This is a genomic window from Pontibacter flavimaris (assembly GCF_001907195.1).
GTDB lineage: Bacteria > Bacteroidota > Bacteroidia > Cytophagales > Hymenobacteraceae > Pontibacter > Pontibacter flavimaris.
In genome coordinates this window covers 230,520-286,030 of record NZ_LVWA01000002.1, presented here as the reverse complement: position 1 = coordinate 286,030, position 55,511 = coordinate 230,520, and the positions used below count along the sequence as shown (strand labels likewise).

The following is a 55,511-nucleotide window of genomic DNA, read 5'->3' as shown; positions in this document are numbered from 1 at the left end:
TGGCGCTGGCCCTGCTTCTGCTGCCGCTTCTGCTGGTGCTGGTGGTAAGTTCCAGGCTGGCGCTTCCGCAGGCGCTGCTGTCATCGATTTACCTGGTCTATGGCATCTCGGTCTTCCTGGGGTTCATCTCGGCGCTTATACTGGGGCAAACTTTCAAGACACTGCCTTTCATTGTGTGGATGCACGCGTACGAGGATTACGTGGGGCGCTTTAAAACGCCGCTCCCCAAAGATATTTACAGCCATGCCCTGCTGCGCTGGCAAAACATCAGCTACCTGCTCGGGTTTATACTTTTAGTGGTGGGGGTGCTGCTCCGCAGCGAGCAGGTTATACTTGCCGGGGCCATTGGCTTCACGCTTACCTCCCTGCTGTACACGGCCAACGTGTTCCACATGCTGCTGCATAAAGTTCAAGAATTAAAACCCTTTACCTATGGAAACACAAAACATGCCTGAGGATTTCGGCCTGGAAGTGTACGAAGCCTTAAAGTATATCATCGACCCGGAAGTGGGTATCAACATAGTGGACCTGGGGCTGGTGTATGAGGTTAGCCTGACGGAGGAGGGGGTGCTGGCCGTGGACCTGACGCTGACGACGCCCGGCTGCCCCATGAGCGGCACCATCGTAACGGCTACGGAGCAGATCCTGATAAAGCGTTTTCCGAGCCTCGACGTAAAAGTAACCCTGGTGTGGTCGCCGCCGTGGAGTACCGAGATGATCACCGAGGAAGGCATGCGGCAGCTGGAGGGGAAATCGTAACTTGCGGCCGCGTCAATGTCAGATGAACATAGACTTTACCAATGCTACTATCTAAAACAACCGAATATGCCCTGCGCGCCATTGTGTACATCGCCCTGAATGATGCACAGGGGCTTAAAGTGGGGATAAAAGAAATTGCCAAGGAGCTGGAGCTGCCGGCGCACTTCATGGGCAAGATCCTGCAGGACCTGGTCCGGAAAGGCGTGATCGCCTCGGTGAAAGGCCCTGGGGGCGGGTTTTTTCTGCACCGGCCGGCCAGCGAGATCAGCATACTGGAAGTGGTGCAGATCATCGACGGCCTGGAGGCTTTCAGGAAGTGCGGCATGGGCATGAAGGAATGCTCCGACACGCATCCCTGCCCGCTGCATGACGACATAAAGGCCTACCGCGGGCAGCTGCTGGCAGTATTCCGCTCCAAAACCATCCAGACGCTGGTAGATGGCATCAACTCCGGCGAGTACTTTATCACGAATGTACAGGAGGTGGAAAACACGCCGAGAATCCGTAGTATGGAATAGACGGCTGTGCTGCTAACCCTGCCACACCATTCCAGCTAGTAACCCCACATCTTATCTTCTAACATAGAACAACACACCGGTTCAGGAGGGGCTTATACTTCCTGAGCCTCAGCAACCCTTATCATGCTAACTACCCAAACCCGAGGCGCATTCCTGGAGAAACTCAGCGCCATGAACCCTGGTGCCTTCTTTGAACGTCAGGAGGCCGAACTGCTGGCTGCCGTGGAGGAGATCCGCGAGCTGAAACGCCAGAAAAACGCCGTGATACTTTCGCATTTCTACATGCCCGCCGAACTGCAGGTGGAGCACAAGGACGGGGGTATCGCCGATTTCGTGGGCGACTCGCTGGGCCTGAGCGTGGCCGCCAAGAGCGTGGAGGCGGATAACATCATCTTCTGCGGCGTGAAGTTCATGGCTGAGACCGCCAAGGTGCTCAATCCCGTGAAGCAGGTGCTGCTGCCCAGCTTCGATGCCGGCTGCTCGCTGGCCGAAAGTATAACCGGTGCCGATGTGCGCAAGCTGAAAGAACAGTACCCGGGCGTGCCGGTGGTGGCCTACATCAATACCTACGCCGAGACCAAGGCCGAGGCCGACATCTGCTGCACCTCCCGCAACGCCCTGGACATTGCCCGCTCGCTGGGCGGCGATAAGCTCATCTTTTTGCCCGACCTGTTCATGGGCCGCAACCTGCAAACCAAGATTAAAGCCGAGACAGGCAAGGAGCTTATACTTTGGGAGGGCAAGTGCGAGGTGCACGAGCAGTTCACGCCGCAGCGCATCAACGGCCTGAAACTGATGTACCCCGAGGCCCAGGTGCTGGTGCACTGGGAGGTGCCCGACAATACCGTGGCCGATGCGCTGACCGGTGCCGGGGGCGTGGTGGGCAGCACCTCCGACATCATCCGGTTTGTAGGCGAGAGCAAAACCCGCCAGTTTATACTTGGCTCGGAGTGCGACCTGGGCGCTACGCTGCGCGGCATGTATCCTGAGAAGGAGTTTATTGTTCCGTGCATCAAGTGTCCGCACATGAAGCAGATAACCATACAGCGCACGCTGGAGGCTCTGCGCGCCATCGGCACGGAAAAAGAGGCACTGTTTGAGGTAACGCTGGATGCGGAGATCAGCCGCCGCGCCCTGGCCCCGATTGAGCGCATGCTGGCCTTTGCATAACAATGCTTCGGGTTGATTATGTAGTGCTTGGCAGCGGCATAGCGGGCTTAACCTTTGCCCTGCAGGCGGCCGCGCACGGTAGGGTGGCCGTGGTCTGTAAAGCGTCTCTTTCCGAGACGAACACCATGTTCGCGCAGGGCGGCATTGCCGCGGTGCTGAGCGAAATGGATTCGTTTGAGCAGCACGTGCAGGATACCCTGGTTGCCGGGGCAGGCCTGTGCGACGAGGCGGCGGTGCGTTTCATGGTGGAGCGGGCGCCCGAAAGTATAGACTGGCTGCAGCAGCAGGGAGTCTGCTTTGATGGGGATGAAGACAAACGTATAGCCTTGGGGCTGGAAGGCGGCCACCGCCAGCACCGCATCGTGCATGTGAAAGACCACACCGGCCTGAGCGTGCAGCAGGTGCTGGGCAAGGTAGCCCGGCAGCATGCAAATATCTCTATACTGGAGCACCACATGGCCCTGGAGCTACGCACGCAGCTTAGTGCCTGCCAGGGCGTGCAGCTACTGAACCTGAAGACCGGCGAACCCAAAGCCATACTTGCCAGGGCGGTGGTGCTGGCCACCGGCGGTTCGGGACAAGTATACCAGCACACTACCAACCCCAGCATCGCCACCGGCGACGGGCTGGCCATGGCTTATAGGGCAGGAGCAGCGGTCAGCCATATGGAGTTCATCCAGTTTCACCCAACGGCACTCTACAACCCTGCCTCCAGAGATACTTTCCTGATAAGCGAGGCGCTGCGGGGTGCAGGCGCGGAACTGGTGCTGCCGGACGGCACGCCGTTTATGCACCGCTACCACGCGCAGGGCTCGCTTGCCCCACGCGATGTGGTGGCCCGGGCCGTGTACCACGAGATGCAGCAGCACAGCTCGCCCTGCCTCTACCTGGATGCGCGGCAGTTGCCGGAAGAACATGTGCAGCGGCATTTCCCGCTTATCTACAACACCTGCAAACGTATAGGCATACTGGCTGAACGAGACCTGATACCGGTGGTGCCGGCGGCACATTACCAATGCGGGGGCGTGGTTGCGGATGTGCATGGGCAAACCACTGTGCCTGGTCTGTACGCTGTGGGGGAGGCGGCCTGCACCGGGGTGCATGGGGCCAACCGCCTGGCCAGCAACTCGCTGCTGGAGGGGGTGGTGTTTGGCAAAGCGGCGGCGGCACACGCTGTAGCACAAAAGTATGAGCACACAGAAAGTATAACAGTTCCAGAGTTTAACGGCCAGGCTGCTGTTGCTGTGTCTCCTGCCTTGGCAAGTATAAAAGAGGAGCTGCGGCACCTGATGTGGGAGAAAGCAGGCATAGCGCGCACCCAGGAAAACCTGCTGGAGGCAAAAGAGCGGGTGGAACAGCTGAGGCGGCAATTGCAGGAAAGTGGGGCGGCAGGTGCAGCACCTGCGGTGTGGGAGCTGCAGAACATGCTCACAGTGGCTGCCCTTACCATAAATGCCTGCCTGGGCAGAAAGCAGAGCGTAGGGGGCCATTACCTTGTGCAGGAGCCGGAGCTGGCTTAGGGCTGGTGCAGATCCATTTAAAAATATAGTTAAAATAATCATACTTGTTGATTGTGCTGTTTTTCTGCCCCGTTACCGGATAGAAGGGTGTCTGGCATCTCAGATTAGGAATTGATTTAAACATTGCAGTATATTAGCAGCGGCTACACTTCCTGTAGTCTCAGATAATTCCTAAAACCGAGTTCGATGAAGTATACTTTTGTAAAAGTACTGTTGGTGCTGCTGGCAGTGGTTTCCATGTCTTCGTGCCACATATCCCGCAAGAAGACGGATAAGAACGGCAAGGTGGTGGTCATCAGCAAGAGTAAGAGCGTCACCCGCAAGGACAACGGGCTGCACAAGGGCTGGTACAAGAACCCGAACAACCCGCACCACCCACGCACCACCAATCCCGGACACACCAAGAACAGGGGCACTGGCAAAGGCAACACCACGGTGGTGGTCGTGAAAGGCCACAACGCCACAGCAACCAAAGCCAAGCCCCAAGCCAAAGGGAACCAGGGTGGCAAAGGTAACCAGGGAAGCAAGGGCAAGGGAGGCGCCGCCCAACACGCGAAAGGCAAGAAAGGCAAAAGCTAAACAGAGTTCCGCTCTTACCAAAAGGAGCTGCAGCAACGGTGAAGGTCGCTGCTGCAGCTCCTTTTTTTATGCCCCTGGCATACTCCTTCGGCGGGATGCTGCGTTTAAGGAATAGATCTATACTTGTATACCTAATCCTGCTACGATGGTCAGAGTATTTGCAATGGTGCTGCTGCTGTTGGCGGGCGGCGCATTCTACGGTGCCTCGGCAGAGGCTGCTACGGCAGAGTGGCCAAAGCTAAGGGGGCTTTTCCAGAAGAAGGCCAAGGGCGTAAAGGCCTTTAAAAAGCATAAGAAGAACACCAGCTATTACCATGCCGCGGCCAAAAAGCACCGCAGGGCGCAATGGCAGCAGCAGCGCCATCCCATGGTGCCATAGCCGCGTACCTTTCCTGCCTTGCACCGTATAAGCGCGTATGGCAACAGAAAACACGCACTACACCCGCACCCCGCGCTCCGAAAAGCTGAAGTGGGTAGACCACATTGCTTACCTGATGGACAACCAGTTCCGGTTTCCAGGCACTAATTTCCGTTTTGGCTTAGATCCTATCCTGGGCCTGTTGCCCTTCGCCGGCGACATCGCCTCTTTTGGCGTATCGGCGGTGCTCATACTTACCATGGCACGCCACGGGGCCAGCGGCAAGCTGGTGGCCCTGATGATGCTGAACATCGGGCTGGATGTTATCTTCGGCAGCATTCCCATACTGGGCAACATCTTCGACTTTGCCTTTAAAGCCAATGAGCGCAACGTGCGCCTGCTGCGCCGCCACTACGAGGAAGGCAAGTACCAGGGCAGCGGTAAAGGCATCATGGCGGGCGTGCTGATAGGATTGGTGGTGTTGCTGGTGTTCCTGGTATGGTTGCTGTGGCAACTAGCCGAGTGGATGTGGCACCTGGTGGCCTCATACTTCTAAACGACCCAGGCTTCGGGCCATATCGCGGGCTTTGAGCGCGCTTGCCTGCTTGTCCTTTATCTCCAGCATAATGTCCATGTCCAGCCCCTCGGTTTCAGCCAGGAAATCGTGGAAAAGCTGCTCCTCTATACTTTGCACGTGCTTGCCGCGCCGCTCGTTGGGCGCCTGCGAGCTGTAGTCCATCATCAGGATACCGTCTTTTTCGGATTGCCAGGTAGCGGCGGCCATTTCCACGGCCTCGCGCATGGGCTCGCCGTTGTTCACGCACTCGTGGTGCAGGTTATCAAAGATCACAGGCATACCGGTAAGCTCGTGCAGCTGCAGGCAGTCCTGCAGGGTATACGTGCGGTCGTCGTTCTCCACGCAGAGGCGGGCTTTTACGGCGGCGGGCAGGTGGTTGTGGTATACTTCGGCAAAGCGCTGCATGGCTGATGGCTTGTCGCCGTAGGCTCCTCCGCCGTGTATCTGCAGCTTGGCCGTGGTGTCCAGCTCCATCAGATCCAGTATACTTCCCTGATAGACTAATTCGGCGATGCTGTTGCGCACTGTTTTCTCATTGGGCGAGTTGAGCACCACAAACTGATCGGGGTGCATGGAGATGCGCATATTATTGTTTTTGATGTAGCTGCCCAGCCGCCGGAACGTCATCTTGAAATGCTCCTGCCAGTTGTATTGGTTGATCTCATGCGAGGCGAAGGGCACTAGGTCGGAGGTGAGGCGGAAGAAGAGCAGCCCGTGCTGCACGTTGTACTCCAGGATGCGGCGCAGGCAGCTCAGGTTCTGCTCCACGGTCTCGATCAGGCGCTCTTCGGAGTAGGAGGCCAAGCGGAAGGTGCGGGAGGAGCGGCAGTCGAGCGCCTCGTTGATGCAGGGGTATCCGATTTTCATAGTTCCAGGGAAAAGTATACTCTGAACCTACGGAGCGACGGATTGTTTGGCTGCTTTACCGGTAGCCGGTGTTGTCCTTGAAGAAGCGGTTGTAGTTCTGTCTCTGCTGCTCCTGTTCCAGCCTGAGCCGCTCTGCCTCCTGCTGCTGGCGCCTTTCCTCTTCCCTGGTTAAATATTTCCGGAGCTTTCTTCGCTGCCTGCCTTCCTTGGAGAAGTAGGAGACCGGATTAAAAAGCAAGGTCGGGGGGCGGGGTGGAACCGGGGGCGGCGGAGTGATGGTGGGCTTTAGCTGCTCTGTCGGGCGCTTTACCAGAAGCGGAGCACTCCTGACCTCCACCTCCCTGATCTGCTGCACCTCCTCCTGCAACACAAAGAGCAGCTGTTGCGCTGTGCCCTGCTCCGGCTTTACCTGGTACAGCACAGGCCGGAAACCAACGGCCCGGACAAGTATGGAATCGTGGGGTTGAACCAGCAGGCTGAAGCGGCCGGCCTCGTCGGTTATGGTGCCTGTCCCGGAGCTAAGCCTGACTATACCTGCCCCCGCTACCGGTGTCTTCTTATCGGGGTGCAGCACAGTACCGCTAACTTTTAGCTGCTGTGCGTGCGCCGGTAAAGTATAAATAGCAAAGAGAAGGAGCCATAAAACACATACACGTTGGGGCTGGGGCATGGTGGCTTGTTTTCATAGGTACATTTATACTTACGAGTATATACCAATAATATTATATTGATGAGTGTAAATACTTTACGGAAGTTTTATACTTCAGGCGCTGGGCTTACGTAGGCCGCGGCTTACGGCCTCCCTCAGTATCTCTGGCATGAGATGAAAGTATAAACTCAGCCGCAGGCTATTCTGTAGACTGCGTCCGAGGCAATTTTTACCGGTAGCCGGTGTTGTCTTTAAAGAAGCGGTTGTAGTCCTCGCGCTCCTTCTGCTTTTGCTCCGCCGCCTGCTTGTCGAGGTACTCCTGCAGCGCGCGCTTCTGCTTACCTTCGCTGGAGAACAGGTCGTACATCAGGGTCATAGGGCTGAGGATGGTGGGCGCCGGGGCCGGGGCAGGTGGCGGCGGCTCCAGGCCGGGTATGAAGTTAGGATTCTTGGTCTGGCTGGTCTGCTCGCGTTTCATGTTGCGCAGGGCGCGGTCTATCATCTCCTTCGAGGGGCGGCTGGTTACCTCCACCTCGCCCAGCATCACGCTATCCTCCTGCAGCACAATGTTCACACGCAACTCCGACACAGGCAGGGCCTTAGGCAAGTATAAAAGCGGCTTAAAGCCCAGCGCCCGGATCATCAGCGTATCCGTTTGCGCCACATCGATCAGGAACTTGCCCTCCTCATCCGATACCACGCCCATGTTGGTGTTCACCTTCACGATGGTGGCGCCGGGTATCGGCGTGGAGCGGTCGGGCTGCAGCACGGTACCACTTATCCGGATGCTCTTCTGGGCCATGGAGGGCAGGCTGCAGAGCAGGAGCATCAGCGTGAGGATATATAGAAGTGGGTGTCTGTGCATGGGGTTCTCGTTGTGCCGCGGGCGTTTATACTTCGCCATGATCAGCCAAAACAGAGCCGGCCTCCGGTATAACGGAAGGGACTATGTAAAATTACAGAATAAATCGGAGAAGGTCCAAAAAAGCGGAAGCCTGCTGCGATAGGGGCGGCAGGCTTCCGTAAAGTATGGATCACCAACAGGTTTAGTTCTGGTTGTTGCCACTGGCAGTGCCCGAGGTGTCGCTTGGGTTGTCATTGCCGGTGCCATCGCCGGGAGCCGTGTTACCGCCTTCTGTGCCGTCGTCGCCACTTCCCCCTCCCGTGTCAGAGGGGCTGTTGGAGGTGTTGCCCACTTCCCCGGATGGGTTATACTCCTCTGCCAGGTCCCGCAGGCTGCGGCTCGCAGAGTAGTAGACCGTAACCATCTGCACTGCAATGTTACCTCCTTCCAGGGTCTGGCGAGTCTCAGTGGGCAGCGTTTTGGTACTGAACGGATAGTACTGGGTCAGATTCTTCGGGGCGCCAAGCATGTCTGGTTCCTCCATATGGTAGCCGCGTATGTGCGCCGGGTTCACCGACTCATCGTGGTTGGCGTCTGTCACCTCAAAAGAGGTGCCTTTGGTGTCTTCTCCGCAGGAGGTGGTTAACAGCAGAATGGCTGCAGCGGCTACCGGGAATAATATCTTGTTCATGGTTTGCTGATGTTTTTTGGTTGTACGCGACCCTATCCGGCTAGGCTCAGCAGGTGCAAATGGGCTCAGCACATAGTACGCTGCCATTGTCTGTAATGTTCAGCAGGCCACCGGGCACAAAAAAAGCGCTGCCGTTGCGGTGCGCTTCCTTGTCAGGTATGATGTATACTTTCTATCAGGCTTTCCTCAGCTCAAACACGGTGATCTCCGGCAAGAAGCCCACACGGCCGGGGTAACCGATAAAGCCGAGGCCGGTGTTCACGTACAGGTGCTGGCGCCCTTTCTTGTAAAGGCCCGCCCACTGCTCGTACACATACTGCACCGGGCTCCACTTCAGGCCGGGCACGTTTACACCGAACTGCATGCCGTGGGTATGGCCCGAGAGCGTCAGGTCGATGTCGTTATACTTCTGGTTGACCTCACCGTCCCAGTGCGAGGGGTCGTGGGAGAGCAGCACCTTGAACGGCACCTCCTCGGTACCCTGGTAGGCCTCCTGCAGGCGACCATACTTCGGGAAGCCGGCCCGGTTGCCCCAGTTCTCCACCCCCAGCACGGCTATGCGCTCGCCGTCCTTCTCAATGATGCGGTTCTCGTTCATCAGCAGCTGCCAGCCCATCTGGCCATGGGTATCGATCATCTTGCGCAGGTTCTCCGCCTTGGCGTTTTCGTGGGGCCACTCGCGCACATAATCGGCGTAATCGTGGTTGCCCAGCACCGAGAACACACCGCCTTTGGCACGTATCTCCTTCAGGGTGGGGATATGGGCCTCTACCTCCGAGGCCAGATTATTCACCAGGTCGCCGGTGAAAAACACAAGGTCAGCCTCCTGCTTGTTGATAAGGCGCACCGCCTCCTTCAGCGGTCCGGTGGAGGTGAAGCTGCCCGTGTGCAGGTCCGATATCTGGAGCATCTTATAGCCTTCGAAAGCAGCCGGCAGATTCGGGAAACGCAGCGTCACGCGCTTTACGCGGTAATCGTAGGCGCCCTTCACCATCCCGTAGATAAAGGCTGAGAAAGGTATAGCGGCCACCAGCAGGCCCATCTGGTTGAGGAACTTGAGGCGCGAAGGGTCAAAGTTCTCCTCTCCGCTGGCCGTGTTGATAACGATTTTCCCCAGGCGCAGCGTATCGTCCAGCATCAGGAAAAGCACCACCACCAGCTTGGAGGCGAAGATAATGAAGAGTGTGCTGGCCAGGTAAGTCTTAAAAGTGTCGGGAGGCGTGCCGCGTGTGGCGGAGGCAAGTATAAACGTACCGGCCGTGACGGCAAAAATTGCCCAATGTATGAAATAGATGGTTTTTTGCGCCGTACCACTCAGGTTGTCGCTAACTGTTTTGATCGCCTGGAATACATAAAGGTCCACCAGGAAAAGGAGCAGGATAATAAGGGCAAATGTCAGCATACGTTGCATATCGTAGTAAAACCGCCAGGGGCCGGCATTGTTTGGCTGTGGCGGGCAATCTTCAAAAGTATAAAAAAGATAGCTGCAGGTTGAACTATTTCAGGATGAAAGCAATTCCTCTTGCATCTCCATAAACATCAAAATCTATACCGTAAGTGAAAGCAAACGAACTACCTGCCACACTGCCATACCTGCAGCCGCTCAACATCAAGACTTGGGCCGAGGAGGACCGCCCGCGCGAGAAACTGCTGCTAAAGGGAAAGGCCGCCCTGAGCGATGCCGAGCTCATCGCCATCCTGATCGGCTCCGGCACCACCAAACTCACGGCCGTGGATGTGGGCAAGATCATACTTTCGGCGGTGGGCAACGACCTCAACGAACTGGCGCGGCTATCGGTGAAGGACCTGACCAAGCACCCGGGCATCGGGGAGGCCAAGGCCATCTCTATTGTGAGCGCCCTGGAACTGGGGCGGCGCCGCAAAGAGGCCACCGTGGCCGCCAAAACCCGCATCACCTGCTCCACCGACATCTACAACTACATCAAGCCGCAGCTGCTCGACCTGCCGCACGAGGAGTTCTGGGTAATCCTGCTCAACCGCGCCAATGTGGTGATGAAGAAGGAAAGTATAAGTATGGGCGGCGTTGCCGGCACTGTGGCCGACCCCAAGATCATCTTTAAGAAGGCACTGGAGCAGTTGGCCAGCTCCATCATTCTGGTGCACAACCACCCCAGCGGCAACACCAAGCCCAGCGCCGCCGACATTTCCCTGACCAAGAAAATGAAGGAAGCCGGCACTTTCCTCGACCTGCCCATTCTCGACCACATCATCTTCACCGACAACGACTACTACAGCTTTGCTGATGAAGGAATTCTTTAGAGTTAGAAAGTTAGAAGGTTAAAAAGTTAGAAAGTTGAGCTATGCTTGAAGAGAGGAAGAGCAATTATGCCTTTGCGGAGGAGTTTAAGAGACGGACGAAAAGCTTCGCTTTACGTGTGATAAAGTTGTTTCGTGCGCTGCCAAACAGGCCGGATGCTCAGATTTTAGGGAAGCAATTGGTCAGGTCAGCTACTTCTGTTGCAGCCAATTACAGAGCAGCCTGCCGCGCAAGATCTGGTGCGGAGTTTGCAGCTAAAATAGGGGTTGTATTGGAAGAGGCAGATGAAGCACAGTTTTGGCTGGAAATGCTGGAGGAGTCTGATATTGTGAAGGCAGAGCTTCTGGAAAACCTCAAAGATGAGGCTGCTACGCTTACAGCCATACTTACCAGCATCAGAAAGTCAGCGTCAGGCAAGAAATGACTTTCTAACTTTTTAACCTTCTAACTTTCTAACTCCACCTCAGTCCTCAGGAAGAATTTCCTGCACCCGTCCCACTTCCCCTGTCTCGAGCCGTACTTTTATGCCGTGCGGGTGGGTGGGGGAGTTGGTGAGGATGTCCTGCACGTAGCCTTCGGTAAGTTCGCCGGTGCGCTGGTCCTGCTTCTGCACAATGTTTACGTGGGTGCCGGGTTTGATATTGGCGCGCTTTCTGCCGTCCATGGTTTAAGTATAAAGTATAGTTCTGGCTGCAAGGTACGCAGAAAACCCGGAGGTGTCAGGGCTGCGGCCTGGTGATGATGTTCAGGTACTGCTCGTCGAAGCTCCAGCGCGAGGAGGTTGTCACGCTGAATTCAGCCACCTCTATTTTGTCAATCTGGCGCAGGTCGGCCAGTAGCAGGGCAGGGTCCTTTACGTGGTTGCCGTTAATGGCCAGCGTCAGCTTCTGCTGCTTTTTCGGCACCTTAAACGCTTGGTATACTTCCTTCAGGCGCACCAGCGGGAGTTCCTGCTTCAGGTCTATGATCACGGCACCGTCTGTTGCTTTCTCTCCGAAACGGTTTAGCGCGTTCCCGCCCTTTACCACCTCCACATGCTCAATGTCGTTTGGGTTCAGGATGAGTGCATTGGTGGCTGTCTCCTGCTCGTTCACCAGCACCAGCGGCTGGGGCACAGGGTCCTGCAGCTGCACAGAGGCCAGCTTTTTCACCTCAAACTGCTGCGCCTGCACGTTAAAGCCAAGCCCTAGCACGAACAAGGCGAAAAAGAAGTATGATTTCATGGGAACAGGGTTACTTTTTCTGCAGCTGTTGAACGGGTTCCCGGGTGGTTTGCCGTTCCTGCTCTATCTCGTTGGCATACTTCATGTACATCAGGATGCCCGCCACACCCAATATGTGCCCGGCAAGTATGAGGTACAGCCCCAGGTAGTTTTCAGCGGGTTGCAGCAGGCGCAGCACAATTCCAACAACCGCCAGCAGCGCGGCGGCCTTATAAAGCATTTTCTCGATGGTCCTGTTTTTCATCTTGTTAAGGATTAAGTAAAACAAGCACACGGTACCTTCTGCCTGGCGCAGGAAGTATGGTGTACTACAGGCACTCTGCCGCCACGGATACTGCAGGCGACCTACCAAGACTTATTTCTGCGTAAAGTGCTAGCACTCATCAGCAGGCAGAATCGCTACCCCATAAACATGGCTCCGGAAGCGACTAGGAGGGAAATGAGCCCCCTGCCTGCCTATGTATTTTCAGATATTTAGCACTTTAACAGGATAAAGGTATAAAAAATAATATTATAAGGGCAAATTTATTTTCCCCTTTGTTTAAATTTATGTATTGCAAGGTGCTGATGCTTATATATTTACTCTTGCACCAGGTTGCCCATGTCTGATATGTGCAGCATCCGCAGCATGGAAGTCTTTTTGTGCTGGTGCTCCTGCATGCGCACCAGGATGTCGTGAAGGAGTTCGATAGCCAGGATGATGTGCGGCCCCTTGTTCAGCATCACGCAGTCGGCGCGCTGCGACATGGCGGCATCCGTAATCTCCGCCCGCGACGGGCGCCCCTTCTTGGCCAGCGTCTCGAGCACCTGCGTGGCCCACACCACCGGCATGTGCGCCGCCTCACAGAGCCACAGGATCTCCTCCTGCGCCTCGGCCAGCCGCTGCCAGCCACACTCCACGGCCAGGTCGCCGCGCGCGATCATGATGCTGGTGGGGTGCGTCTTCATGGCTGTTAGCAGCAGGTGCGGCAGGTTCCGGAAGCCCTCCTTGGTCTCTATTTTAAGCATCACGCCCAGGTCTGTGGCGTTAAGCCTGCGGAGCTCCTCATGCAGCGCCTCCACGGTGTCGGCGTGGTTCACGAATGAAAGGTTCACGATATCGGCGTGCCGGGCCACAAATTTCAGGTCGTGGCAGTCTTTCTCTGTCAGCCCTTTCATGTGGATCTGGCTATCAGGCAGGTTGATACCCTGGTCGGAGCGCAGCCTGCTGCCTTTGTCGCTGGCATAGGTGATTTTTACCAGCAGCCGGTCGGGGCTTACCTCTTCCAGCACGCCTTCGATCTTTCCATCGTTAAAAAGTATAGGCTGGCCAGGTTTTGTTTGCGTAAAGGCCTCCGGCAGGGTGCAGGAGATATGCGCTGGTTGCACCACGTGCCCGTCCGCATCAAAGGTGGCGGGTTCTCCCGGTATCGGCTCCCGGTCAAGCACCAGGAAACTGCCCTTCTTCAGCACAATGGGCACCTCCAGGGCTTTCAGGTCTCCGATGGTAGTGGAGCGCTTTGTTATGTTTTTGCCCTTCAGGACCAGCTCGGTGCCCGTGTTGATATAGGAGGTTTTGAGCAGGTGTGCCAGCACCCCCTCTTTCTCTTTCCGCATTACGGTCATACCCCGTCTTCGGCCCCGGGTGTCCTTAAAGGATAGCTTGTCGCCCTCTTGCAGTTGCGCCAGCCAATTGGAGTCCACCGGCAACCAGGTATCAGCATCTTTAGGAAGCGGAACATCCTGTTGTGGGGCCAGCCATACTTTGGCAGCCTCTATCAGCTGGCCCAGGCTGTCCTGCACCGGGCGCACCACCAGCAGCCTTGGCCCTTCCTTCAGTGGGCCGGTGCGTAGCTTGGGCCCCATCAGGTCCATGAGAATCTTGCAGGGAATACCGGTTTCCTTTTCGGCCTTTCGGACGTTTCCCACCATCTGCAGCCACTCCTTCTCCGAATCGTGGGCGCAGTTGATGCGGGCACAGTTCATGCCGGCCTTCAGCAGGCGTGGCAGCAGTTCATACTGCTCGGCCGCCTCAGGGGGCAGCGTCACCATAATGCGGGTGGAGCGCTTGTCGGGCTTTGGCCCCAACAGGGCCTCGGTGTGCAGGTCGAGCAGCTCCTTGTTCTCAAAAAACGTTACCGCCAGCTCCCTTTGGGTATCCTGGCACTCCCCGATGCGGCACAGGTGCTGGCGTACCGCCTGCAGGCTAGCCAGCACATGGCCCTCGGCCCGCCCCAACGACGACAGGCCCAGCTGCGCCAGTTGCTCCTGCAGGTCCCGGATGTCGTGCTGGCGCAGGGCCAGGTAGTGCAGCAGGTTCCTGGCGCTCTTCTTAAACTTCGGGTGGACAGCCTTCACGGTAGTGGCAAACTTCTCCTCCAGCGTAACGGCATCCTGGTGCAGCTGGTCCAGCTGGTGTATAAGGTTCTGGTAGTGTTCTTTCGTTTTTTGCATGGCTTTGTTCATGTATAAGGGCATACGGCCGGGCATGGAGGGGAGGTTAGGTTGGGAAGGGCTATTTGCCGGGCGAAAAGTATAAATCCATCTGCTCCATCCACTGAGGGGCGGCCCAGGTAATGAACAGGAAGGCTTGGATAAGGTTTTTGTTTCAGCGCAAGGCCTGTAAACCGCTGCTATGAAAGGCAATGAAAGCGTGTACGTCAGCTGGTCCAACCACCCCTGGCCCCTCCCCGAAACAAGTTCGGGATCCGAGACTTGTCTAAGGCGGGGAATCTGTAGTTGCTTCTGCTGAAGTATAAGTTTCATAGGCGCTGTCCTCGCGCGGACAGGTCGCGACCTGTCCCTACAAGTATAAACCTGCTCCTACTGAGAGGGAAATTCACCCCACCCCAACCCTCCCCTAAAAACAGGGGAGGGAGTTTGGTTCCTATTGTATAGCAGTAGCTATCGAACTGATTCCAGCCTTTGGGTTGAGCGCCTTGTGAGATCCGGTGCCCTGAAAGGGCAGCCGTAGCGCAGCGGAGGCAGGAGGGAACACAGCGCGATGCCCAAAGGCGAGCCCTCTCGGGCTTGAGAGCACCAAAGTATGAAAAGGAACTGTAGCTTATGTAAGGCTGGAGGATGAACGAAAGCTATAAAGTATAGCTTGTGTCAAGTTGAAGGAAGCAAAGGCTCATGGAAGTATGAATCAGCAAGTATAGATGTATGGCTCTGCGAGCCAGTCGGGTTACAAACCCAACATCATAGTAGGACACGAGTTGCAAACTCGCGCCAGCAGAAGGATGTCCTGAACAGCAAGTATAAAGAGGCACAAGCGGACGCTTGCGCCAGCGCAAGTATAAAAGGCTCAAGTACCCGAATGGCTTTTCAAGCCAGTCGGGTTGCAAAACCGACGCCATGGTAGGATACAAGTCTGAAGACTTACACCATGGAAAAAGGCAGCGGCTAGGAAGGTATACCTGAAGTATAACTCGAAGGAAAAAGTATAAATCGAGTATAAAATTCAGCTCATCCGGTCATCCCGTAAATCCCGATTCCGACAAGTATAAAAGAATAGCCAAAGTATAAAGTATGGCTGAAGCTGGTTCTCCATCAGAAAGGAGAAAGTATAAAACGGCCGCAGCTAAAGCATACTTCAACTGCGGCCGCCGTTACCTTACTTCTTGCCAAGCGGGGCGCCCACGGGTATGCCGCAGTCATGGCCGGGCTCGCCGTGCGGCGGGTTCATGCCGGGAGCCACCGTGGCTTTGGTCGGGATTGGCGACAGGTTCGGCTTCACCAGGTTTGGCTGCGGCGAACCATCCAAAGGAGCGCCAACCGGGAGGGCGCAGTTATGGCCCGGCTCGCCGTGCGGCGGGTTCAGCGCCACGGCCTGGGCTGGTGCCTGGGCAGGCTGCGCCTGGTTCACGCCGGTTGCCGGAGTAGAGGCGGTGGTGGTGTTCTCGCTGCCGCTGTCGGAGCAGCCTGCAAATAAAAGCGCCGAAACTATCAGAAAAGTATAAGGTGCGTTCTTCATGGTGGATGATTTGTTGAGGTATAGTGGTCTGAACATGGACTTATCCCATATAAGTTTCCACGGCGGGCGGAAACTCCTAAAGGCTGTACTATTTATACATTCCGGCGCTAAAGTGCAACTATATCCCGCGCTTCTGCCCAAGTACTTAAGCGTTGCCTCTACTTTCCTCCCCAAAAATTTCCGATCTTTGCACAAACTATAGCCACGGAGTTTTATGCAGAGACCGCTGAGACTTGTTGTAATGGCCGGCCTGGCGCTGGTAATCTTTTACTTTCTCCAGGATGCCCTTTTTAACGACGACAACTACATTAAGCCGCTGCTGAAGGAGCGGGAGGAGAAAGACCTCTCGTTCAGGAGCCGCACCAACAGCCCTTTTGACGCCGCCGGGCGCCGGGCCTTTACGAACCTGGTATACTACGAGCTGAACCTGGACTACCGGGTGAACGCGAAGGTGGAGGAACTGGCCAGACAGGACACCCTGCTCATGCCCCTGACCAACGGCAGCTACGAGCCCTACCTGCGCTACGGAACGGCCACCTTCGAGCTGGAGGGGGGCGAGCACAAGCTGATGCTCTACCGAAAGCTCAGCGGCGAGAACGAGGAGCTTTTTGTGCCCTTCACCGACAAGACCAACGGCTTTGAGACCTATGGCGGCGGCCGCTTTATGGATGTGCCTTTCGAGGAGGGGGACAAGAGCGTGGTGCTGGACTTTAACCGCGCCTACAGCCCCTTCTGCGCCTTTAACCCCGATTACGTGTGCCCGCTCCCTCCCAAGGAAAACCGCCTGGCCATCTCTGTTCCGGCAGGCGAGAAAACCTACGAGGCACCGGAGTAAGGCTTGCAGGACCAAGGACTATTTGACAAAAGACAAAAGAAGGACAGGCAAGTATACTTTCACGGCACACGCTACTAAGCTTACTGTAGACCTAGGGTCGCTGGAGAAAGGATCATAAAAACTTTAGGCGATTCCTGGCAAGCGGTGCTACATGTATGACGATCGCCAGTGCGAATCACAGGAATTCGTGATTCGTAATACTTGCTACGTAATACGAAAAGAAATTATCCTTAATTTTGGAAAAGATTGGTTTCCGCTTTGGAGGCTGAGACAAAACAACGACAGAACAACATGCTGATTTCATTCGACTGGCTGAAACAACTCATACATACCGACAAGACTGCTGAAGAGATAGGAGTGCTGCTGACCAATGCCGGGCTGGAGGTAGAGGGGATCCATACCTTTGATCTGGTGCAGGGAGGTCTGGAAGGCATTGTGATCGGGGAGGTGCTGACCTGCGAACGCCACCCGGACGCCGACAAGCTGAGCCTGACCACCGTGGATATTGGCGCGGGCGAGCCGAGCCAGATCGTGTGCGGCGCGCCAAACGTGGCAGCCGGCCAGAAAGTGGTGGTAGCCACCGTGAACAGTACGCTTTATCCAACCGGTGGCGAGCCTTTCAAGATCAAGAAATCCAAGATCCGGGGCGCTGTGTCGGAGGGGATGATTTGTGCCGAGGATGAGATCGGTATTGGCACGTCGCATGCCGGCATCATGGTGCTGGACACAGATTTGCCGAACGGTACGCCTGCCGCCGGGTTCTTCGGCCTGGGCTCCGACAGGGTTTTCGAGATCGGCCTGACGCCCAACCGCGCCGACGCCGCCTCGCACTACGGCGTGACCCGCGACCTGCAGGCCCTGCTGGATGCAAAAGCGCAGCTGCCAAACACGGAGGCTTTCAGAGTTTCCAATACATCCCGCCCGGTTGCGGTGGAGGTGGAGAACACTGAGGCTTGCCCACGCTATGCGGGGATAACAGTCTCAGGTATAAAAGTCGGCCCATCGCCGGAGTGGCTGCAGAAGCGCCTGCGCGCCATCGGCCTCTCGCCGATCAACAACGTGGTGGACGTAACCAATTACGTGCTGCACGAGCTGGGCCAGCCGCTGCACGCCTTCGATGCCGATAAGATCGCCGGAAACAAGATTGTGGTGAAGAACGCCGAAGCGGGCACTACCTTTAAAACGCTGGATGGCGTGGAGCGCAAGCTGAACCCAACCGACCTGATGATCTGCAACGCGGAAGAGCCGATGGCCCTTGGCGGCGTGTTCGGAGGGCAGGAATCCGGTGTGACGGAGGAAACCACGAGCATCTTCATCGAGAGCGCCTACTTCTCTCCGGTTTCTGTCCGCCGCACGGGTATGGCGCATGGCCTTAAAACCGACGCCTCTTTCCGTTTTGAGCGTGGCACCGACCCGAACATGGTGATCACGGCCCTGAAGCGCGCGGCCCTGCTGGTGCAGGAGGTGGCCGGTGGCCAGGTAAGCTCCGAGATCGTGGACGCGTACCCGCAGCCCATCCAGAACCACGAGGTGAAGCTGAACATAGCGCGTGCCCATACGTTGATCGGCCAGCACATCGGCGCCGAGCGCATCAAAACCATACTTACAGACTTAGAAATTGAGATCACGAATGAGACGGAAACGGACCTGACGCTGTCGGTGCCGCCGTTTAAGGTAGACGTGACCCGCGAGGCCGACGTGGTGGAGGAAATCCTGCGCATCTACGGCTTCAACAACATCGAAATGAGCGAGAATCTGGCTACCTCATACTTGGCCAAGTTCCCGAACCCCTACGCCGAGGACGTGACGGAGACGATCATGGGTTACATCGCGGCCAACGGCTTCCACGAGATCATCACCAACTCCATCACCAACTCCAACTACTACAAACCAGCCGGCGAGGCAGAGACGGCTACGCTGGTAAATGTGGTGAACTATAACTCCGAGGACCTGGACGTACTACGCAAAAGTATGGTCTTCTCGGGCCTGGAGGTGCTGCGCCGCAACATCAACCGCCGCCAGCGCGACCTGAAGCTGTTTGAGCTGGGCAAAGTATACGAACTGCAGGAGGGCAGCTATAACGAGAGTCGTAGGTTGTCCTTGTACATGACGGGCAGCGTGACGGCCGAAAGCTGGAAGCAGCCAAGTATAAAAACCGCCTTCCACGACCTGGCGGGCGTGGTGCAGAACGTGCTACGCAAACTGAACGCCGGTGATTTTGAGGTGCAGCAGCTGCAGGAGCACAAGTACATGCGCCAGGGCATCGCCTATGTGAAGAACGGGACGGTGGTAGCCGAACTGGGTGTGCTGGATGCCGGCGTAACGCGCTTTATGGAGGTGAAGGAGCAGGTATGGTATGCCGAGCTGAACTGGGATTACCTCCTGAAGAAGTATAAAGACAAACTGGTGGCCGGCGAGTTGCCCAAGTTCCCGGAAGTGCGCCGCGACCTGTCGCTGGTGCTGGACAAGCATGTGACCTTCGACGAGGTGAAGAAGGTAGCCTTTAAAGTGGAGCGCAAGCTGCTGCAGGACGTGAACGTGTTTGACGTGTACGAGGGCGATAAGATCGAGGCGGGCAAAAAGGCCTACGCCCTGAGCTTTACCCTGCAGGACAGGCAGCAGACACTGACGGATAAGGTGATCGACAGCACCATGAGCCGCCTGATGCAGCAATTTGAGAAACAACTGGGAGCTTTTATCCGCAAATAACGTTATGCCCAAAGAGAAGCAAGTACAACAACTCCGGCATATTGAAGATAAGCTGCGAAAACTAATCCAGCGCCACACCGAGGTGCAGCAACGGCTCCTGCGCGCGCAGGAGCAGGTAAAGCAGCTCGAGGGCCTGCTGGATGAAAAAGACCAGCAGATAAAAAATTTTCAAAATCAGGAGAATATTGTTAAAATTGTAGACGCGATAGCAGGAAACGCTGCAAATTCGACAGAGTTGAAGCTCAGGCTAAACGAATATATCAGGGAAATTGATAAGTGCATCGCTTACCTACAAGACTAAGTATGAGCGCCTCAGGGCCTCAGAACAGCCGGTAAGCTAACCATAAACCAGGCAACGGATGAGTGAATTATCGATCAAGATTCGCATCGCAGAACGCGAGTATCCGATGCGGGTGAAGGAAGAGGAAGAAGAAAGAATCAGAGCAGTCGGAAAGATCCTGAACGAGCGCCTGCGCTTTTACAAGGATCAGTTTGGCATACAGGACAAGCAGGATCTGCTGGCCATGGTGGCGTTTGAGACCATGGCTGAGAAGGTGAAGCTGGAGGACGAGCACTCCTCGCATGTATCCCAGGTAGACCAGCAGCTCAACCTTCTGGACGATCTCTTATCAGCAGTGAATAAATAGACGGGAGGCCCTTGTAAGCCTCCGTTTATACTTCGTTTGGGCCTGAAAGCCACACCCAGTCCCCCTTTGCAGGTGCTTGCTATGCGTGATAATCAACCATAAACGCTATAGTTATGCCCGACATTCTTTATATTTTAGTAACTGCCCTGGTGGCGCTCGTTGTGGGCGTGCTGATAGGGCGCATGCTGCTGCAGAAAGTATTTAAGCAGCAGGAAGAGGAGGCTCGCCAGAGCGCCAAGAACATCATCCGCGAGGCAGAGATCAATGCAGAGGCCCTGAAGAAGGACCGCATCCTGGAGGCTAAGGAGAAATACCTGAAGATAAAGGCCGAGTTCGAGGATGAGATGACCAAGAAGAAGAACATCGTCATTCAGAACGAGAACAAGGTAAAGCAGCGCGAGCAGCAGGTGCAGAAGCAAATGGAGCAGGCCAAGCGCCTTGAGTCTGACCTGCAGAAGGAAAAAGAGACACTGCACGCCGAGCTGGAGAAGGAGCGGAACCACCTGCATGTGCAGCAGGAGCAGCTGAAGAAGCGCAGGGAAGAGGTGGAGCAGCAGCACGGGGAGGTTGTCGGTCAGCTGGAGAAGATAGCCGGCCTGACAGCCGCCGAGGCGCGCGAGCAACTGGTGGAAGCCCTGAAGAGCGAGGCGCAGTCCCACGCTTCGTCGCACATCAAAGACATTGTGGCACAGGCCAAGCTTACCGCTACCAAGGAAGCCAAGAAGATCGTTATCGAAACCATCCAGCGTACCGCCGCGGAGCATGCCATTGAAAACTGCGTATCGGTGTTCAACATCGAGAGCGACGACATCAAAGGCAAGATCATCGGCCGTGAGGGACGTAACATCCGTGCCCTGGAAGCTGCCACTGGCGTGGAGATCATTGTGGACGATACGCCTGAGGCGATCATTATCTCTGGTTTCGACCCGGTTCGCCGCGAGATCGCGCGCCTGTCGCTGCACCGCCTGGTGGCCGACGGCCGTATCCACCCTGCCCGTATTGAGGAGGTGGTAACCAAAACCCGCAAGAACATTGAGGAGGAGATCGTGGAGATCGGGGAGCGTACCGCTATTGACCTGGGCATCCACGGTTTGCACCCGGAACTGATCAAGATGGTGGGCCGCATGCGTTTCCGTTCGTCTTACGGACAGAACCTGCTGCAGCACTCCCGCGAAGTAGCCAACCTGTGCGCCACCATGGCCGCCGAGCTGGGCCTGAACGTGAAGCACGCTAAGCGCGCCGGTCTGTTGCACGACATTGGCAAGGTAACGCCGGACGAGCCGGAACTGCCGCACGCCATTATTGGTATGGAACTGGCCAAGAAGTATAAAGAGCATCCGGACGTGTGTAACGCCATCGGCGCGCACCACGACGAAGTGGAAATGACTGCGATGGTTTCTCCGCTGGTGCAGGCCTGCGATGCTATCTCCGGTTCCAGACCAGGTGCCCGCCGCGAGATCATGGAGTCATACATCAAGCGTCTGAAGGAACTGGAAGAAGCGGCCGTATCATTCGACGGAGTGAACCAGTGCTACGCCATACAGGCCGGCCGTGAGCTGCGCGTTATGGTGGACGCTGATAACGTAACCGACGAGAAAGCGCAGCAGCTGTCGTTCGACATCTCGCAGAAGATCGAGAAAGAGATGCAGTACCCTGGCCAGATCAAGATCACGGTGATCCGGGAGATGCGCGCCATCAGCTACGCCAAGTAAGCATTACATTTGATATTAAATAAGGTTAAACCGCCTGTCGCATCTGTGGCAGGCGGTTTTGTTTTGGCTATACTTGAAAGGATGTAGAGGTCAGCTTGATGGGCTTGACTGTAAGGTGTAAAGCCTTTATATTAATCGTTATATATAGTATATTCGATAGTTTGATTCCGTATACCGTCGGATTTGGGTGTATAAACGGAATAGAGTTCTGTTTATACTATAGTTGTGCGGCATTTCAAATAAAGATAAACTCTTGATAAAACGATTGACTTTCATACTTAGCTTGCTTGTAAGCTCCCAAACTACTTGGAGCCAAGTGATTATAACAGGGAAAGTCATTTCAAAAATTGATGAAACACCTATACCTCTTGTAAGAATTGTTGAGAAGGGCACAAGTAACGGAACTACAGCCGACATTGACGGCACTTTTTCGATTAAAGTAGCAGACCCTAATTCTACTCTTGTTTTTTCCTTCATTGGTATGATAACAAAAGAGTACCAATTGAAGGGTCAAAGGCATATAATTGTTGAAGCCAAGTGGGATTGCCACAAAGACTTTTTTGACTCGAATGAGATAAAGGCGTATGCCAATAGCGGGTTAATCAATACCCCATTAGGCGGACAGATTGAAGTAGCTACCCCTTATTTATTTTTTGGTGGTGTAGTCAAAGGTTCTTATAGTTACCAGACCAACTTAGACCAAACAGAACTTCAGAACGGGCAGATAGAGTTTAGTCATTTCATTTCTACCTGTGACTTTGATATGGATTTTAAATGGAATTATCGTCAGGTTAACTTTAACAACGACTTCAACTCCAAAGCTTACTCTTTTGAAGCAGACTATAACCTTAGAAACGTCAAGTTGATTGCAGGTTATACCCACTTGAGTTTTGATAACCTTGAAGCCGTTGGCACAAAAACTTCATCAGGGGTTTTAATCGGTTTTGGGACCACTTTAGGCCAGCCTCTTCACCCTACAGTCATTGGAAAGGTGTCGTTTTATATGGACAATATTGAATACCAGGCTTCTGTTCAAGGGGGTTATAAAGGGATTCTTTTTTTTACGAAGTTCTACAAGCTTAATTCGTTTAATGAGTTGAGCTTAGGTATAGGTACAGCGATAGGTTATCGAATAAAAAGGCGGGAAAAATAAACGATGCACAACAAACCCTATAAGGTAGCTGCGCCACCTCATAGCCAAACACCGTTGCAGGTAATCCCTAACTAAATGAAAAAGCTCTACATTATCTTTTCTCTCCTTACCGGGTTCTGCATCGCTATCTCCTACAAAATAAAAGACGACTACTTTTATCTACCCTATCCTAATGCCATCGAGTACATCTTGGTGGTGCTTGTCCTGCTGCTTACCGCTATACTTTTAATCCGGCGCAAGCATCGCCAACACAAAGCAGCACTTGGGCTTGCATCGGCAGCTACTATTTTGCTGGTGGTGAACGCTATGAACTACTTCTTTGAATGGCATCCACTCAACCTATCGCTGCCCTTTACTGCGTCACAGTCTTTTGAAGTCATCCATGAGCCTTACAAATGGCAAACCGCCACGCCCGGAAGTGCAGGATATGATCAGGAAGAGATAAAGCAATATCTTAAGGAAATTGAAGGCTGGGAAAGGTTAAGGGGGTTGATAGTGGTCAAAGATGGCAAGTTAGTGATAGAGAAGTATCAGAAAGGAGCTACCAGGTTTAGCGCATTTAATGTCCACTCGGTTACCAAAAGCATCACTTCTGCGCTCACCGGCTTATCGATTCAGGAGGGCTACTTCAAATCAGAAGACGACTTGGTGATACCCTTCTTTTCAGAGCACCAGGGAATGATCCCTGGAAATTCAAAGTATAAATTAACCATAGCCCATTTGCTGTCCATGCGGGGTGGGTTTACCGGTTGGGACGGGCCACAAAATGTTGAGCAGGCGCTTGTAAACGAAGGGGTGTCTGAAGGTAAGATAGGGCAGGAGTTCAAGTATTACACAGGCTCACAGATGCTCCTTTCCGCCATGATTACAAAGGCTTCTAACACCACCACAAAGGAGTTTGCCCGGGAAAAGCTGTTCAAACCACTTGGTATCCAGTGTGGCTTCTGGCGAAAGGTGGATGGCTACTACGCTGGCGGAGATGAGTCTTATTTCACGGCAAGAGACCTTGCCCGGTTCGGGGAATTATACCTTAACAAAGGAAGAGTCAACGGGGTGCAAATTCTGGATGCTGCGTGGGTGGAGAAGAGTTTCACTAACTATACATCTGAAAGTAAAGCATTCCGGACCTTAGGCTGCTACCAGGAAACCGGGTATGGCTACTCCTGGTGGTTGTTAAACTACAATGGAAAACCTGTATACACAGCGAGAGGAAAAGGGGGCCAACACATCCTGATCCTGCCCGAAGAGAAAGTTGTAGCCGTTATTTTGCAGGAATGGAACCTACAGAAAGACTTTGAAACGGAAAATGCATATTTATGCAGGTTGCTCGCTATTTTAACCAGGGAAGTATAAGGACGGTAACAGGCTCCGAACTCCAGAGTAAAATAAGGGGCAGGAAGCATGCTTGTACCAATCTAATTTCCCCCCTTTCCTTATTGCCTACCTTTGTGTCAGTTTCATTTATAAACACCTACTATGAAAAAGCGAGTTAACATTAGCCAGGCAGAGCCGCAGGCGTACAAAGCCCTGTATGCGTTAGAGAATTACCTGCAGTCGACGGATATAACGTCTACGCACAGAAACCTGATCAAGATCCGCGCTTCGCAGCTGAACGGCTGTGCCTTTTGTATTGACATGCACACCAAGGAAGCTCTTAAGAAAGGGGAGACAAACCAGCGCATCTTCCTGCTGAATGCCTGGCGGGAGGCGCCGTTGTATTCGGAAGAGGAGAAAGTTGTCCTGGCCATCACAGAAGAAGTGACCCTGATCCACCAGCAGGGGCTGTCTGAAGAGACGTACCAGAGAGCAGCCGCGCTGTTTGACGAAACCTACATTGCCCGGCTCATCATGCTGGTCGTGACGATCAACGCCTGGAACCGGGTTGCCATCAGTTCCAAAACGTCTTTCTCCTAAAATCACGGGTATTACTACCGTATACTTACTAGCGGGGAGACCGTGTCAATCGATGGGCTAAACCAGTGCTGCGCCAATCAGGTTGGTTGTGTGTTGCGCACCATCAAAGTATAAGTTTGATATTAAATAAGGTTGAACCGCCTGCCGCATCTGTGGCAGGCAGTTTTGTTTTGGCTATACTTGAAGGGACACAACGCAGCAAGTATAAATCAAATATTAGGAGGACCTTTTAAATTTATATAAATTTCTGTATATAGTATATTCAATAGTACGATTCCATTTATACCACCACCGGTAGCCAGCTAACAGGAATTGGTTCCGTTTATAAATTAATTGTTATAAGGTATTCCTGCTGATTAGTATATAGCAATTATAAAATTTACCGACAGAACACTGAATTTTAGCAAAACTTGGAGAAAGGGCTGCTTAATTTAAATTAAAAGCTATGACTAAAATGATGAAATTATACCTCTTTGGCATATTCAGCCTTTTGTTCTTGTTAGCCTGTAACCAGTCTGTTAGTACGGTAACAGATACAACTGCTACGGAAGCAGATACAACAACTATAGAAGCAGGTACAGCTACAATAACAGGCAGCGTAACAAGTCCGAACAATAAAAGCATGGACAGCATTTATGTAACTATCACTGTTCCACGTCCAATTTCAGGAGAGTATAGTCAATATAAAGCACTCGTTGATGAGTCAGGGAAGTTTTCTGTTGATGTTGATGTTGAAACAGCTGTTGCTTTGGTTGGCTTAAGAACAAGCTTAAATCCTTACAAGTCACTTTATGCTAAATTGACAAGTGGTGGTGTTACCAACCTCGACATTGCTTATAATTCGGATTTTGATATCGAGCATGTTAGCGTTACGCCTGCTACTATGACTGAAAATGATATGATCCAGGGCCCAGAGGTTATGCGTAAAATGTTTTCGCATAGGCCAAGTAGGGAACCAAAACCTATGTATGACAAAAGCACAGACTATTTTCTGAATCACGTTAAGACTGCTGTATCAGAAAAATTAGAGATTTTAAATAAGGATACATTACTGTCGAATGAATTAAAAGAAGTTCTGTCTAAGGATTTCCGTTTATTTATGCATGTAGGGCATGTCTTCGATTATGAAGATCAGATGAATCTTAATTATAGAAGCATAACTGGCGATAGGAGCACTAAACCTGAGCTGCAAAAGATTGACAGATCCTATTATCGTTTCCTGAAGGATTTTAAGCTCAATGATCCCCAATATCTGCAAGGCTTTACATTTTCGGAATTTCAAAAAGAGATTCTCCAAAATGAAATATTGGGTCTTCCTGAGATAGGAGAAAGCGACATTCCCTCTTGGCTGGCAAGTGTGAAGGTTATCTTATCGGATCTGGTCGGATTTGACAGTGGCCCCTACTACGATGTTTTAGCAGCCAATGCTTATGCCAGACAGCTAAATGAAGAAGTAAGGCCGCTATCCGAAAAGCAGAAAGAGCATATAGCAGCGTATTGGAAAAACGGGGAAATAGCCAAGATACTGTTTCGGAAAAACCAGCAGGTTGTTGCATTAGACAAATTCATATCCCCTGCTGTTGTCATTGACATCTCATCCGTTCCGGCCGATAAAGTTATGGAAACAATTGTCGCTAAACATCAAAACAAGGTTGTATTTATTGACTTTTGGGCAACATGGTGTGCTCCCTGCCTGGAAGCAATGAATGAATTCAAAAGTACAAAGGGCGAATTTCACGGTAAGGAGGTTGCCTTTGTGTACCTGACAAACGGTTCTTCTCCCCGAAAGCGGTGGGAAGAGAAAATCAAGGGAATTGGCAGTGAACATTATTACCTGACAGGCGCTCAGTGGGAACACGTCATGGACCAGTTTGAATTCGAGGCTGTTCCGTCCTATCTGCTATACAACAAAGAGGGTGTGCTCATCAATAAATTTACGTCCTTTCCTGGAAAAGACGAAGTGAAAGGGATGATTAACGGCCTGTTGTAAAAAGAGCAATTCTTTCTGGAATTGCAGCTGTCCAGAATTCGGTAAAGGACGAAAGTCATTAAAAACTCACCGAATCAAATTCATAAATTGCTGACCAAAAGGATATAGGGACCTACTTGTCCCAAGGATAGTAACCGTAACACCTTAAACAGCAGGTTTAAAAAATTGCGAGTGAAGTGCTTGTCCTTTCTTCATCATCTTTTACTAATTTAATGCGGACTGACAGAGTTTCTAAAAGTAATTTCACAAATTCTTAAACCTGCAAGACCGTTTACTAATAAAAAAAGCCCCCACAGAAACTGCAGGGGCTTTATACTTAACTTAGCTTTAGGGATACTATTTGATAATCTTGCTCAGGCCGACTACCACGGCGGCCACGCGGATCGCATCAAAAATGCGCGGCTCCTTGGTGCCCAGCTGCATCACAGAGGCCTCGTGGGAAGTAACGCAGCGCTCGCAGCCGTTGATAGCCGAGATGGCCAGGCTCATCAGCTCGAAGAACTCTTTGCCCAGCACCGGCTTCATCATAATGTTCATTTTGATGCGGGCAGGCTGCTGCTCGTACTCCTCCTTGCCAGCGAAGTGACGGAAGCGGTAGAGGATGTTGTTGGTGGCCAGCAGAGAGGCACAGGCGATGGCTTCGGCTACTTCACCCAGCTCAGCGCCATTTTCCAGCGCCTTCGCTTCAAAAGCTTTTACCAGTGCTTCGTTCTCCTCATTGGCCGCCGCCGACAAGGCTAGCAGGTACGCCTCTTTTATACTTAAGGCTTCGCCGCCTAGGGCGCTTTTCAGGTTCACGCGCAGGTCGCGGAGGTAGCGCGATTCGGTTTCAGTCAGTTTCTCCAGGGCCGGGTAGGTGCTTTCCTCCGGCAGGCCCAGGTCTTTCAATAAATCTATCTTGGTTTCTTGTGTTGCAGTAAGCATGATTAGCGTGGTTTCAGTTTGGTTGGATTCAAAACTAAAGTATAAGTATGGCAGCGGGCAGCCGGGCAACAGGAGATGACTCCGGCTGCCGCGCCATACTTGTGTCTAAATAAACTATATGTAAAATGCGCCGTGCGCGCGAAGATTAGGCTTCGATGGTTTCCTCGCCTTTCTGCCAGTTGCAAGGGCAAAGTTCATCGGTTTGCAGCGCGTCGAGTACGCGCAGCACCTCGGCCACGTTGCGGCCCACGTTCAGGTCGTTCAGGCTCACCCAGCGGATGATGCCCTGCGGGTCCACGATGTAGGTGGCGCGGTAGGCCACTTTTTCCTCGGCCTGCAGAATGCCCAGCTCCTCCGCCAGCGACTTAGACGTGTCGGCCAGCATCGGGAAACGCAACTCGCGCAGGTCTTCGTGGTCACGGCGCCAGGCGGCGTGCACAAACTCCGAGTCAGTAGAGGCGCCGATCAGCACAGCGTCGCGGTCGCGGAACTCATCGTAGTTCTTGTTGAATTCGGCAATCTCGGTAGGGCACACGAACGTGAAATCCTTCGGCCACCAGAACATCACCATCCACTGGTCGTTGTGACGGTGCGTGTCGCTGGAGATTTCGTAAAATTCCTTGCCTTTTTCTATCGATACAACAGCTTGCTTCTTAAATTCCGGGAAAACCGAACCAACGGATAAAATTCTATTTTCAGTCATTTCTTTATTAATGAATAGTGAGTAATGGATAATGATTAATCAGTAATGGATAATGAGTAATGATGAAGTATGGCTGTCAGGTCAGCTCATACTTTCATTAAGTCTTATGTCCTGTGTCTTGAGTCTTATGTCTAGATTTTAGCTCAGGAAAGCCTTCAGCATCCAGAGCGTTTTCTCGTTCTCGTGGATGTCCTCGCTGATCAGGCTTACGGTGCCTTCGTCGCCGGTCTCAGCGGCCAGTTTCAGGATGTCGCGCTCCAGGTCCAGCAGGGTGCTCAGGTTCTGGTGCGTGGTGGTGACGGTCTCCTTGCCTTCGCTCAGGTTAGTGGCCTCCTTTATACTTGACAGGCGCAGGTACTCCGAGAAAGTATGGAGCGGCTGCTGGCCGATGGTCAGGATGCGCTCGGCAATGGCATCTATCCTGCCGAGGGCGGTGTTGTAGAGCTCCTCAAACTTGTCGTGCAGCTGGAAGAAGTACACGCCTTTGATGTTCCAGTGGAAGCCGCGCAGGTTCTGGTAGTATACATGATAGTTCGCCAGCAGCTCGTTCAGCTTTTCCGCCACCTGCTTGCTGTCTTCTTTCTGTAGTCCGATATTCGATAGTTTTTCCATGTTTTATACTTTGTGTTGTGTTTCGCTTTTATGTTGATACAAAGGTCATCTATATTAAAATATATATCAAATTGATTATACTTATACTTTGATAGGCAAAGTCTATAAGATATCTTTGCAAGGGGTAGAGCCCATGAAGTATGGATTATTCTTATCTTGAGAAATGACTTTAGTACAGTTAGAATACCTGGTGGCCGTGGATACGTATCGCCACTTTGCCACTGCCGCAGAGAATTGCTTTGTAACCCAGCCCACGCTAAGTATGCAGCTGCAGAAGCTGGAGGAGGAGCTGGGCGTGCAGCTGTTCGACCGTAGCCGCGTGCCCGTGCGGCCCACCGAACTGGGCAAGGAGATCATCGCACAGGCGCGCGTGGTGCTGGCCGAGAGCAAGAAGATACAGGAACTGGTGCAGAACCAGAAGCTGGAACTTAGCGGTGAGCTCCGCATCGGCGTTATCCCGACGCTGGCCCCATACCTGATCCCGCTGTTTATTACCAGCTTTCTGGAGAAACACCCGCAGGTACGCGTGGTGGTGCAGGAGCTGCTGACGGATGAGATCGTGGAGAAGCTGAACCACGAGTTGCTGGACGTGGGCCTGCTGGTAACGCCGCTGGCTACTAAAAGTATAAAGGAGCTGCCGCTGTTCTACGAGGCCTTTGTGGCTTATATCAACCCCAAACACCCGCTGGCGCAACAGTCCCGCATTGCCGCCGATGAGCTGGACCTGAGCTCGCTTTGGGTGCTGAACGAGGGCCACTGCTTCCGGAGCCAGGTGCTTAATATCTGCAACCGCGGCGGCAGCGCCGATCCGGGCAGCCACCTCGACTACAAGAGCGGATCACTGGAAACCCTGAGACGCATTGTGGAGACGCAGCACGGCCTGACCCTGCTGCCGGAGCTGTCGGTGCTGGAGATGCCGGAGGAGAAGCGAAAGCTGGTGCGCACGTTTGAGGAGCCGCAGCCGCTGCGCGAGGTGAGCCTGGTGGTGCACCGCAGCTTCCTGAAGAAAAAGCTGATCGAGGCCCTGCGCCAGGAGATCCTGAACTGTATTCCGGCAAGTATAAAAAACCGCGAGAAGGCAAAGGTGGTGGCCATAAAGTAAAGTTTATAGGGACAGGTCGCGACCTGTCCGAAGCTAACGAAGCCAGGCCATTTGCGCAACGCGGTGTTAAAATCACAGAGTCTAAAAGTATAAAACGATGCAAAAAGTAAGGTGGGGAATTATCGGTTGCGGCGACGTGACGGAAGTGAAAAGTGGTCCGGCCTTTAACAAGATCGAAAACTCTGAACTGGTGGCCGTGATGCGCCGCGATGGTGCCAAGGCACGCGACTATGCCGAGCGCCACGGCGTACCCAAATGGTATGACAAGGCCGAGGAACTGATACATGACCCGGAGGTAGACGCGGTATACATTGCCACGCCCCCCGACTCGCATGCGGCTTATACTTTGCAGGTGGCCGCCGCCGGCAAACCAGTGTATGTAGAGAAACCCATGGCGCTGAACCATGCGCAGTGTCAGGAGATGATTATGGCCTGTAAGCAGGCGGATGTGCCGCTTTTCGTGGCCTTTTACCGCCGTAGCCAGGCCCCCTTCCTAAAGGTAAAGGAGCTGCTGGAGCAAAAGGCGATTGGGGATGTCCGTTTTGTAAGTATAAAGCTATGCCAGCCGCTGCAGCCAAAAATGTACGGGGACGACCTGCCGTGGCGCGTGCAGCCGGAGATCTCGGGCGGAGGCCTGTTCCACGACCTGGCCCCGCACCAGCTCGATATCCTGGATTTTATACTTGGGCCAATCGTGTCGGCCTCCGGGCAAATAGCTAACCAGGCCGGCTTATACGATGCAGAGGATATGGTAACCGCGCAGTTCAGGTTCGAGAGCGGTGTGCTGGGCAGCGGCTTGTGGTGCTTCAGTGTGGCCGAACAGCAGCAGGCCGATCTTATAGAGATTGTCGGCAGCGCAGGCCGCATCACTTTCCCCACGTTTGCCCGCAAGCCCATACTTCTGGAGACAGCAGCTGGCACCGACGAGTTTCTGCTTCCGTTACCGCAGCACGTGCAGCAGCCCTTTATCCAGTCTATTGTGGAAGAGCTAACCGGTAAAGGGAAATGCCCCGGTTCTGCCGCCTCTGCCGCGCGCACGTCTTGGGTGATGGACCAGATGGTGGGGAGAAACTAAGAGACTTTGCTCGCCTCCTGCGAGTATTGCACAAACCACCTCACGTATGCAAGAAGAAAAGTTGAGCAGCGCTGACAGAAACAAAGTATGGCTCGAACTAAAGCAGATTCTAATAAGCAATGCGCTTGTTGGAATAGTCATGTTGCTTGTAACTGCAGCAGTAGTTTTATTCCTTTCAATGAAACAGCAGACACCCTTCATCATCTTATCTGCTGTTCTTGTGTCTGTTGCAGGGTTTATTGGGTTTCTTTACTACTCCACTAAAGATCATTTGAAAGACCTGGTAACTGGGGTAAAGTATACTTATAGAGCTCATGTAACAGCAAAGGAAGCCATAACCAATTGGGGATGGCACGGTAATCCTGCTGCTGATGCAACCTCACAGCCTCATTTAATCAAGTATACCTTGTCAGTTGATGACAAGAAATTAAATGTTAGGGAAGAGGTATATAACAGGTTTGATGTAGGGGATAAAGTATGGGTGCACATCACCCCAAACAGTAAGTTTATACTTGAGCTATGTAAAGCGCATCAGCAAGTATAAATCAAGCTACTCCAAAGGTCCTCGAGCGTGGACGCTCGCGCTATAACCAGCGAATTTAGCACGCTTGCCCTCGCTCGCCTCCGGCGAGTGTGCGTTATGGGGCGGCCTCTGGCCGCTTCAGGTTTTGAGGATACGTGGCGGGACGCCACCAGGTAGCTCACACTCGCCAGAGGCGAGCGAGGGTAGGATGGAGTAGGTTAGGCTGAGATTTGGAAGAATCGTCTTCTTAACGGGACAGTACGCTCTATCCCTGCTCCCCATACTTTATAATCCTGCCGAACCATAAACAAAAACGAGGCTGCCCGTTTAAGAGCAGCCTCGTTTTATACTTTAGACTATACTTTCTAAGTATGACTATGCGTTAATGCCGGCCTCTTGCAGGGCTTTAACCATCGCGTCGCCGATCTCGGCAGGAGACTCCACCACGTGGATGCCGTTCTCGCGCATGATCTTCATTTTAGCGGCAGCCGTATCGTCAGCACCACCCACGATAGCGCCCGCGTGGCCCATTCTGCGACCAGCCGGAGCCGTCTGGCCTGCGATGAAGCCAACCACCGGCTTCTTGTTGCCTGTTTCGCTGATGTACTGGGCAGCCATGGCCTCGTAGTTACCGCCAATTTCACCGATCATCACGATCGCATCCGTCTCAGGGTCTTCCATCAGCAACTGAACCGCGTCTTTGGTAGGCGTTCCGATGATCGGGTCACCACCGATACCGATAGCGGTAGAAATGCCCAGGCCAGCCTTCACGATCTGGTCAGCGGCCTCATATGTTAACGTACCGGACTTGGAAACGATACCGATGCGGCCTGGCTTGAACACGAAGCCCGGCATAATGCCAACCTTCGCCTCGCCTGGCGTGATCACACCCGGGCAGTTAGGTCCGATCAGCGTCACGTCTTTGCCTTTCAGGTAGTTTTTAGCGGCTACCATGTCTTTCACAGGAATACCCTCTGTAATGCACACGATAACTTTAATACCGGCAGCGGCGGCCTCCATAATGGCGTCGGCAGCGAAAGCCGGTGGAACGAAGATGATTGACACGTCGGCTCCTGTCTTCTTCACAGCCTCTTCCACTGTGTTGAAAACCGGCAGCTCCAGGTGGTTGTTGCCACCTTTGCCCGGAGTAACACCACCAACTACGTTTGTGCCGTACTCAATCATCTGTGATGCGTGGAAAGAGCCTTCCGAGCCGGTGAAGCCCTGCACAATCACTTTCGAATCTTTATTTACTAAAACACTCATGTGTATCTTATTTAGGTTGTGTATAGACGGTACTACGATAAGGTTGTGCAAAAATAGGCTTTTTTGCGGCGCTTGCAAAAAATAGTTACCCCTAATATAGGCTTTGCGCCGGAACCTCAGGCCCTTCTGCGGGGTTATCAAGTGGCGAGGCCCGGTGCCGCGGATGCGCGTTTTTTTCCGGGAGCCGCCGTGCCTGCCATTGCGTGTGCAGGGCAATGGTATGGCTTATTTTCTTTATATTTGCACCTAAATCCAAAAACAGAACAGATGGCATATCTGAATCATATTACCGAAGCGATCGGTAACACCCCGCTTGTAAAGCTCAACAACGTAACCGAAGGTATAAAAGGCACCGTGCTCGCTAAAGTAGAGTACGCCAACCCGGGCAACTCGGTTAAAGACCGCATGGCGATCAGAATGATCGAGGACGCGGAGAAGGCCGGTATCCTGAAACCAGGTGGCACCATCATCGAGGGAACCTCCGGTAACACGGGCATGGGACTGGCGCTGGTGGCCATCGCCAAAGGCTATAAGTGTATCTTTACCCTGTCGGATAAGCAGAGCAAGGAGAAGATGGACGTGCTGCGCGCTTTGGGCGCCGAGGTGGTGGTTTGCCCTACCAACGTGGCCCCCGACCATCCGGACTCCTACTACTCGGTGGCCAAGCGCCTGAACGAGGAGATCCCAAACTCTTTTTACCCCAACCAGTACGACAACATGTCGAACACGGCGGCGCACTACGAAACCACCGGCCCTGAGATCTGGGAGCAGACCGAGGGCAAAATTACGCACTGGGCTGCCGGCGTAGGCACGGGCGGCACCATCTCCGGCGTCTCCAAGTACCTGAAAGAGCAGAACCCGAACATCGTAACAGTGGGTATCGATACCTATGGCTCGGTGTTCAAGAAGTATAAAGAAACAGGCATTTTTGACGAGAACGAGATCTACGCCTACGCCACGGAAGGCATCGGCGAGGACATCCTGCCCAAGAACGTGGACTTCGACCTGATCGACACCTTTATTAAAGTAACCGATAAGGACGGTGCCGTGATGACGCGCCGCCTGGCCCGCGAGGAAGGCCTGTTTGTAGGCTGGTCGAGTGGCTCGGCGGTATATGGTGCGTTGGAGTACGCCAAGGAGCACCTGAAGGAGGGCGATGTGATGGTGGTGCTGCTGCCAGACCACGGCACCCGCTACCTGGGCAAGGTCTACAACGACGACTGGATGCGCCAGCAAGGCTACATTGACTAGATCTTTTTTAGCTAAAGTATAACGGAGGCCCGGCACTTTGCCGGGCCTTTGTATTTCCCTCATTAGGGCAACATCGGGCGCCTTTTAGAGTATAAGTCAAGCGTCGAGCATGGAAACTGGCTGTGTTGGTAAACAAACAGGCACTTAAAGCGCTTATCCTTTTGAAGCCAACCTTTTACCTAAGTATCAGGGGGTAAGGAAGGGAAGAGGCAGATAATTTGGGCGCTTTTAATTGTCCAGTTAATTAAAGTTTACATACATTTGCAATAGACCCGGGATTATTTCCCGGCCCCTGCGCTTACGAGTGAATAGAATACTATGAGAAAATTGTCAGGAATCTTACTTATTGATGACGACGACACGACCAATTTCCTGAACCAGCGGCTGCTCGACAGGATGGAGGTTGCAAAGCACATCCGTACTTTCGTGAACGGCAAGCAGGCATTCGATTACCTGTACAACGTGAGCAACAACAATTACGAGGAGGAAAGCGACGAGTACTTTAAGCCCGAGCTGATCTTCCTGGACATCAACATGCCGGTGATGGATGGTTTCGAGATGCTGGACCTCTACGAGCGCCTGAACCCCGAGTTCAGGCAGCGGATCATGATGGTGGTGCTGACTACCTCCACACACCCGCAGGACACCGCCAACTCACAGAAGTATAACGCCGAGTACCTCATCAAGCCCCTGACCGCCGAGAAGGTGAGCAACCTGCTGAAAAAGCATTTCGAGGGGAACAAGAAAGAAGCATAGCAAAGTACAAGTATAAAAAGAGGCGGGCGTTCCCTTGGGAGCGCCCGCCTCTTTTTATACTTTATACCTCACGTTGCGACGTTTGCGGAAGTATAAACTTAAACCTGGTCCCTGGCCATTTCGTCTGGCGCAAATCTTCAGGCTTGTGTCTTACTATCATGTCGAGTCTGTGACTTGACTGGCTTGGAAAGCCATACTTTATACTTCGGCTATACTTTAGTTTATACTTACACCCTCCCCGGCGCAAGCGTCCGCTTGTGCCTTTTTATACTTGCTGGTTTATACTTTATAATTGGGCCATACTTCCATAGCCGCCGCTTCCTTCCGCTTGACACAAGCTATCCTTTCTAGCTTCCGTTCATCCTCCAGACTTACATACCTACCGTTGTATTTCCTGCTTTGGTGCTCTCAAGCCCGAGAGGGCTCGTCTTCCCGCATCGCGCTGGGAGCTTTTCCTTTGCTCCTGCGTCGCAATGCCTCACTGGCGTTCGGCACCGGAAAAACTCGCATAGGCGCTCAACCCAAGGACTGGGTATCATTCGATAGCTGCGGCTTTAGCGATACAACAAGTATAAATCCCCCTCCCAGGAGGGGCAGGTTTATACTTTGTAGGGACAGGTCGCGACCTGTCCGCGCGAGGACAGCGCCTATGAAACTTATACTTTGGCAAAAGTAAATACAGGCTCCCCTCCTTGGATAAGGAGGGGCTGGGGTGGTTGGACCCGGTACTGCAGAACTCCCTCCCCTGTTCTGGGGGTAGGGGCCCTCTATAAAAGGGGAGGGTTGGGGAGGGGTGAAGCAGAGGGGGCAGATGTGGTTTTAAAGTAAACTTATACTTATACTTATACTTATAGCGGAACGCTACTGGCTGCCGCACACCCGTCAAAAGCGAGTGAGGGCATTACTTCTTTACAACCCTCCAGCTCTCAAACGCTCTAACTCCTAAACTCTAAACTTTCTCCGCCACCGGCACGAACTGGAACGTGTCGCCATCGAAAAGTCCCTGGTCGCTGAGCTTGAGCGAGGGGATAACGAGCAGGGCCATAAACGAGAGCGTCATGAAGGGCGAGGCCAGCGTGCTGCCCATTTCCTTGCTCATACGGTCTATGGCCGCGTAGGCCTCCGCCACCTTGTACCCGTCCTGGGCCGACATGATGCCGGCCACCGGCAGCGGCAGCAGTTGCTCCTCATTCTTCCGCACAGCAGCCACACCGCCCTTTGCCCCGATGATCAGATTCACAGCCCGGGCTATACTTTCGTCATCCACCCCCACAGCGATGATGTTGTGCGAGTCGTGGCCCACAGAGGAGGCGATGGCACCTTCTTTCAACCCCACATTCTTGATAAAGGCCACAGCCGGGAGGGCGTTCTGGTAGCGGTTCACCACGGCGATCTTGAGCACATCCTGCGCCACGTCCGAAAGTATAAATCCATTCTCCACGCGCGGCGTCGCCCATACTTGCCTGGTGATCAGCTGCCCGTCAAAGGCTTCAATCACCCGGATCTTGGTCGCGTCGCCAACCGGCACCTCAAACTGCTGCGCCACCTTCGCGTCCGTGTCAAAGTTGTTGATCTCCTCGCCCGGTGTGAAGGGTATGTTGGATCTGCCGTTCTCCGCCACCCGTTCGCCGTTGATGTAAGTAGCCAGCACGTTAAAGCTGTCTAGGTTGTCGATAAGTATAAAATCGGCTTCATCGCCCTCGCGCAACAGGCCTACCTCCAGTTTGTAATGCTCCACCGGGTTCACGCAGGCCGCCTGCAGCACCTGAAACAGATCGTTGCCCTTGGCCAGCGCACGTTTTACCAGCAGGTTGATGTGGCCCTCCACTAAGTTATCAGGGTGCTTATCGTCGGAGCAGAACATGGTGTTTTGATAGTGCTCCGGCAGCAAAGGGATCAGGGCTTCGAAGTTCTTCGCGGCGCTGCCCTCGCGGATGAGGATCTTCATGCCCACGGCCAGTTTGTCCAGGGCCTCCTCGGCCGTGAAGCACTCGTGGTCGGTGGTGATGCCGGCCGAGGCGTACAGCTTTGCCTGCTCGCCCCGCAGCCCGGGCGCGTGGCCGTCCACGGCTTTGCCATACTTTTGGGCCAGTTCGATCTTCTCCATCACCTGCGGGTTGCGGCTGAGCACGCCGGGCCAGTTCATCATCTCGGCCAGATACTTTACCTCCTCGCGCTGGAATAATTTCTCGATGTCGGCGGCCGTTATCTCTGCGCCGGCGGTTTCGAAAGGCGTGGCCGGAACACAGGACGGAGCGCCGAAGTAGAACTTAAATGGTACTTTTTTTCCGTTCTCGATCATGTACTCCACGCCCTTTATCCCCAGTACGTTGCCGATCTCGTGCGGGTCCGATACGGTGGCTACGGTACCATGCGGTACAGCCAGCCGCGCGAACTCGGATGGCACCAGCATAGAGCTCTCCACGTGCACGTGGGCATCCACAAATCCCGGCAGAATGTAATTGGTGCCGGAGGTGGCCTCACGAACTATTTTAGAAATGCGGCCGTTTGACACATGAACCGTGCCCTGGAAAATCTCCTGGTTGTGGATGTCGATGATGTGTCCGGAAACAGTATGATCAGTTTGCATGGGTTGTATCGATTAGAACTTAAATTTGCCCGCTGTTAGGTGGGCTTAAACCGGCAAATTACCTTATATTTGCATCAAATTCAGTCGCTTTGAGAAAGTTAATTTCCTATATCGTATTAGCGGGCTTCCTGGCCACCGGCACGCTGGCGGGCTGCTCCGGCAAAACCCCTCAGCAGAAAAAAACGGCTAAATACATGAAGAAAAGCAAAAGCGGCAACGTACCCTGCCCCTGCGACTCCAACTAATCCCTTTTTTTTGATTCCCCTGTTATGAAGAAAATCGTAATCGCGCTCGACGGATACTCCTCATGCGGCAAGAGCACCACGGCCAAACTTGTAGCTGCCGAACTTGGTTATGCTTATATAGATACCGGCGCCATGTACCGGGCGGTTACACTACACTTCCTGAACCATCATATTTCGCTTACCAACCCCAGGGAGATAAAAGAGGCGCTTCATGAGATAGAAATCGAGTTTCATTACAACCCAAAGACAAAACGCAACGAAGTATACCTGAACGGCCTGAACGTGGAGGATGAGATCCGTAAGATGTACATCTCCGACATGGTGAGCGAGGTGAGCGTGATACCGGAAGTGCGCCGCGCCATGGTGGCCCAGCAGCAGAAGATGGGGCGCAAGCGTGGGGTGGTGATGGATGGCCGCGATATCGGCACAGCCGTTTTCCCGGACGCGGAGGTGAAGATCTTTATGACCGCCGATGTGGATACCCGCACCAGGCGCCGCCAGGACGAGCTGCTGGCCAAGAAGCAACTGGTGAACTTTGACGAGATACGGGAAAACCTGCTGAAGCGCGACCACATCGACTCGACGCGCGCCGAGAGCCCGCTTCGCCAGGCGGAGGACGCGCACCTGCTCGACACCTCGCACATGACAATAGATGAGCAGGTGGAGTTTGTGATAGAACATGCAACAGCGCAGCTGCTCCGGAACGAGTATGCCGCGCAACAAAACTGATGCTAGAGAAATGAACGTAACCATAGACAAGAATTCCGGCTACTGCTTCGGCGTAGAGTTCGCCATCCAGATGGCCGAGGATGAGATGGAAACCTGCGACGAGCTATACTGCCTCGGCGACATTGTGCATAACAGCATGGAGGTGAAGCGCCTCTACCAAAAAGGGCTTCGGATCATAGACCGCGACCAGCTCAAGGAGCTGCGCGACTGCAAGGTGCTGATTCGTGCCCACGGCGAGCCGCCGGAAACCTATAAACTGGCCCTGGAGAATAACATTGAGCTGATTGATGCCTCCTGCCCGGTGGTGCTGAAGTTGCAGAACCGTGTAAAGCACGCCTTCGACTCGGGTAAGCCCAAGGATGCGCAGGTGGTGATCTACGGCCAGGTGGGGCACGCGGAGGTGATCGGCCTGGCGGGCCAGACCCGCGACGAGGCCATTATCGTAACCACGGAGGAGGACCTGGAGAAGATTGACTTCACGCGCCCGGTTACCCTTTTCAGCCAGACCACCAAGAGCACCAAGGGCTTTTACCATATCAAATCGCTGATTGAGGAACGCCTGCAGCAGGCCAACCAGGACAGCAAGATAGTGCCGGGCTTTGATGCCAACGACAGCATCTGCCGCCAGGTGTCGAACCGTGAGCCGCAGCTGGCCAGGTTCTCCACCGAGCACGACGTGATCGTGTTTGTAAGCGGCAAGAAAAGCTCCAACGGAAAGGCGCTATATAGCGTATGTAAGCAGCATAACCCCAACAGCTACTTTGTCGAGAACGAGGAGGAACTGCAGCGCGAGTGGTTTGACGCAGCCAGTAGCGTGGGTATTTGCGGGGCTACCTCCACGCCCATGTGGCTGATGGAGCAGGTAGCGGCCGGAATAAGCGCCTTTGAGGCAGAGCAGGTATAAATATTAGCAATTCACTATAAAAGCTTTTTGCTAATTTGGGCTTTGCTTCGGCAAAGCCTTTTTTATGCACAGAACAACATGAGAACCCTTATCCGCTATTTTTTAAATGGCCTCCTGATCATCGCCCCCATCGCCATCACCGTGTTCATCGTGGTGGGGATCATCGACTGGCTTGATAGTATCTTCGACCTGGGCATACCGGGCCTGGGCATTCTGCTGATGGTGCTGCTGCTGACGCTGGTGGGCTTTATCGGCTCGTCGTTTTTTGTGCGGCCTTTCCTGGTGGCCGTGGAGACGCTGGTGCACAAGGTGCCGCTGGTAAGCATCATCTACTCCAGTATAAAAGATCTGTTCGACGCCTTTGTGGGCGACAACCAGAAGTTTAACCGCCCCGTGATGGTGAAGATGTCCGAGGACTGCGAAAATCACAAGCTGGGCTTCGTGACGCAGGATGTGCTGCTGCAGCTGAACGTGGAAGACAAAGTGGCGGTATACTTTCCGCACTCCTACAATTTCTCCGGCGAGCTGTTCCTGGTGCCCAAACGAAATGTTACCTATATCGACCTGCCCAGCTCCGAGGTGATGAAGTTCATCGTCTCCGGCGGCGTATCGAAACTTTAGAAAGTTAGAAAGTTAGAAGGTTAAAAGGTTAGAAAGTTACAGGGGCTTAAGGGGCGATAAGTTGAAATCTCAAGTATAATGCATAGAGTATAAGACAGGAAGTATGAGCTGCGTAGTATGGGGAAGTATAAATCACAACTTTTCATCACTTTCTAACTTTTTAACCTTCTAACTTTCTAACTCCACTTGCCTTCCCTCATCCAGGATAAATCGAAGCTGCATTACCGTGTGATTGGGCACGGGCGCCGGGTTATGCTGGCCTTCCATGGCTACGGGCAGAGCAGCGGCTACTACCTGCCGATGGAGAAAGCGCTGGGCGGCGATTACACGATTTACGCTTTCGACCTGTTCTTTCATGGGCGCAGCCACCTGCACAAGCACGACATGCCGCTCACCAAGGAGTTTCTAAAGGGCTTTATTGAGCGTTTTCTGGAGGAGCGGGGGATAGAGGAGTTCTCACTGATGGGCTTTAGCATGGGCGGCAAGTTCGCCCTCACGCTGGTAGAGTGCATGCCCGAGCGCATCCGCGAACTTTTCCTCATCGCGCCGGATGGCATCAAGACGAGCTTCTGGTACAACATTGCCACCTACCCCGGCTGGCTGCAGCAGCTCTTTAAGCGCACTGTGGTAAAGCCGGAGTTCTTTTTTGGGATGCTCCGGGTGCTGCATAAGTATAACCTGGTGCACAAGAGCCTGATCCGCTTCGCCCACTACCAGATGGACAGCATGCCCAAGCGCCTGCGCGTGTACCGTAGCTGGATCGGCTTCCGCGACCTGAATTTCGACATCCGCCAAATCGTGCAGCTGCTCAACAAGTATAACGTGCCGGTCATCATGTTCCTGGGCGAGTATGACGAAATCATCTCCCCCAAGCGGGTGGCTGTGTTTATGGATGCCCTGCACAACGGCGAGCTGGTGGTCCTTAAAACAGGCCATTCGCACCTGCTGCAGGAGGTGGCGGAGCTGCTGCACAAAAAGCGCACCTCAGACTCAGACTAAAGTATACTTACAAGTATAACAACGCTTCTCCTGGCGCAAACGTCCGATTGTGTTCTTCTTGTTCAGAGCTCTTCGGAAAGGCGCAGCGGGGGCAGCAGGTAATAGCGGCCGTCGAGGCGGGCGGTGGTGAAATGCACCTGGAACGGCAGGCCCGAACTTGAGTTCAGGTGCAGCTGCGCCGGGAAAATGACTGCGTTGCGGGTAGGAGGCGTATCGGCGACGATGGTTTCCTTGATGGATGTTGTGGGCCAGTCCACCTCCAGCGTCGCGCCATCCTGCATCACCTGCCCGAAATCCTGCTGGAAATCCAGCTGCAAATCGGTGGGGGAGTAGAGCAGGAGCGATTCCCGAACCGGGGCGGTGCCGAGCTGCATCAATTTGTCATATACCCGCTTATCAACCAAGTGCCGGCGCAGCAGTTCCGGGTTGTTGGTCTGCAGCGCCTGGTGCAGCAGCAGTGCCAGGGTTTCCAGGTTTTCGGTGCCAGCCTGCTGGTTATGCTCCTGCCGCTGTACTTCCAGCGAGTCCGGGTCCTGTGCCGCGACGGGCGTGACCGTTATCAGAGCCCCTGCTATCATCCCGAAAAATATTTTATACTTCCCCATTTACCTGCCCTGCCGGATGCTTAAACATTGTGCCTTTACAGGAGTATACGTACCGTGAGCGTTGCCTGGCCTGTGCCACAGCGTGTAAATCCTCTGAATAAAACCTGCTATACATGAAAAAAACACTACGCCTGCTTTGCCTCGGCCTCGCCCTGAGTGCTGTAAGTATGAGTTGCGACTCTGACAACGGAACCAACGAAACTGCCAAAACAGGGCCAACCGAAAATGAACAAGCCGATGACGAAGGTGGCGGTATAAGCCTGCCCACCGGGCCTATCGACAAAGACCTGGAGCGCATTAAGCTGCCCGAGGGCTTTCGGATCGACTTTTACGCAAAGGATGTGGACAATGCCCGCTCCATGGTGATGAGCGAGTCGGGGATTCTGTTTGTGGGCACGCGCGGCAACGACAAAGTATACGCCGTGGTGGATGAGAACAAGGACGGCAAGGCCGACGAGGTAGTGGTGGTGGCCTCGGGGCTGAACGTGCCGAACGGCGTGGCGCTCCATAACGGCGAGTTATACGTGGCCGAGATCAGCCGCGTGATCAAATTCCCCAACATCGAGCAGACCTTCCGAAGCAAGCCAAAGTATGAGGTAGTGAGCGATGCGTTCCCGACCGACACGCACCACGGCTGGAAGTACATTGCCTTTGGCCCCGATGATAAGCTGTACGTGCCGGTGGGTGCGCCCTGCAACATCTGCAAGTCCGAAAAGCCGATCTATGCCTCCATCACGCGCATGAACCCCGACGGCTCTGCCCTGGAAGTATATGCCGAGGGCGTGCGCAACACCGTGGGCTTCGACTGGCACCCGGAGACAAAGCATTTATACTTTACCGACAATGGGCGCGACATGATGGGCGATAACCTGCCACCCGACGAGTTGAACCGCGCCACCGAAAAAGGCCAGCACTTTGGCTACCCCTACTGCCACGCCGGCACCATCTCCGACCCTGAGTTCGGCAGCCAGGCCAACTGCGCCGATTTTGTGGCGCCCGTGCAGAACCTGAGCCCGCATGGCGCGGCGCTGGGCATGAAGTTTTACACCGGCAACATGTTCCCACAAGAGTACAAGAACCGCATTTTTATAGCCGAGCACGGCTCCTGGAACCGCTCTAAAAAAATTGGCTACCGTGTGATGCAGACAACAATGGACGGCAACGGCAAGGTAACCGGCTACGAGCCCTTCGCCGAGGGCTGGCTGGAGGGCGAGGACGACTGGGGCCGCCCGGTGGATGTGCTGGTGATGAAAGACGCTCGCTGCTGGTGTCGGATGACAAGCAGGGGGCAATTTACCGGATCACGTACGCGAAGTAACCCCACCCCAGCCCTTTTATAGAGGGCCCCTACCCCCAGAACAGGGGAGGGAGTTTTGCAGTACCGGGTCCAACCACCCCTACCCCTCCTTAGCCAAGGAGGGGAGCCTGCAGTTACTTTGGCTGAAGTATACGTTTCATAGTCAAAGTATAAACACCCCTATAGTCCCCTCAAGGGGACACTTTGGTTCCTGTTGTATAGCAGAAGCTATCGAACTGATCCCAGTCCTTGGGTTGAGCGCCTTGTGAGATTCCGGTGCCCGTAAGGGCATTGCGACCGAAGGGTAGCAAAGGAAGGGAACACAGCGCGATGCCAAAGGACGAGCCCTCTCGGGCTTGAGAGCACCAAAGCCAGAGATGGAACGGTAGGCTTGTGGGAACTAGAGGGTCAGCGGTGGTTTGGAAAAGTTAGCTTGGATCAAGTTGCAGGAAGCAGCGGCTCATGGAAGTATGGCCGAAGTATAAAAGTATAAACCTGTGAGCCAGTCGGGTTGCAAACCCAACGCCATAGTAGGACACGGGTTGCAAACTCGCGCCAGCAGAAGTATGAGCAAAGCAGGAAAGGCACAAGCGGACGCTTGCGCCAGCAGAAGTATAAAAGTAAAGCAGCAAGTATAAATTATGACTTTCTAAGCCAGTCAAGTTCCAGACACAACCTCTTACTAAGCCACAAGTATAAAGAGCTGCGCCAGCGGAGGGAGGGGGTAAAATCAGGAGTATAAAGTATAAAACAGCTGCTGCCGTGAACCAAAAAGCCGGTATTATACTTTGTTTAATTTCATAAGGGGTAGTGCATAAGTCGTGATTATCGCACTATCTTTAACCGCTGATGAGAGAGGAAAAACACAACAAACCCAAGCCGGAAAAAAAGCTGATCGGGCGGCGCGAGCTGGTCTCCTTCCCGGGCCTTGATATCGAGGAGATAGAAGCCAAGGTAGACACCGGCGCCTATACTTCCGCCATCCACTGCTCCGATATCCATGAGGAGGTGCGCCCGGATGGCACCAAAGTCATCGCCCTGGACCTGCTGGACCCCTCGCATCCGCAGTACAACCACAAAAAGCTGGAGTTTACCGAGTACGACCTGCGCGAGATAAAAAGCTCGATAGGGGAGCGGCAGGAGCGCTACGTGATCCGTACCAGGATCAAGATTTTTGAGGAGGAGATCGAGGCTGAGTTCTCGCTCTCCGACCGCAGCGACATGAAATACCCCGTGCTGATAGGCAGGAAACTGCTGCAGGGCCGCTTCACGGTGGATGTAGCCAAGAAGTACCTGGCCCACAAGTATAAGATCAAACACAAACAGAAATAAAGAGCATTTATGAAAATTGCTATTCTCTCCCGCAACCCAAAGCTATACTCTACCCGCCGTTTGGTGGAGGCAGCAGAACAGCGGGGGCACCAGGCCGTTGTTCTGGACCACCTGCGCTGCGACCTGGTGATAGAGCAGGGTGATCCGCACATCCTCTACAAAGGCGAGCGCCTGACCGATGTGGATGCCATTATCCCGCGCATCGGGGCCTCGGTTACCTTTTACGGCACGGCCGTGGTGCGCCAGTTTGAGATGATGAAAGTGAAGAGCGCGGTGGATTCCCAAGCCATCGTGCGCTCCCGCGACAAGCTCCGCTCGATGCAGATACTGGGCCGCGCCGGCCTGGGCCTGCCCAAGACAGCCTTTACCAATTACTCCAAGGAAACCTCAGGACTGGTGAAGGAAGTGGGCGGCGCGCCGCTGGTAATCAAGTTGCTGGAGGGCACTCAAGGGCTGGGTGTGGTGCTGGCCGAGACGCGCAAGGCCGCTGAGTCCGTAATCGAGGCGTTCCATAACCTGAAGGCACGCATTATCGTGCAGGAATTCATCTCCGAGGCCGGAGGCGCCGACATCCGTGCCTTTATCGTGAACGGGGAGGTAGTGGGGGCCATGAAGCGCCAGGGCAAGGAGGGCGAGTTCCGCTCCAACCTGCACCGCGGGGGCAAGGCCCAGCTCATCCGGTTGAGCCGGCAGGAGAAGGCCGCCGCCCTACTAGCTGCCAAGTCGCTGGGCCTTAGCATCGCCGGCGTGGACATGCTGCAGTCCAAGCGCGGGCCGCTTATTCTGGAGGTAAACTCCTCGCCCGGGCTGGAGGGCATCGAGAAGGCCACCAGCAAAGACATCGCCGGTAAGATCATAGAGTACGTGGAGAAGCTGCCCGTGAAGCGATCCAAGAAGAAAGTGAGCGAGTAGCATGCCCGAGACAATTGTTATCAACGGTAGAAGTATAGACCGTGGCGAGAAGGTGCTCACCAAGCTGGTGATCAGTAAACTGCCCAGCGGCACCGTTATCGAGATCCCTGTGTATGTATTCCGCTCGGTGCACGACGGGCCGGTGGTGCTGCTGATGGCCGGCATGCACGGCGACGAGGTGAACGGCACCGAGATTATCCGGCGCATGCTCACCAAAAAGATGCTCTACCCGCTCAAGGGCACCATCATCGCTGTGCCGGTGCTCAACATCTACGGTTTCCTGAACTTCTCGCGGGAGGTGCCGGATGGCAAGGATGTGAACCGCAGCTTCCCGGGCAACCGCGACGGCTCGCTGGCCAGCCGCGTGGCGCACCGCTTCATGAAGGAGGTGATGCCGTACGTGGATTATGGCCTCGATTTCCATACCGGAGGCCGCAGCCGCGCCAACTACCCGCAGGTGCGCTGCGTGCTCAGCGACCACCGGAACCGGGAGCTGGCCGATGCCTTTGCCCCGCCGTTCATCATGAACGCGTCGTACCGCCAGGGCTCTTTGCGCAAGGAAGCCGGGAAACAGGGCAAATCTATATTGGTGTACGAGACTGGCGAGAGCCTGCGCTTCGACGAGAAAGGCATAAAAATTGGCATTGAGGGCTCCTGCCGGGTGCTGCACCACCTGGGCATGACGGCCAGTTGCGCAGAGCCCACAGAGCCAACCGTGGTCTGCATGAAGGACATTTGGCTACGGGCCAAGAACGCCGGCCTTTGGCGCACTTTTATCAACATCGGCGATTACGTGAAGAAGGGCCAGCACATCGGAAGTATAACCGATCCCTACGGCGAGATGGAAGTACGCCTGAATGCCCCTGCAACCGGGCACGTAGTAGGCCTGAACAACATGCCGGTGGTAAACCAAGGCGATGCGCTGTTACATATAGCGTATTAGTCTGAGCGAATTAAGAGGAATGAAAGAGGAGGTAGCCACATTTGGCTGCCTCCTCTCTTTGTATATAATATAGGATTGCTATATTTGAACTTATCTGTTTTATCTGATTCGATTGCCTGATAATCAAATCACATAGAAGCTAAAAACTAAACGTAATGCTGATGTTGGAGAAAATCAAAAACTATAAAATCAATCCTCCTTTGCTCGTGATTGCAGCAGCGCTTGTTGTCGTATTCTATGCAGGGCTGATGGTAGGAGAGTCAATAGGAGAGCTTATTTATAATGTAACACATTAAAACAGCAAGTATAAAAACGGCCCCGCTAAAGTATAGGGGGCCGTTTCTGTTTCGATCATACTTCTATTCTATACCCAGCGCTTCCGCTCACTGAAGTGGTTACAGCCAAACTGGGCGCCGGTTATCATCTCGAACTGCCTTGGCTTCAGGTCGGTTGAGGCCTCGTGCACCAGCGGCAGCAAGTAAGACGGCTCCAGCGCATGCTGTCCGGTCAGTTCATCGCATACCCCAAATTCGTTGCTTTGTAGCTGTACTTTATTGGAGTCCTGCTCCCAGTGGGTGCAGTGGTTACATGTTGCTTCCATAGGTTTATCAGTTTGTTTATACTACAGCTATACTTTCGTTAAGCAGCGCATGTTTGCGGCAGACGCGTGTTTCAATGAAATTTAGAATCAGACTAAAAAAGGAAGTATACCTTACTTGCGGCGCTGATAAATAAAGAGGCCCCGCTATGTGTTAGCGGGGCCTCCTTTATACTTTGCTTCCTGCTTCAGGAATTAAAACGCATAGCGCACGTGCAGGGCTGTGTCCCAGAAGCCGCCGCCGCGCGGAATGTTGATGTATGGCTTGATATCAGCACCGATGGTAAACGGGATGTCGCGGATGTAGTACTCCAGGCCTAGGATGCCGTCGATACCCACACCTACCACGTCGTCATGGTAATGGTCGTGGCCGCGGTCGTAATAGTGGCGGCCTTCCCAGAAGCCGACGTGGCTCCCGATACCATAGTACCACTGCAGGCCGGCAGCGTTAAAAGCCGGTGCGTGCTTCTCGTACAGCACGGTCAGTGCGGTGCCGCGGTACTTAAAGCTGGTGCTCAGGATGCCCTCAATAGCGGCATCACTCTTAATAAAGTGCTTTACCGTAAGGCCGGATGCAGCGCCACCTCTAAGGCCTATACCTGTGGAGTAACCACTCTGGGCTTGTGCGCCCATGGCGGCGAAAAGTACAAATGCCAGTGCAAATGTCAGTGTTTTTAGGATTCTCATTGCTTTAAAAGTTGAATTTTGTCGCGTGCCAAGGCAGGGTCAGGTGCCATGGCTGCCGCGAAATTACAACTTCTAACGAGCTTTAAAACTGTTTTTGTATGGTAGGGCTACATTTTACCTTCTTGCAATAAGTTTAACCGGGGGAAGTCGGTGTGCTTCTTCAAATCGGTGTAGTAATATACTTTTAAAGTATTATATTTCTATATTCCTTAAAGCGAGGAATGTCCGTCTTGTCAGATTCTACTCACATACTTTTATGAAAGCAAACACGCAAACTTGTTTACAGCTGCTAAAGATGTTCTTCGGGCTTCTGTTCTTTTTAAACAGCTGCATCCCGTCTACAACTTATACTTCCTCTGTCGGAGGATGCCCTAAGATTTTCAAGTCAGGGGAGCGGCTGCTGATGGGAGAAGCGACAGGCATATCCCCCAATCAATCTTACAGGCTCTACCAGCAGTTTGCAGACGAGGTTAAGGAGGCGGGCCTGGTGCCATACTATGCGGTGGAGCAGGAAATGGACCTTCGGATGCACGGCATAAAGCCCGGCATGGCTGCCGACTCAAGCAGCCTGTCTGCCATGCAGCGTTTGGGGTATAGTTATTTTATCAAAGTACAGGTTGGAAACACAGCATCAGGAACAGGCTATAACAGCGTGAGCGCCGCCGAGCAAAGGGAACTGCAGGCCGGGTACGGCACACAAGCGGAAGAGGCTTCGAAGGCTTCCGTGACTTTTGAGCTCTACGCTACGGGCAGCAGGCAGCGCATCTACACGTTGGCTGCTACAACGCGTATGGAAGGAGTGACCCTTCCGAACAGAGACACAGAAAACGGTTACAGGGGCAGCAAATCGGCCAACCTCTCCTCCGTTACGCAAGCCATTGACATGGCATTTAAGAAAGGCGTCAAAAAGGTGTTACAGGAGTGCCGGTAGGCTTGCCCAGGAGGAGGCGCTATATTTTCTCTTCGATTTTATAATCCTGCAGGTAGGCTGTTTTCCCGGTGCGGCGGCCGATTAGTTTAAAGAAAGATATAAAGCCTTGCTGGTCAAGCTGGAGCGCTTTGGCAAAGGGGTCTTCTTCTTCTGACCTCTCAATGTCCTTAATATAATGCTCCCGTACCAGCCCCGCCTCCTCCAGTTCTTTGGCGACCTCAATGTGCACCAGCCCGGTTTTCTCCCAGAGCCTGCGCCACCAGGCAATGGTGTGTATAAAGTACCAGTAGTGCTGGTAATCCTCCTGCAAAAATTCCGGTACCTGCTCCAGCGATTCAATCTCCCTGGTGAAGCACACATCCACAATGGCGATATGGCCGCCGGGCTTCAGGAAGCGGGCAATGTAGGGCAGGTACTTCTCGTCGGTGCCGAAGTACGTGTAGGAGTCCACCACCACCACGGCGTCGAAATACTCTTGGGCAAAGGGCAGGGCGCGGGCATCGGCCTCCAGCGGAATCACCTTGCCCTCACAGCCTGCATGGCAGATGCGCTGGTAATTGTCGCTGGCCGATACGGCCTCGTCCACCGCGTACACGGTTACACCAAACTCTTTGGCCAGGAAGATGGAGCTGATGGCCTTGCCGCAGCCCAGGTCCAGCACGCGCATGCCCGGCTTCAGATCCAGCGATTTAGTGAGGCTTTCGAGGTTAAAGAGCACGTTCTCGCCCATGGAGTGGCGACGCACCCACTCAGGGTCGTAGCGCATCGCCTTCGGGAAAACGCGTTGCAGGTTTTTGCTGGCCATAAGGTATACGTTTATACTTGCTGAGAAGCAGCTTACGTGGCGGCGGCAGCTAAAGTTAGCGGCCCATGCGGGCAATCTCGTCGGATGGATGGGTATACTTGCCGGTTTTCTCGGCTTTGGCGGCGGCCAGCATGGCACGGGCCACGGTCTCGCCCTCAATGGGTTTATACTTCTCCAGCGGCCCGATCATCAGCCCGCTCAGCGGCCGCATCACTTTGCTGGCAAAATCTTCTCCGGCACGCTTCTCCTCCCGCTCGCCCAGCAGCAGCGCAGGCCTGAAAATGTGGACGGTGTTGAAGGGTTGCTGCTGCACATCGCGCTCCATCTCGCCCTTTACCCTATTGTAGAATACCATGGAGCGGGCATTAGCCCCCATGGCCGATACCACCAGAAACTGAATGGCGCCCTTGCGGGCCGTGATCTCCGCCAGCTGGGTGACATACGTATGGTCCACCTTATAGAAGTTCTCCTTCGAGCCGGCCTTCTTAATGGTGGTGCCGAGGCAGCAAAAAATATCGTCCGCCACCATATCCGCCGCGTAGTCCTTCATCCTGTCAAAGTTGATCACCTGCTGGTCCAGCTTGGGATGGATGAGCGGCAGTTCGTGGCGGCCAATGGAGATAACCTGGCTATAGCGTTCGCTTCTGAGCAGCAGGGAGAGCAGGTGTCCGCCCACCAGTCCGCTGGCTCCGGCTATCAGTGCGGTTCGTACTTTTTGCATGAGGTTCTTTGCTTATGCAGAAAGTACGTTCTTAAGCGCTATATAGTCTATAAAGTATAGCAGTTTAACCGAGAAATTGTTGTTTTGCGGCACAGCAAAGGTGTTGGACATGTTATCGAAGTAGCGGTTCTCTATCGTGCTGGCCCTATCCTCTATGAAGTTCTTCCAAACCACGCGCAGCTCGCTGCCCGGGGCGAAACGCCAGCTGTACACCAGGTCCATGGTCAGAGTGTTGTAATTGATGTCGTTGATGGCGGAAGCATAAATGCCCTGCTCGGCAGAGGCTGGCTGCAGCAGGCCCTGCTTTGTCAGCTCAAAAAACTCCTTGTACGCCGCCCTCGACCAGTAGTGGCGCATGTTCAGCGTCAGCCCCGAGCGCTCGTTAAAGATGTAGGCGCTGCTGATGGTGGTGCTGACGGTGGTGAGGGTGCGGTCGCCGAAGAGGATGTGCGTGTTCTGCGCAGCATCCTCATACTTGCTGGCAAAGCCGATGTTGCGCTTGTCTATGCTATAGCTGTTGCCGTTCACGATGGAGAGCTTGTCGTTTACGCGGAAGCGCGGCGTGAAGCCAAAAGACCAGCTGTTCTGGTCGTAGCGGCGGGAGCGCCAGAAATTGGTGGTGGCATCGAAGGCAAAGCGCCTGCGGTAGTCACTGCTGAAACCGAGGTTAGAGTTGATGGCCGGCGGCTGCACAAACACCTGCGGGAACGTGCGGGCCTCGAAGTAATTATACCTTTCGCCGGGGCGCACCGTGATGCCTCCCCACAGGCTGTTAAAGTTGTGGAAACGTACGCTGGAGCTGGCGCTCAGGTCCATGGCAATGAACTTATTGGGGTCGTAGAGCATGCTGTGGCCCACGCTGAAGCTGTTGTTCCACGAGAGGAACTTCCAGACGGGCTGGTAGAAGTTGTAGCTGATATTGGCGCTGGTGTATACTTCGTTGTTGTTGCTCAGGAAGCCGAGGTCGTTGATGTCGTAGGTGTCCGATTCCACGCTGTGGTTGATGCCGTAGCGCAGGTTACCGCTTATCTTGCTCAGGTTTACCGAGTACTGGTGCCCCAGCTTCACGCCGTTCGCTTCGTCTTTGCCATAGAGCTGGCTCAGGTTGCCGCCGGTGGTCAGGGCAAACATGTTGTTCTTATCGGCCAGGCGCAGACGCAGGCCGGTTACGTTGGCATCGTAAAAGCCGCTGGCGCGCGTTACGTTGGTGTTGGTAAAGGTTACGTAGGAGTTGCGCGGCAGTGTCTGGTCCAGCACAAACACGTTGTAGTTGGTGAAGGGGTCGGTGAGCACCTGGCGGGTATTGCCCAGCGAGTCCTGCACGGTGGCGTGGGTGGTGCCGGTAAAGGCGTTGAACAGGCCGATGCCCAGCCCGCGGCGCGTCCTGCCGGATACCTTGGCGGCGTTCAGCAGCTGCGTCTCTACCGGGTTGCGGGTAATTTCCTCGCCTTCTCCCAGCTGATCCTTTACCTGGCCACGGCCAACAGGAGCGGCCCCGATGCGGCGCGAGTAGAACAAGCCAGCCTTGTTGAACAGCTCGGTGCCCTCGGTAAAGAACTGGCGGTTCTCGCTATACTTCACCTCGAACGGCCCTAGGTTCAGCACCTGGTTATCCGACTGCGTTTGCCCGAAGTCCGGTATCAGCGTCACGTCCAGGGTAAAAGCGTCGTTGATGCCATACTTCACATCCATGCCGCCGTTAATGGAGTGCGAGAAATCCTTTGCGTCAGTCTCTCCGGTTTTATTGGGATAGTGGTTCACGTAGCCCGACACGTAGGGCATAAACTGCAGCCGCACCGGCGCCTTCACGCCTTCTATGCCAATCACGCGGCCCGCCTGGTTGATGAGCCCGCTTACGGAATTGTCCACGTGGCTCCAGAAGGATTTCTCGCGGTTTCGCCGGATCACGCGCATGTAGTTCACGCCCCAGGTCTGCACCTCGGCCTCCGGAAAGCGAATGGCACTGTAGGGGATGCGCATCTCCACGGTCCAGCCCTGGTCATGGGTTCTCACGCTGCTCTCCCACACGGCGTCCCAGTTCCAGTCCTCGCTGCCCTGCGCGTGCTTGATGTCGGTTTGCACCCCGGCGGCGGATACCAGGAAAGCAAAGGCGTTCTGCTTGTCGTTGTAGGTATCCAGGTACACGCCAAACATGTCGGAGTTGTTCTCACCAGAGTCGCGCTGGCCCAACTGGGTCAGGACGGAGTCGGGGGCGGTGTCGTAAAGTATGGCCCCGATATACACAGCGTCGTTATCGTAGAGCATGTATACTTCCGTCTGCTGGGAGGAGGGCTTGCCGTTGAGCGGATCGTAGCGGTAGAAGTTGCGGGCGGGGTTTACGTGTTGCCATACTTCAGGCTCCAGGAAACCATCGAGCACGGGCGCCACCTGCGCGCGCATGACCTTGGCGGTTTTGCTGCTCTTGTTTGTTTCAGTTTCAGTGGCGTCGTCGGTGCCGTGGGCCATTGCTCCTCCTGCGTAAAGGCCAAGCAGGAGGGCGAAGGGGAAAAGTTTAGTAAGCATACGTCAAAGCCGCACCCCGTCAGGACGCGGTAGTTTAAAAGTGAGAACGTCAGGTTTTATAGTATGTAGGGCGTATGCGGGAGGCGGAGAGGCGGGTGTTAGTCCTTCCGCAGCCGTATACTGTCTGGTTCTATGGTAATCTTGCCCGCCTTGTACAAACTGCCGATAGCGCGCTTAAAGGTTTTCTTACTCATGCCCAGCGTCTGGTAAATGTCCTCGGGCGAGCTGTTGTCGGAGATGGGCATCCAGCCGCTGCCCTGCGCCAGGGAGCGCATGATCTTGTCGGCGGCCTCGTCCTTCTCCTCTTTCTGGTTCACGCCCGGCTTGCGCAGGGTCACATCTATCTTGTTGTCTGGGCGGATAAGCTTGATGTAGCCGGTGGCTTTGTCGCCGATGCGCAGGTCCTGGAACACCTCGTTCTTGTAAAGAATGCCCATGTAGGCGCTGTTGATGATCACCTTGAGGCCGATATCGGTGAGGCCGGCCACCAGCAGTTGTACCTCGTCGCCCTCGCTGAGCTGGATGTCCTCGTTGTGGAGGTACTTGCCCAGTTTGGAGGTGGCTACCACACGGTCAGAGCTTTCATCCAGGTACACATACACGCAGTACTTGCGACCCACCTGCATCTTGTTTTTCTGGTTGTTGAGCGGCACCAGCAGGTCCTTCTCCAGCCCCCAATCCAGGAAAGCGCCAAACGGGGTTTCGTCGGTGCAGGTGAGGCAGGCAAACTCGTTTATCGTGGCATAGGGCTCCAGGGTAGTGGCGATCATGCGGTCCTCGGAGTCGCGGTACACGAACACGCGCAGCTTGTCGCCTACTTTTGCGCCTTCCGGCAGGTACTTGCCCGGCAGCAGGATGTCTCCGTCATCGGAGGAGAGGTATACGCCAAAGTCCACTTCACGCGCTATCTCCAGCTCGTTATAATTACCTAAATCAACCATGTTCTTATTGCTTACGGGGTGTTTGGTGCAGCGGCTGCACGCCCTCTACAAATCTACTAAAAAGCGGGCGGGCGTAAAAGTTGTAACAATAGATAATTAGGGATAAAGTATACTTGTTGAGGATACGGGTAAGCAGGAACAGGGTGTTTTATTAACTGAGGGTTGAGAAAGGCACTGCTTATACCTGGGACTGCTTGCTCTTTTCTGGCGCAAGTGTCCGTTTGTGCCGTTGCTTTTTTCATGGCGCAAGTTATTTATACTTGTGTCCTGCAGTTGTGTTGCGTCTCTGACTCAACTGGCTTGAAAAGCCATATTTCATACTTGATCTATACTTTCATACTTGCACAAGCCATACTTTATACTTTCGCTGGCGTGAGCATCCGCTTGTACCTTTTTATACTTGCTGTTCCGGATACCCTGTCCGGAACCCTTCTCCTGCGGACGTCCACATCCGCGTAAGCCATACTTTATACTTTGCTTATACTTGATCTATACTTCCTTAGCCGCCGCTTCCTTTTATTTGAAACAAGCTATTCTTATTAGCTGCCGCTGATCCTCTAGTTCCCACAAGCCTACCGTTTCATCTCTAGCTTTGGCTCCCTCAAGGCCGGGAGGCCTCGCCTTCGGGCATCGCGCTGGGAGCTTTTCCTGCCCTCGTGCCTCGGGCTGCCTCACTAGCGTTCGTCACCGGAAAAACTCGCATAGGCGCTCAACCCAAAGACTGGGTATCAGTTCGATAGCACCGGCTGATGGAGTAGGAACAAAAGTCCCCCTTCGAAGGGGGCAGGGGGATGTTAATCGACTGCTGGTCTCCCTTCTCGGAGGGGCTAGGGTGAGTTTATACTTATATGGACAGGTCGCGACCTGTCCGCGCGAGAACAGCAACTATAGAATTATACTTTGGCAGAAGTATTTACAGATTCCCCTCCTTGGCTAAGTCTCGGATCCCGGACTTGTTCCGGGGGAGGGGCCAGGGGTGGTTGGACCCGATACTACGCAAAAATCCCTCCTCTGATCCTAAGACGGATTGGAGAGAGGGAGTCAGCGCCATAAGTTTACCATCACTTGCTTCAGGGTGAAGGCTGCAAGTATAAGTATAACGTATAACCCCCGGCCGCTCTCGCCACCGGGGGTTATACGTTATACTTGCCTAGGCCGTGTTTAAGCCTTAGCCTTTCTCTTTGCCTTTGCCTTTGATTCGGCGACCTCGCCATCCTCTATGATGTCTCCTGGCAGGGCGATCAGGCCAATGGAAAGGCTGTCCTCGCCCAGGAAGTGCTCAATGTGGTGGCAGCGGTCCTCGGTCTTCAGCAGGATGCCTTCCAGTAGTGCTTTGGTGGCAAAATCCTCCAGATCAAAGGCCTTTTTAATTGACTTGCGCAGCTCCACGGCAATCGTCTTCTCATCGTCCATGTCCTTGTTCAGCATCTCACGGATACGGAACTCGCCTTCCTCCTCATGCTCCAGGTAAGCAATCTTTAGCTGGTTGGCCGGGTGGCAGGTAGGGCAGTAACCCATCACGGTCAGGCGCTCGGCAATGGCGTCGTACTGCGCGTGTATCTCGTTGTAATGCTCCTCAAAGAACAGGTGCAGGTCGCGGAACTGCGGGCCTTCCACCAGCCAGTGGTGCTTGTGGTATTGGTGGTATAGCACGATAAAGGAAGCCAGGTGGCGGTCCAGCTCTTTGGCCATGGCCGTAGCCGTTTCTTTCGACAGGCCTACCGGGTTTCCTTCGTATTCATTCTTCTCTCTGACTTTTTTCATAGTTGCGTAAGTTCTGTTTAGGGTTTATTACCCCTATAAACCTGCAAAAGCGCCAAAAGGATACGAAAAGCTAGTAAAATTCGGCCACGCCGGGGCGGTCGAACTGGAAGTTACGGAAGTCGTAGAAGGGCGCTGAGGATTCATACAGCCTGAAATCGCGCATGTTGCCGTTAGGCGGCAGCTGCGGGTAGTAGCCCAGCGTAA

Annotated in this window: 59 protein-coding genes and 1 pseudogene (2 of these 60 cut by a window edge); 36 read left to right on the top strand and 24 right to left on the bottom strand. The window is 53.9% G+C overall.

What is annotated here, in order from left to right:
- From A3841_RS01220 to A3841_RS01185, 8 genes are all read left to right on the top strand, one after another.
- Positions 1-455, top strand: partial view of a hypothetical protein gene (locus tag A3841_RS01220; RefSeq protein WP_073850462.1) — the 3' portion only. It extends 856 nt beyond the left edge of the window; the window shows 455 of its 1,311 coding nt (coding positions 857-1,311); its start codon lies off the left edge, out of view; its stop codon occupies positions 453-455.
- Complete coding sequence (locus A3841_RS01215; protein ID WP_073850461.1) at positions 433-759, top strand: metal-sulfur cluster assembly factor; 327 nt, start codon at positions 433-435, stop codon at positions 757-759. Before A3841_RS01220 ends, A3841_RS01215 begins: the two co-directional genes overlap by 23 nt.
- 41 nt (positions 760-800) lie before the next feature.
- The gene (locus A3841_RS01210) at positions 801-1,277 is read left to right on the top strand and encodes an RrF2 family transcriptional regulator (RefSeq protein WP_073850460.1); all 477 of its coding nucleotides are present in this window, start codon (positions 801-803) and stop codon (positions 1,275-1,277) included.
- Positions 1,278-1,400: 123 nt separating this feature from the next.
- A complete protein-coding gene (gene nadA, locus A3841_RS01205; protein WP_073850459.1) occupies positions 1,401-2,447 on the top strand; it encodes a quinolinate synthase NadA in 1,047 nt (348 codons plus the stop codon).
- A 2-nt stretch (positions 2,448-2,449) separates the two neighbouring features.
- The gene (nadB, locus tag A3841_RS01200) at positions 2,450-3,967 is read left to right on the top strand and encodes an L-aspartate oxidase (RefSeq protein ID WP_073850458.1); all 1,518 of its coding nucleotides are present in this window, start codon (positions 2,450-2,452) and stop codon (positions 3,965-3,967) included.
- Between the two features lie 186 nt (positions 3,968-4,153).
- Positions 4,154-4,546 (top strand): hypothetical protein, encoded by a 393-nt coding sequence (locus A3841_RS01195; protein ID WP_235861239.1) that lies wholly within the window; start codon positions 4,154-4,156, stop codon positions 4,544-4,546.
- A 145-nt stretch (positions 4,547-4,691) separates the two neighbouring features.
- Entirely contained in the window at positions 4,692-4,925 is a 234-nt protein-coding gene (locus tag A3841_RS01190; RefSeq protein ID WP_139307850.1) for a hypothetical protein, read from the top strand.
- 37 nt (positions 4,926-4,962) lie between these two features.
- Entirely contained in the window at positions 4,963-5,460 is a 498-nt protein-coding gene (locus A3841_RS01185) for a DUF4112 domain-containing protein (RefSeq protein WP_073850456.1), read from the top strand.
- Here A3841_RS01185 and uvsE read toward each other — a convergent pair.
- The 5 genes from uvsE to A3841_RS01160 form a co-directional block, all read right to left on the bottom strand.
- On the bottom strand, positions 5,449-6,348 hold the full coding sequence (gene uvsE, locus A3841_RS01180) for a UV DNA damage repair endonuclease UvsE (RefSeq protein ID WP_073850455.1): 900 nt from the start codon (positions 6,346-6,348) through the stop codon (positions 5,449-5,451). The two genes, A3841_RS01185 and uvsE, sit on opposite strands and share 12 nt — an antisense overlap.
- Positions 6,349-6,403: 55 nt before the next feature.
- Complete coding sequence (locus A3841_RS01175) at positions 6,404-7,018, bottom strand: carboxypeptidase-like regulatory domain-containing protein (protein WP_073850454.1); 615 nt, start codon at positions 7,016-7,018, stop codon at positions 6,404-6,406.
- A 208-nt stretch (positions 7,019-7,226) separates the two neighbouring features.
- Positions 7,227-7,901, bottom strand: a complete 675-nt coding sequence (locus A3841_RS01170; RefSeq protein ID WP_235861238.1) for a carboxypeptidase-like regulatory domain-containing protein — start codon at positions 7,899-7,901, stop codon at positions 7,227-7,229.
- Between the two features lie 142 nt (positions 7,902-8,043).
- Positions 8,044-8,532, bottom strand: a complete 489-nt coding sequence (locus tag A3841_RS01165) for a hypothetical protein (RefSeq protein WP_073850453.1) — start codon at positions 8,530-8,532, stop codon at positions 8,044-8,046.
- Positions 8,533-8,707: 175 nt separating this feature from the next.
- Positions 8,708-9,934 (bottom strand): metallophosphoesterase, encoded by a 1,227-nt coding sequence (locus tag A3841_RS01160; RefSeq protein WP_235861236.1) that lies wholly within the window; start codon positions 9,932-9,934, stop codon positions 8,708-8,710.
- Positions 9,935-10,089: 155 nt separating this feature from the next.
- On the opposite strand from A3841_RS01160, the gene radC reads away from it, so the two are divergent.
- Positions 10,090-10,812, top strand: a complete 723-nt coding sequence (radC, locus tag A3841_RS01155; RefSeq protein WP_235861235.1) for a RadC family protein — start codon at positions 10,090-10,092, stop codon at positions 10,810-10,812.
- Between the two features lie 41 nt (positions 10,813-10,853).
- Positions 10,854-11,234 carry a four helix bundle protein gene (locus A3841_RS01150; RefSeq protein WP_073850451.1) on the top strand — a complete coding sequence of 127 codons (381 nt, stop codon included), beginning with the start codon at positions 10,854-10,856 and terminating at the stop codon, positions 11,232-11,234.
- Positions 11,235-11,273: 39 nt separating this feature from the next.
- Here A3841_RS01150 and A3841_RS01145 read toward each other — a convergent pair whose 3' ends face one another.
- From A3841_RS01145 to A3841_RS01125, 5 genes are all read right to left on the bottom strand, one after another.
- Positions 11,274-11,474, bottom strand: a complete 201-nt coding sequence (locus tag A3841_RS01145; RefSeq protein WP_046309007.1) for a YwbE family protein — start codon at positions 11,472-11,474, stop codon at positions 11,274-11,276.
- A gap of 55 nt (positions 11,475-11,529) precedes the next feature.
- Complete coding sequence (locus A3841_RS01140; RefSeq protein ID WP_139307849.1) at positions 11,530-12,033, bottom strand: TonB-dependent receptor plug domain-containing protein; 504 nt, start codon at positions 12,031-12,033, stop codon at positions 11,530-11,532.
- A gap of 10 nt (positions 12,034-12,043) precedes the next feature.
- Positions 12,044-12,277: a hypothetical protein gene (locus A3841_RS01135; RefSeq protein WP_073850449.1), complete on the bottom strand. Its 234-nt coding sequence runs from the start codon at positions 12,275-12,277 to the stop codon at positions 12,044-12,046.
- A 335-nt stretch (positions 12,278-12,612) separates the two neighbouring features.
- Positions 12,613-14,466 carry a pyruvate kinase gene (locus A3841_RS01130; protein ID WP_083610148.1) on the bottom strand — a complete coding sequence of 618 codons (1,854 nt, stop codon included), beginning with the start codon at positions 14,464-14,466 and terminating at the stop codon, positions 12,613-12,615.
- A gap of 1,162 nt (positions 14,467-15,628) precedes the next feature.
- Positions 15,629-16,024, bottom strand: a complete 396-nt coding sequence (locus A3841_RS01125; RefSeq protein WP_206073056.1) for a hypothetical protein — start codon at positions 16,022-16,024, stop codon at positions 15,629-15,631.
- 178 nt (positions 16,025-16,202) lie between these two features.
- Between A3841_RS01125 and A3841_RS01115 the strand changes: the two genes are divergently transcribed.
- From A3841_RS01115 to A3841_RS01075, 9 genes are all read left to right on the top strand, one after another.
- A complete protein-coding gene (locus A3841_RS01115; protein ID WP_083610108.1) occupies positions 16,203-16,823 on the top strand; it encodes a DUF1684 domain-containing protein in 621 nt (206 codons plus the stop codon).
- Positions 16,824-17,114: 291 nt separating this feature from the next.
- Positions 17,115-19,532: a phenylalanine--tRNA ligase subunit beta gene (pheT, locus tag A3841_RS01110; protein ID WP_073850444.1), complete on the top strand. Its 2,418-nt coding sequence runs from the start codon at positions 17,115-17,117 to the stop codon at positions 19,530-19,532.
- 4 nt (positions 19,533-19,536) lie between these two features.
- Positions 19,537-19,833, top strand: a complete 297-nt coding sequence (locus A3841_RS01105; protein WP_073850443.1) for a hypothetical protein — start codon at positions 19,537-19,539, stop codon at positions 19,831-19,833.
- 58 nt (positions 19,834-19,891) lie between these two features.
- Positions 19,892-20,179 (top strand): cell division protein ZapA, encoded by a 288-nt coding sequence (locus tag A3841_RS01100; RefSeq protein ID WP_073850442.1) that lies wholly within the window; start codon positions 19,892-19,894, stop codon positions 20,177-20,179.
- 113 nt (positions 20,180-20,292) lie between these two features.
- Entirely contained in the window at positions 20,293-21,891 is a 1,599-nt protein-coding gene (rny, locus tag A3841_RS01095) for a ribonuclease Y (RefSeq protein ID WP_073850441.1), read from the top strand.
- Between the two features lie 253 nt (positions 21,892-22,144).
- Positions 22,145-23,044 carry a carboxypeptidase-like regulatory domain-containing protein gene (locus A3841_RS01090; RefSeq protein WP_170866123.1) on the top strand — a complete coding sequence of 300 codons (900 nt, stop codon included), beginning with the start codon at positions 22,145-22,147 and terminating at the stop codon, positions 23,042-23,044.
- A 75-nt stretch (positions 23,045-23,119) separates the two neighbouring features.
- Complete coding sequence (locus tag A3841_RS01085; protein WP_073850439.1) at positions 23,120-24,397, top strand: serine hydrolase domain-containing protein; 1,278 nt, start codon at positions 23,120-23,122, stop codon at positions 24,395-24,397.
- A 123-nt stretch (positions 24,398-24,520) separates the two neighbouring features.
- Positions 24,521-24,958: a carboxymuconolactone decarboxylase family protein gene (locus A3841_RS01080; RefSeq protein ID WP_073850438.1), complete on the top strand. Its 438-nt coding sequence runs from the start codon at positions 24,521-24,523 to the stop codon at positions 24,956-24,958.
- A gap of 454 nt (positions 24,959-25,412) precedes the next feature.
- A complete protein-coding gene (locus tag A3841_RS01075) occupies positions 25,413-26,948 on the top strand; it encodes a TlpA family protein disulfide reductase (RefSeq protein WP_170866122.1) in 1,536 nt (511 codons plus the stop codon).
- Positions 26,949-27,284: 336 nt separating this feature from the next.
- Here A3841_RS01075 and A3841_RS01070 read toward each other — a convergent pair whose 3' ends face one another.
- The 3 genes from A3841_RS01070 to A3841_RS01060 form a co-directional block, all read right to left on the bottom strand.
- Positions 27,285-27,872 carry a carboxymuconolactone decarboxylase family protein gene (locus tag A3841_RS01070; protein ID WP_073850436.1) on the bottom strand — a complete coding sequence of 196 codons (588 nt, stop codon included), beginning with the start codon at positions 27,870-27,872 and terminating at the stop codon, positions 27,285-27,287.
- Between the two features lie 145 nt (positions 27,873-28,017).
- Positions 28,018-28,575: a peroxiredoxin gene (locus A3841_RS01065; protein WP_073850435.1), complete on the bottom strand. Its 558-nt coding sequence runs from the start codon at positions 28,573-28,575 to the stop codon at positions 28,018-28,020.
- A 138-nt stretch (positions 28,576-28,713) separates the two neighbouring features.
- Complete coding sequence (locus tag A3841_RS01060) at positions 28,714-29,187, bottom strand: Dps family protein (RefSeq protein WP_073850434.1); 474 nt, start codon at positions 29,185-29,187, stop codon at positions 28,714-28,716.
- Positions 29,188-29,350: 163 nt separating this feature from the next.
- On the opposite strand from A3841_RS01060, the gene A3841_RS01055 reads away from it, so the two are divergent.
- The 3 genes from A3841_RS01055 to A3841_RS01045 all read left to right on the top strand — a co-directional run bounded on the left by A3841_RS01055 (position 29,351) and on the right by A3841_RS01045 (position 31,908).
- A complete protein-coding gene (locus A3841_RS01055; RefSeq protein WP_073850433.1) occupies positions 29,351-30,289 on the top strand; it encodes a hydrogen peroxide-inducible genes activator in 939 nt (312 codons plus the stop codon).
- 97 nt (positions 30,290-30,386) lie between these two features.
- The gene (locus A3841_RS01050; protein ID WP_073850432.1) at positions 30,387-31,364 is read left to right on the top strand and encodes a Gfo/Idh/MocA family protein; all 978 of its coding nucleotides are present in this window, start codon (positions 30,387-30,389) and stop codon (positions 31,362-31,364) included.
- Positions 31,365-31,410: 46 nt separating this feature from the next.
- Complete coding sequence (locus A3841_RS01045) at positions 31,411-31,908, top strand: hypothetical protein (RefSeq protein ID WP_073850431.1); 498 nt, start codon at positions 31,411-31,413, stop codon at positions 31,906-31,908.
- 354 nt (positions 31,909-32,262) lie between these two features.
- On the opposite strand, the gene sucD is transcribed toward A3841_RS01045, so the two are convergent.
- Entirely contained in the window at positions 32,263-33,153 is an 891-nt protein-coding gene (sucD, locus tag A3841_RS01040) for a succinate--CoA ligase subunit alpha (protein WP_073850660.1), read from the bottom strand.
- Positions 33,154-33,420: 267 nt separating this feature from the next.
- Here sucD and A3841_RS01035 point away from each other — a divergent pair.
- A pseudogene (locus A3841_RS01035) lies at positions 33,421-34,401 on the top strand (PLP-dependent cysteine synthase family protein); the annotation flags it as partial.
- A gap of 321 nt (positions 34,402-34,722) precedes the next feature.
- Positions 34,723-35,160: a response regulator gene (locus A3841_RS01030; protein WP_073850429.1), complete on the top strand. Its 438-nt coding sequence runs from the start codon at positions 34,723-34,725 to the stop codon at positions 35,158-35,160.
- A 949-nt stretch (positions 35,161-36,109) separates the two neighbouring features.
- Here the strand turns inward: A3841_RS01030 and ade are convergent.
- Positions 36,110-37,750 (bottom strand): adenine deaminase, encoded by a 1,641-nt coding sequence (gene ade / locus A3841_RS01025; RefSeq protein ID WP_073850428.1) that lies wholly within the window; start codon positions 37,748-37,750, stop codon positions 36,110-36,112.
- 89 nt (positions 37,751-37,839) lie between these two features.
- On the opposite strand from ade, the gene A3841_RS20150 reads away from it, so the two are divergent.
- The 5 genes from A3841_RS20150 to A3841_RS01005 all read left to right on the top strand — a co-directional run bounded on the left by A3841_RS20150 (position 37,840) and on the right by A3841_RS01005 (position 41,248).
- Positions 37,840-37,995 (top strand): hypothetical protein, encoded by a 156-nt coding sequence (locus tag A3841_RS20150; RefSeq protein WP_170866121.1) that lies wholly within the window; start codon positions 37,840-37,842, stop codon positions 37,993-37,995.
- 24 nt (positions 37,996-38,019) lie between these two features.
- Positions 38,020-38,724 (top strand): (d)CMP kinase, encoded by a 705-nt coding sequence (gene cmk / locus A3841_RS01020; protein WP_073850427.1) that lies wholly within the window; start codon positions 38,020-38,022, stop codon positions 38,722-38,724.
- 10 nt (positions 38,725-38,734) lie between these two features.
- Positions 38,735-39,628, top strand: a complete 894-nt coding sequence (locus A3841_RS01015; protein ID WP_073850426.1) for a 4-hydroxy-3-methylbut-2-enyl diphosphate reductase — start codon at positions 38,735-38,737, stop codon at positions 39,626-39,628.
- Positions 39,629-39,706: 78 nt separating this feature from the next.
- On the top strand, positions 39,707-40,249 hold the full coding sequence (locus A3841_RS01010) for a DUF502 domain-containing protein (RefSeq protein ID WP_073850659.1): 543 nt from the start codon (positions 39,707-39,709) through the stop codon (positions 40,247-40,249).
- Between the two features lie 186 nt (positions 40,250-40,435).
- The gene (locus A3841_RS01005) at positions 40,436-41,248 is read left to right on the top strand and encodes an alpha/beta fold hydrolase (RefSeq protein ID WP_073850425.1); all 813 of its coding nucleotides are present in this window, start codon (positions 40,436-40,438) and stop codon (positions 41,246-41,248) included.
- A gap of 62 nt (positions 41,249-41,310) precedes the next feature.
- Here A3841_RS01005 and A3841_RS01000 read toward each other — a convergent pair whose 3' ends face one another.
- Positions 41,311-41,826 carry a hypothetical protein gene (locus tag A3841_RS01000; protein WP_139307848.1) on the bottom strand — a complete coding sequence of 172 codons (516 nt, stop codon included), beginning with the start codon at positions 41,824-41,826 and terminating at the stop codon, positions 41,311-41,313.
- Positions 41,827-41,966: 140 nt separating this feature from the next.
- On the opposite strand from A3841_RS01000, the gene A3841_RS00995 reads away from it, so the two are divergent.
- From A3841_RS00995 to A3841_RS20670, 5 genes are all read left to right on the top strand, one after another.
- Positions 41,967-43,193: a PQQ-dependent sugar dehydrogenase gene (locus tag A3841_RS00995; RefSeq protein ID WP_073850423.1), complete on the top strand. Its 1,227-nt coding sequence runs from the start codon at positions 41,967-41,969 to the stop codon at positions 43,191-43,193.
- 806 nt (positions 43,194-43,999) lie between these two features.
- On the top strand, positions 44,000-44,482 hold the full coding sequence (locus A3841_RS00990; protein ID WP_073850422.1) for an ATP-dependent zinc protease family protein: 483 nt from the start codon (positions 44,000-44,002) through the stop codon (positions 44,480-44,482).
- 9 nt (positions 44,483-44,491) lie between these two features.
- The gene (gene rimK, locus A3841_RS00985; protein ID WP_073850421.1) at positions 44,492-45,394 is read left to right on the top strand and encodes a 30S ribosomal protein S6--L-glutamate ligase; all 903 of its coding nucleotides are present in this window, start codon (positions 44,492-44,494) and stop codon (positions 45,392-45,394) included.
- A gap of 1 nt (position 45,395) precedes the next feature.
- Complete coding sequence (locus A3841_RS00980; RefSeq protein WP_073850420.1) at positions 45,396-46,337, top strand: succinylglutamate desuccinylase/aspartoacylase family protein; 942 nt, start codon at positions 45,396-45,398, stop codon at positions 46,335-46,337.
- A gap of 161 nt (positions 46,338-46,498) precedes the next feature.
- Positions 46,499-46,633 (top strand): hypothetical protein, encoded by a 135-nt coding sequence (locus A3841_RS20670; RefSeq protein WP_262502537.1) that lies wholly within the window; start codon positions 46,499-46,501, stop codon positions 46,631-46,633.
- A gap of 68 nt (positions 46,634-46,701) precedes the next feature.
- On the opposite strand, the gene A3841_RS00975 is transcribed toward A3841_RS20670, so the two are convergent.
- Together A3841_RS00975 and A3841_RS00970 are read right to left on the bottom strand one after the other, a co-directional pair.
- A complete protein-coding gene (locus tag A3841_RS00975) occupies positions 46,702-46,938 on the bottom strand; it encodes a hypothetical protein (protein WP_073850419.1) in 237 nt (78 codons plus the stop codon).
- Positions 46,939-47,130: 192 nt separating this feature from the next.
- The gene (locus A3841_RS00970) at positions 47,131-47,622 is read right to left on the bottom strand and encodes a hypothetical protein (protein WP_073850418.1); all 492 of its coding nucleotides are present in this window, start codon (positions 47,620-47,622) and stop codon (positions 47,131-47,133) included.
- Positions 47,623-47,917: 295 nt separating this feature from the next.
- Between A3841_RS00970 and A3841_RS00965 the strand changes: the two genes are divergently transcribed.
- Positions 47,918-48,553, top strand: a complete 636-nt coding sequence (locus A3841_RS00965; protein ID WP_073850417.1) for a hypothetical protein — start codon at positions 47,918-47,920, stop codon at positions 48,551-48,553.
- A gap of 19 nt (positions 48,554-48,572) precedes the next feature.
- Here the strand turns inward: A3841_RS00965 and A3841_RS00960 are convergent, their stop codons facing one another.
- From A3841_RS00960 to A3841_RS00945, 4 genes are all read right to left on the bottom strand, one after another.
- The gene (locus A3841_RS00960; RefSeq protein ID WP_073850416.1) at positions 48,573-49,358 is read right to left on the bottom strand and encodes a methyltransferase domain-containing protein; all 786 of its coding nucleotides are present in this window, start codon (positions 49,356-49,358) and stop codon (positions 48,573-48,575) included.
- Between the two features lie 55 nt (positions 49,359-49,413).
- Complete coding sequence (locus tag A3841_RS00955) at positions 49,414-50,079, bottom strand: NAD-dependent epimerase/dehydratase family protein (protein ID WP_073850415.1); 666 nt, start codon at positions 50,077-50,079, stop codon at positions 49,414-49,416.
- Between the two features lie 12 nt (positions 50,080-50,091).
- Complete coding sequence (locus A3841_RS00950; protein ID WP_083610106.1) at positions 50,092-52,602, bottom strand: DUF5916 domain-containing protein; 2,511 nt, start codon at positions 52,600-52,602, stop codon at positions 50,092-50,094.
- A 98-nt stretch (positions 52,603-52,700) separates the two neighbouring features.
- Complete coding sequence (locus A3841_RS00945) at positions 52,701-53,543, bottom strand: CvfB family protein (protein ID WP_073850413.1); 843 nt, start codon at positions 53,541-53,543, stop codon at positions 52,701-52,703.
- 300 nt (positions 53,544-53,843) lie between these two features.
- Here A3841_RS00945 and A3841_RS20145 point away from each other — a divergent pair, with 300 nt between their 5' ends.
- Entirely contained in the window at positions 53,844-54,002 is a 159-nt protein-coding gene (locus tag A3841_RS20145; RefSeq protein ID WP_170866120.1) for a hypothetical protein, read from the top strand.
- A gap of 702 nt (positions 54,003-54,704) precedes the next feature.
- Here the strand turns inward: A3841_RS20145 and A3841_RS00940 are convergent.
- Positions 54,705-55,307 carry a Dps family protein gene (locus A3841_RS00940; RefSeq protein ID WP_073850412.1) on the bottom strand — a complete coding sequence of 201 codons (603 nt, stop codon included), beginning with the start codon at positions 55,305-55,307 and terminating at the stop codon, positions 54,705-54,707.
- A 70-nt stretch (positions 55,308-55,377) separates the two neighbouring features.
- Positions 55,378-55,511: the final stretch of a BamA/TamA family outer membrane protein gene (locus A3841_RS00935; protein ID WP_073850411.1), read on the bottom strand. The gene runs 1,762 nt beyond the window's last position; 134 of the gene's 1,896 nt are visible here — the last part of the coding sequence; its start codon lies off the right edge, out of view — the gene reads right to left on this strand; it ends in the stop codon at positions 55,378-55,380.

Bases quoted from the DNA above. Each gene is read 5' to 3' on its own strand.
- A3841_RS01215 (WP_073850461.1), top strand. From the start codon at position 433: ATGGAAACACAAAACATGCCTGAGGATTTCGGCCTGGAAGTGTACGAA.
- A3841_RS01210 (WP_073850460.1), top strand. From the start codon at position 801: ATGCTACTATCTAAAACAACCGAATATGCCCTGCGCGCCATTGTGTAC.
- nadA (WP_073850459.1), top strand. From the start codon at position 1,401: ATGCTAACTACCCAAACCCGAGGCGCATTCCTGGAGAAACTCAGCGCC.
- nadB (WP_073850458.1), top strand. From the start codon at position 2,450: ATGCTTCGGGTTGATTATGTAGTGCTTGGCAGCGGCATAGCGGGCTTA.
- A3841_RS01195 (WP_235861239.1), top strand. From the start codon at position 4,154: ATGAAGTATACTTTTGTAAAAGTACTGTTGGTGCTGCTGGCAGTGGTT.
- A3841_RS01190 (WP_139307850.1), top strand. From the start codon at position 4,692: ATGGTCAGAGTATTTGCAATGGTGCTGCTGCTGTTGGCGGGCGGCGCA.
- A3841_RS01185 (WP_073850456.1), top strand. From the start codon at position 4,963: ATGGCAACAGAAAACACGCACTACACCCGCACCCCGCGCTCCGAAAAG.
- uvsE (WP_073850455.1), bottom strand. From the start codon at position 6,348: ATGAAAATCGGATACCCCTGCATCAACGAGGCGCTCGACTGCCGCTCC.
- A3841_RS01175 (WP_073850454.1), bottom strand. From the start codon at position 7,018: ATGCCCCAGCCCCAACGTGTATGTGTTTTATGGCTCCTTCTCTTTGCT.
- A3841_RS01170 (WP_235861238.1), bottom strand. From the start codon at position 7,901: ATGGCGAAGTATAAACGCCCGCGGCACAACGAGAACCCCATGCACAGA.
- A3841_RS01165 (WP_073850453.1), bottom strand. From the start codon at position 8,532: ATGAACAAGATATTATTCCCGGTAGCCGCTGCAGCCATTCTGCTGTTA.
- A3841_RS01160 (WP_235861236.1), bottom strand. From the start codon at position 9,934: ATGCTGACATTTGCCCTTATTATCCTGCTCCTTTTCCTGGTGGACCTT.
- A3841_RS01150 (WP_073850451.1), top strand. From the start codon at position 10,854: ATGCTTGAAGAGAGGAAGAGCAATTATGCCTTTGCGGAGGAGTTTAAG.
- A3841_RS01145 (WP_046309007.1), bottom strand. From the start codon at position 11,474: ATGGACGGCAGAAAGCGCGCCAATATCAAACCCGGCACCCACGTAAAC.
- A3841_RS01140 (WP_139307849.1), bottom strand. From the start codon at position 12,033: ATGAAATCATACTTCTTTTTCGCCTTGTTCGTGCTAGGGCTTGGCTTT.
- A3841_RS01135 (WP_073850449.1), bottom strand. From the start codon at position 12,277: ATGAAAAACAGGACCATCGAGAAAATGCTTTATAAGGCCGCCGCGCTG.
- A3841_RS01130 (WP_083610148.1), bottom strand. From the start codon at position 14,466: ATGCAAAAAACGAAAGAACACTACCAGAACCTTATACACCAGCTGGAC.
- A3841_RS01125 (WP_206073056.1), bottom strand. From the start codon at position 16,024: ATGTTCAGACCACTATACCTCAACAAATCATCCACCATGAAGAACGCA.
- A3841_RS01115 (WP_083610108.1), top strand. From the start codon at position 16,203: ATGCAGAGACCGCTGAGACTTGTTGTAATGGCCGGCCTGGCGCTGGTA.
- pheT (WP_073850444.1), top strand. From the start codon at position 17,115: ATGCTGATTTCATTCGACTGGCTGAAACAACTCATACATACCGACAAG.
- A3841_RS01105 (WP_073850443.1), top strand. From the start codon at position 19,537: ATGCCCAAAGAGAAGCAAGTACAACAACTCCGGCATATTGAAGATAAG.
- A3841_RS01100 (WP_073850442.1), top strand. From the start codon at position 19,892: ATGAGTGAATTATCGATCAAGATTCGCATCGCAGAACGCGAGTATCCG.
- rny (WP_073850441.1), top strand. From the start codon at position 20,293: ATGCCCGACATTCTTTATATTTTAGTAACTGCCCTGGTGGCGCTCGTT.
- A3841_RS01085 (WP_073850439.1), top strand. From the start codon at position 23,120: ATGAAAAAGCTCTACATTATCTTTTCTCTCCTTACCGGGTTCTGCATC.
- A3841_RS01080 (WP_073850438.1), top strand. From the start codon at position 24,521: ATGAAAAAGCGAGTTAACATTAGCCAGGCAGAGCCGCAGGCGTACAAA.
- A3841_RS01075 (WP_170866122.1), top strand. From the start codon at position 25,413: ATGATGAAATTATACCTCTTTGGCATATTCAGCCTTTTGTTCTTGTTA.
- A3841_RS01070 (WP_073850436.1), bottom strand. From the start codon at position 27,872: ATGCTTACTGCAACACAAGAAACCAAGATAGATTTATTGAAAGACCTG.
- A3841_RS01065 (WP_073850435.1), bottom strand. From the start codon at position 28,575: ATGACTGAAAATAGAATTTTATCCGTTGGTTCGGTTTTCCCGGAATTT.
- A3841_RS01060 (WP_073850434.1), bottom strand. From the start codon at position 29,187: ATGGAAAAACTATCGAATATCGGACTACAGAAAGAAGACAGCAAGCAG.
- A3841_RS01055 (WP_073850433.1), top strand. From the start codon at position 29,351: ATGACTTTAGTACAGTTAGAATACCTGGTGGCCGTGGATACGTATCGC.
- A3841_RS01050 (WP_073850432.1), top strand. From the start codon at position 30,387: ATGCAAAAAGTAAGGTGGGGAATTATCGGTTGCGGCGACGTGACGGAA.
- A3841_RS01045 (WP_073850431.1), top strand. From the start codon at position 31,411: ATGCAAGAAGAAAAGTTGAGCAGCGCTGACAGAAACAAAGTATGGCTC.
- sucD (WP_073850660.1), bottom strand. From the start codon at position 33,153: ATGAGTGTTTTAGTAAATAAAGATTCGAAAGTGATTGTGCAGGGCTTC.
- A3841_RS01030 (WP_073850429.1), top strand. From the start codon at position 34,723: ATGAGAAAATTGTCAGGAATCTTACTTATTGATGACGACGACACGACC.
- ade (WP_073850428.1), bottom strand. From the start codon at position 37,750: ATGCAAACTGATCATACTGTTTCCGGACACATCATCGACATCCACAAC.
- cmk (WP_073850427.1), top strand. From the start codon at position 38,020: ATGAAGAAAATCGTAATCGCGCTCGACGGATACTCCTCATGCGGCAAG.
- A3841_RS01015 (WP_073850426.1), top strand. From the start codon at position 38,735: ATGAACGTAACCATAGACAAGAATTCCGGCTACTGCTTCGGCGTAGAG.
- A3841_RS01010 (WP_073850659.1), top strand. From the start codon at position 39,707: ATGAGAACCCTTATCCGCTATTTTTTAAATGGCCTCCTGATCATCGCC.
- A3841_RS01000 (WP_139307848.1), bottom strand. From the start codon at position 41,826: ATGATAGCAGGGGCTCTGATAACGGTCACGCCCGTCGCGGCACAGGAC.
- A3841_RS00995 (WP_073850423.1), top strand. From the start codon at position 41,967: ATGAAAAAAACACTACGCCTGCTTTGCCTCGGCCTCGCCCTGAGTGCT.
- A3841_RS00990 (WP_073850422.1), top strand. From the start codon at position 44,000: ATGAGAGAGGAAAAACACAACAAACCCAAGCCGGAAAAAAAGCTGATC.
- rimK (WP_073850421.1), top strand. From the start codon at position 44,492: ATGAAAATTGCTATTCTCTCCCGCAACCCAAAGCTATACTCTACCCGC.
- A3841_RS00980 (WP_073850420.1), top strand. From the start codon at position 45,396: ATGCCCGAGACAATTGTTATCAACGGTAGAAGTATAGACCGTGGCGAG.
- A3841_RS20670 (WP_262502537.1), top strand. From the start codon at position 46,499: ATGTTGGAGAAAATCAAAAACTATAAAATCAATCCTCCTTTGCTCGTG.
- A3841_RS00975 (WP_073850419.1), bottom strand. From the start codon at position 46,938: ATGGAAGCAACATGTAACCACTGCACCCACTGGGAGCAGGACTCCAAT.
- A3841_RS00970 (WP_073850418.1), bottom strand. From the start codon at position 47,622: ATGAGAATCCTAAAAACACTGACATTTGCACTGGCATTTGTACTTTTC.
- A3841_RS00965 (WP_073850417.1), top strand. From the start codon at position 47,918: ATGTTCTTCGGGCTTCTGTTCTTTTTAAACAGCTGCATCCCGTCTACA.
- A3841_RS00960 (WP_073850416.1), bottom strand. From the start codon at position 49,358: ATGGCCAGCAAAAACCTGCAACGCGTTTTCCCGAAGGCGATGCGCTAC.
- A3841_RS00955 (WP_073850415.1), bottom strand. From the start codon at position 50,079: ATGCAAAAAGTACGAACCGCACTGATAGCCGGAGCCAGCGGACTGGTG.
- A3841_RS00950 (WP_083610106.1), bottom strand. From the start codon at position 52,602: ATGCTTACTAAACTTTTCCCCTTCGCCCTCCTGCTTGGCCTTTACGCA.
- A3841_RS00945 (WP_073850413.1), bottom strand. From the start codon at position 53,543: ATGGTTGATTTAGGTAATTATAACGAGCTGGAGATAGCGCGTGAAGTG.
- A3841_RS00940 (WP_073850412.1), bottom strand. From the start codon at position 55,307: ATGAAAAAAGTCAGAGAGAAGAATGAATACGAAGGAAACCCGGTAGGC.